Genomic DNA, 55967 nt, shown 5'->3' on the forward strand with positions numbered 1-55967 from the left:
GGTCGCAGCCATCAACGAATGGCTATGACCAGCACATTTGAAACGCACCCTAGGCAGGGCTGTCCGAGTGGCCCAGGGACCTTCCCGGGGCCACTCGGTCGCGTACCGCCTGCTTCACCGCCGTGGGCTCGGGGAAGCCCTGTTCGCGCCGGTCCCACACCACCTCGTCCCCGACGCGGACGACGAAGACGCCGCCCTTGCCGGGCCTGAGCACCAGTTCGGTCAGCTCGGTCTCGAAGGTGGTCAGCAGCTCCTGCGCCAGCCAGGCCGCCCGGGGCAGCCAGCGGCACTGGGTGCAGTACTCGATCTCGACGCGCGCGTTGTCACTCATCCGAGGTGCACCGACCAATCCTGTTCCGCCGCGGGCTTGCCGTGCAGGTCCGGTACCTGCTTCAGCCAGGCCGGGCGTCCCTGCCTGGTCCTGGCCGCGCGGGCCGCCTCCTCGGAGGCGAGCTGGTCGCGGCCCGGGAAGTCGGTGGGAAGCCACCGGGCCGAGCTCCGTGCCCGCGCCAGCAGGTAACCGGCATAGGCCTCGCGCATCTCGTCCGGGGTGCCGAAGTCGGTGAGCCAGGCGTCCGGAACCTCGGCGAGGACGTCCCCGAGCAGCTGCTCGGTCACCCTGGGCGCGAGCTCGGCGTCCGCGGCCCGGGTGTCGGGGCCGTACCGGCCGAGGGCGTGGTGGCGGAAGTCGTAGGCCTTGTCGGGCGTCGAGGTGTCCCAGCGGTGGTGGAAGACGAGGGCCGCACCGTGGTCGATGAGCCACAGGCGCGGCCGGGCGATGCCGAGGGCCGGCCAGACCATGAGGTTGGAGCTGTGCACCGTACGGTCGACGTTGACGGTGAGCGCGTCCAGCCAGACGATCCGGCCCGCCTCCAGCGGGTCCACCGGGAAGACCTCGGCGATCTCCGGGGTGAAGTCCCTGGCACCCGGCAGGAAGTCCATCCCGAGGTTCACCCCCGCGCTGGCCGCGTGCAGCTCGCGCACCTCCTGGTGCGGCTCGTGGGCGGCGATGGCGGGGTCGAAGCGCACCGTCACCAGCTCGGGGAAACGCAGCCCGAGCGCCCGTGCCAGCTCCCCCACGATCACCTCGGCGACCAGCGCCTTGTGCCCCTGCGCCGACCCGGTGAACTTCACCACGTACGTGCCCAGGTCGTCGGCCTCGACGACTCCCGGGACGGACCCCCCGGAGTGGAGCGGCGCGAGGTAGCGGGTGGCCGTGACCTCTCTGAGCATGTCCGCCCTCCTGTCCGGCCTGCGGCGTGAAGTGACCATGGTAGCCGCGCGTGGCGGTCAGCGAGGGCGGCCCGTGACGGCCGGGTCCGACCGCTCCGGGCGCCCGGCCCCGTGCGGTTCCCCGTCCGCCGCCCCGCGCCGACGCCGGCGGCCCGGCGTGGCGGCGTCCCGCGCGATCGCGGGCAGGATGCCGGCGACGACGCTCTCGGCTGACCGCCTGCCGCCCGGCGGCAGGGACCGCACGCAGACCCGACACCGGGGGACGGAAACGGAACGCCTGGCCCCTGAGACAGACCGAGGACAGCGACGCCGTGACAGAGCCGCACGACGATGACGACCGAACCCCGGACACCGAGAACATCTCCCGGCTGTGGGAGCGGGTCGTGCCCATGTTCTCCCTGTTGCAGGGGCGGATGGACCGTACGTTGAGCCACCGTCACGGTGTCGGGGTGGGACCGCTGATGGCCTTGGGCGTGCTGGTCCGCGAGCATCCGGAGTCGGTGACGGTGGGCGGGGTCGCCCGGCGGCTGGGCCTGAGCGTCTCGGCGGCCAGCCGGATGCTCGCCCACCTGGAGCGCGCGGGCTGGACGGGTCCGGGTGGCCTGGCCCTGCGACCGGCGCACCAGCCGGGTCGCGGCCACGGACTCCGGGTTACGGCTGTGGAGCCGGGCCAGTGAGACGCTCGACCGCGAACTGGACCACGCCTTCGGGACGTTGCTGTTCGACGAGAAGTACGCGCATGTCGTGGCCCGCTTGTGCCGAGCGCACGAGGACCCGCCCGCGCGCTGACCGGGGAGGCGGGCGACAGGCGGCGGGGCGGCCTCAGGAGGACGGTTCGGGCCAGACCGCCATGGCGTACGCGGCCACGCGGCGCAGCTCTTCGGTGGTCGCCCCGTCCCGGGCCTGCTGGGACATGCCCTGCACGACCGCGGCGAAGTAGACGGCCAGGGCCCGGGTGTCGGTCCCCGCGGGGAGCGAGCCCAGGGCCTTGGCCTCGTTCAGGCGCTTCTCGAAGGACCCGACGTTCGCCGCCCTGCGGGTGCGCAGGTCCCGCTCGACGTCGGCGGTCCCCGGGGAGTAGTTGGTCGCCGCGGAGATGACCAGGCAGCCCGCCGGGTGCGTGGGATCGGTGTAGGACACCGCCGCCTCGTCCAGCATCCGGGCGAAACCCGTGCGGGCGTCGCTCTCCTCGGCCAGCGCGTTCCCCATGAACGCGCCGAAGGTGCTGCCGTACCGGTCGACGACCTCGGTGAAGAGGGCGCGCTTGTCGCCGAAGGCCGCGTACAGGCTCGGCGGCGAGATGCCCATGGCGGCGGTCAGGTCGGCGACGGACGTGCCCTCGTAGCCGTGCTGCCAGAACAGCAGCGTGGCCTGGACGAGTGCGACCTCGCGGTCGAAACTCCGCGGCCTGCCGCGCTTGGTCGTAGTCATGCCGGGATTTTACAGCGATCGCTAAAGAATACGTGTAGGCTAAATACGTAGCCATCGCTACAGAAGTCCACCGCAGAAGTTCTCGACAGAAGTCCGGGACGAAGGGAAGACCATGGGCACGCTCACGGGGAAGACGGCACTGGTGACGGGCGGCAGCCGCGGGATCGGACGGGCGATCGCCGAGCGGCTGGGCGCCGAGGGAGCGCTGGTGGCCGTGCACTACGGGCGCAACGCCGCGGCCGCCGAGGAAGTCGTCGAGGCCGTCCGGGCCAAGGGCGGCAGCGCCTTCGCGGTCCAGGCCGAACTGGGCACCCCCGGCGACGTGGCGACCCTCTGGGAGGGCTACGACCGCCAGGCCCTTGAGCACTCGGGCAGCACCGACCTCGACGTGCTGGTCAACAACGCCGGCGTCACCCCGCGCGGCGAGATCGAGGACACCACGCCCGAGGCGTTCGACGAGGCCGTCGCCGTCAACATGCGCGCACCGTTCTTCCTCGCCCAGCAGGGGCTCAAGCGGCTCCGGGACGGCGGACGGGTCGTCAACATCTCGTCGGGCGCGACCCGCATCGCCCTCACCGACATCATCGCGTACGCCATGACCAAGGGCGCGATCGACGCCTTCACGCTCACCCTCGCCAAGGCGGTCGGCGGCCGTGGGATCACCGTCAACTCGGTGGCGCCCGGCATCGTCGACACCGACATCAACGCGTCCTGGCTGCGGGGCGACGAGGCGGCTCAGCGGTCCGCCGCGGAGCTCTCGGCGCTCGGGCGGGTGGGCCGCCCCGAGGACATCGCCGACGTGGTCGCCTTCCTCGCCTCCGACGACGCGCGCTGGGTGACCGGACAGGTCGTCGACGCCACCGGCGGCTCCCAGCTCTGACCGGCGGCCGCCATCGGGCGGGACCGGAGCCACGCACGGGTGTCAACGGGGACACCGCGATCACACGCACACCAGACACTCTGCAGCTGGAGGCCCCATGCACGTCGTCATCGCCTGGTGGGACAAGCGACGCACCACCGCGGCCGGCACCGCCCGGCCGTGCCCGTCCGGGCCGGCGGGCAGCCGGCGGGCAGGCCGGGCGGGAGCGGTCGGCCGACGCGGTCTCAGGCCAGCGGGTTGGGCAGCGGCAGGTACCGGGCGTCGGCGCCGTCCGCCCCGGTCCAGCGCAGCAGCAGGTTGGTCTTGCCCGGCAGGGTCGGCGACGCCAGCAGGTCCGTCACCTCCGGGAGCGGGTGCCGGGCCAGCTCCCGCCGCGCCGCGGGCCACGGGTCGAACCCGGCGTGCCGCTCGGCGAGCGCCGCGGCGACCTCGGTGAGGTGGTTGACGACCAGGCAGTACACCAGGCGCTCCCACCCGGCGGACCGGGCCACGTCGGTCAGCAGCTTGACCCCTTCGGCGTCCCGGAACAGCGCCTGCACCGGCGTGCCGTCCGCGTCGACCGCGACCAGGGTGTTCTGCAGATGCGCCTCCAGTACGACGCCGTGGTCGGCGAAGGCGGCGAGGACGGGGGGGACGACCACCCGCAGGTACGCCTCCCACCAGGCCCCCGGATCGGCGGCCGTGGCCAGCGGGTTGCCGTCGAAGCCCTCCACCAGGCCGGCGGCGAGCAGCGGGGTCGCTCCCGGCAGCAGCGGTCCGCGCAGCCCGTCCCGCACGATGACCGCGAGTTCCTCGAAGGCGAACCGGGCGGTCCGGTAGCCGCGGTCGCCGAGCCAGCCGGCCGGGCCCTCGACCGCCGTGAACGCGGCGCTCGCCGCGGTGTTGGTACGGGACATTTTCCTCAGGTCGTGCGCCCACAGCCGGCGGATGTCGTTGGTGATGCGGACGTCCAGGCTGAACTTGAGGAAGAGATCGCGCACCGGCTCGTACACGGTGCGGATCGCGGCCGTGGGCCAGGTGGCGAAGTCCGTCTCGCCGAGGCGCAGCAGCCTGCCGTCCGCGAAGGCGGGGGCGAGGTCACGGGCGGCCAGGTCGAGCTGCCAGGGGTGGGCCGGCAGCAGCCGGTAGCCGGGCGGTACGGCGGCCAGCCGGTCCAGCGCCGTCAGGTCGCCCTCCTCCGCCACCTCGTCCTCGCGCACCCCGAGCAGTACCAGCGGGAACCGGGCGTGTGCCTCGGGGGCGTACGGCAACCAGGCGGCGACCGGGCCGCCGCCGCGCGCCTTGGGGGCGGGGTGGTAGGGATGGCCGGTGATGAGGGACTGCTCCGAGCGCAGATACGGGTCGTCGGGCGCCGTCGCCCCGGCGCGTGCGGTGAGCAGCGCGGCGACCGCGTCCCGGCTGTCGATCATCTCGGCCGGCAGGTCGCCGTTGGACAGCCCGGTGTGCCTGCGCAGCTCCTCGCTGACGAGTTTCACCAGTTCGGCGTGGCCGACGCGGTGCCAGGCGCCGTCCGCGTACACCTCGGGGGCGGCGGGCCGGCGCGCGCCGCGCACCCGCAGCAGCCGGCCGCCGCCGGGCAGCCGGTAGCTCCGCCGTGCCCGCTCGCCCGCGTCCTTCCCGGCGTCCGGGAGCGGCTCGGCCAGCTCCCGCAGCAGGCAGTTCAGCAAGGGGGCGGCGGCGTACGCGTCGGCGCGCTCCGCGACGGCGTCGCTGGGGGGCATGAGGTCCACGCGTTCCATTCGTTCGCTACGTCCACACAGTCCGATCACGATCAGTATGTCTCCCGACGACGGTCATCATGACCGTCGTACCCACCTCCCGAGGAGTCCCCCCGTGCACCGTCCCTCCCCCATCGAGAACCGGCTCGGCGCCGAGCTGGCCGAGGCGCGGCCGGACCTCGTCGAGCGGTACTCGGCCGAGCTGCCGGGTGCGCGGGCGGCGGTGCTGACCCGGCTGTGGCGGGCGCTGGCGCACGAGCCGCTGCCGTGGGTGGTGCGCCGGGTGCGCGGGGCGCACGGTCTGGCCCTGCGGCTGGCCGACGGGCGGGCGCTGCACGGCCCGCACGCGGACCCGTTCGCCACCGGCGCGTACGTGACGACCGTCCATCTGGATTCGGTGGCGTACGACGATCCGGCGCGGTTGACGACCGACCTGGGGTGGCCGCACGCGTCGGGTCTCGCGGCCGAGCTCGGGCACAGTGCGGCCTCGCTCGCGCTCTCGCGGGCCGGTCAGGGGGCCGGTTCCCGGGAGTGGCCCGCACAGGACTGGCAGTGGGAGCAGCGGGTCGTCGACGGGCACCCCTTTCACCCCAACTGCCGTTCGCGGCCGGGTTTCTCGGTGGCGGAGCAGCTCGCGTACGGGCCGGAGCACCGGCCGGTGGTGCCGCTGGAGACGGTGCCGGTCCCGGCCGGGGACTGTCTGCTGACCGGTGACTGGCCGGAGGAACTGCGGGACGGCGGGCGGCTGCTGATTCCCGTGCATCCCTGGCAGGCCGCCCATGTCCTCAAGGGCGGCGGCGCGGAGCCCTGGCGGGCCGGGCACCCGCTGATGTCCCTGCGCACGCTGGCGCTGCCGGACGGACCGCACGTCAAGACGGCGCTCAGCGCCCGGCTGACCTCGTCCGTACGGGACATCTCCACGTACTCGATCGGCGCGGCCATGGCGCTGTCGTCGTTCGCGTCGGATCTGGCGGCCCGCACCGACGGCCTCCTGCACGTCACCCGCACGCTGGGCGCGGCCACCGCCGACTCGCCGGATCTGGCGGCGGTGCTGCGCGAGTCGCCGCAGGCCTACGCGGCGCCGGGCGAACGGGTGCTGCCGGTGGCGGCCCTGGCCACCACCTCCCTGCCCGAATCCCCCTTCTGGATGGCCGAGTTCACCCGCCTCGCCCTGACGGTGGGGCTGCGGCTGCTGGACCTGGGCGTGGCCCTGGAGGCACACGGCCAGAACCTGCTCGTGGTGCTCTCCGCGACCGGCGCGCCGCTGCGTCTGGTCTACCGCGACCTGGCCGACATCCGGCTCAGCCCCGCCCGGCTGACCCGGCACGGCATCACCCCACCGGATCTGACGGGCCGCCAGGTCACGGACGACGAGACCGTCCTGCGCCGCAAGCTGTTCGGCTCGCTGGTCGCGGGCGCGCTGGCCGGTACGGCGGGTTCCGGCCCGGCCCTGGCGAACGCCCTGGCCACGGCCGCGGATCGGGTGCCCGGCACCCCCGATCTGACCGCGCTCCTCGAAGACCCCCTGCCGGCCAAGGCGTTGACCCTGATGCGGCTGTCGCCACAGCTGCCCGGGGACCAGTGGGCGGCGCTGCCGAACCCGCTCACGGGTGCCCGCTGACCGATGTGGGCGCGCGCTGCCCGGAGTTGGCCTGCCGGCCACCTGCGCGTCGGCGCCAGGACCTCGTTTTGGAGCCCGGCGCCCTGGATCAATAAGATCCGCCGATGATCAGAACACAACGGCCGGTGGCAGGAGTCTGCGCGCTGCTCGCCGCCCTGGCCGCCGGGATCGCGTTCCCCGGCCCGGCGGCCGCCGACGAGACCGACCAGGCGGCTCCCAAGGTGGAGCTCGTGCTCGACGTCAGCGGGTCCATGCGGACGGCGGACATAGACGGCGGGACGCGGATGGCCGCGGCCAAGCAGGCGTTCGACGATGTGCTGGACGCGACGCCCGAGGCGGTGCAGCTCGGCATCCGCACCCTCGGTGCCAACTACCGTGGCAACGACCGCAAGGAGGGTTGCAAGGACACCGCGCAGCTCTACCCGGTCAGCACCCTCGACCGCACCGAGGCGAAGACCGCCGTCGCCACCCTCCAGCCGACCGGATGGACGCCGATCGGCCCGGCACTGCTCAAGGCCGCCGACGATCTGCAAGGCGGCTCCGGCACCCGACGTATCGTCCTGATCAGCGACGGCGAGGACACCTGCCAGCCGCTGGACCCCTGCGAGGTGGCCCGGGAGATCGCCGCCAAGGGCATCGGGCTGACCATCGACACCCTCGGCCTGGTGCCGGACGCCAAGACCCGCGACCAGCTCAGCTGCATCGCGGACGCGACCGGCGGCACCTACACGTCGGTCGAGCACAAGAAGGAACTGACCAACAGAGTGGGTCAGTTGGTGGACCGGGCCGCCGATCCGGTGGTGACGCCGGTGGCCACCGAGGGGACGGACCAGTGCTCGTCCGCGCCCTCACTGAAGTCCGGCCTGTACACCGACCGCGAGGAGTTCGGGCAGCAGCGCTGGTACAAGGTGGACGTCGGCCCCGGCCAGGAGCTGCGGACGTCGGTGAGCGTCGCGGCCGACCGGGCCGTGAACGCCGACTACGGGGTGCTGCTGCGCGCGGTGACCGCGAGCGGGCGCGAGATCGTGCGCGGCGAGGCCTCGGGGACGGGCCGTACGGACGTCATCTCGACCGGGTTGCGGTACCCGAAGGCGAAGAGCGACGACGACACCACCGCGGAGACCGTCTGCCTCCAGGTGACCAACTCCTTCTCGGCCGCGGCCGGGGTGAAGACCAGTCCCGGCCTGCCCGTCGAACTGACGGTCGACGTGGTGGACGGCCCCTCGAAGGCGGCCGACGTCGCCTCCTTCGGACTCGGCCGCGGCTGGTGGCTGCTCGGCGCCCTGGTGCTGACCGGTTTCCTCGCGGGTCTGGTGTGGGGCTGGGTGTCGCGCTGGCGGATCGCGGTCTGGAGGACCAACTGATGCGGATCACACGAGTGCTGAGTGCGGCCCTGCTGGCGGTGGGCCTGGCGGCGGGTCCGGCGGTCGCCGACTCCTCCCCCTCCCCCAGCGCCTCCGAGGACGGCGGCGCGCCGACCCGGGCGGGCACCTCCTTCCGTACGGCGACGGAGCTCGAACAGGGCCAGCGGGCCACGGCCGGCGGCTCCACGGGCGACTACCTGTACTGGTCGTTCCCGGCGGACGTGGGCCAGCGCCCCGACGTCACGGCGACGGTGAAACTGCCCGCCTCGCACGCGGCGCAGACCTGGGGGATCGACGTGTACGACGGTCTGCGGCGCCGCCAGGCCTGCCAGTACGGCGCCGCGACCCGCACGGTCGCGCAGGGCGCCTCCTCGGTGGAGCTGACCTGCGTGCTGCGTACGGTGCGCGCCTGGGCCGAGCCGTGGGCGAACGATCCGCTGCCCGGCACGTACTACATCCGGCTGACGGTGCTGAACCTGAGCGCGGCCGACCTCGGCCAGCCGGTGAGCGCCGAGGTGCGGGCGGACTCCGAGGACGTCGGCGGCTCGGCGGCGGTGGACGGTTCGCTGGCGAAGCCGCTGGTGCCGGGCATCGCCGTGCAGTCCGAGTCCGGTGACGGGGACAAGAAGGCCGCGGTGCTGTCCAGCTTCGGCTCCGACGACGGCTGGTCGTCCGGCTGGTGGACGGACCGCTGGGTGTGGACCGCGGTCGGCGGTGTGCTGGCCGCGCTCGCCGGCATCGGCGGGTACGCGCTGACCCGGGGGTCGGGCCGGCCGTCGCGGGTGCCGCCGGGCGCCTGATCCCGGCCGGACCGGGTGGACCGGGCCCTCCGTTCGCGGTGGGCCCGGTCGCCGTTTCAGGCCTCGCGCAGCGCCTTGGCCAGGGCGCCGTCGCCCGTCACCGTCACCCGCCCGCCGCGTACCGCGTCCGGCAGCGCCAACTCGCCCCGGGCCAGGGCCGTACAGGTCTCCGTGTCCAGCAGCAGCCGGGCGTCGGGGTCCGCCGGGGCCGGGCCGTCGCCGTACACCGGGCCGTCCTCCGCTCCGACGTGGAGGTGGAACTCGCCCTCCTCCAGCTGGACTTCGACGAGTCCCGCGCCGTCCAGGAACCGCAGCAGGGGCAGCGCGAACCAGTGGGCGCGGGCCGCGTCCGTGGGGCGCCGCTCGCCCAGCTCCGGCTCGCCCCACCTGCCCAGCGCCTGGAGCACCGGCAGCAACTCCCGTCCGCGCGGCGTGAGTTCGTAGACGTAGGCGGCACCGGGCGGAGGCAGCCGCCGCCTGGTCGTGAGCCCGTCCCGCTCCATGTCCTTCAGCCGGGAGGCGAGGACGTCCGTGCTGACCCCCGGCAGATCCGCGTGCAGGTCGGTGTAGCGGCGGGGACCGGCGAGCAGCTCCCGGACGATCAGCAGGGTCCAGCGGTCGCCGACGACGTCGAGGGCGCGGGCCGCGGAACAGTACTGGTCGTAGCTTCGGCGAGGTGACATGCGACGCAGTCTAGACAAGGTGTTGGACTTTCCAAGCTCCCACTTGGTAAAACCAAGCAACACGAGTTCCCGGAGGGGCGCATGGAGTTCCGGCAGTCCAACAAGCTCAGCGAGGTCTGTTACGAGATCCGCGGGCCGGTGATCGAGCACGCCAACGCGCTGGAGGAGGCGGGCCACAGCGTGCTGCGCCTGAACACCGGCAACCCCGCGCTGTTCGGCTTCGAGGCGCCGGAGGAGATCCTCCAGGACATGATCCGGATGCTCCCGCAGGCGCACGGCTACACGGACTCGCGGGGCATCCTCTCCGCGCGCCGGGCGGTGGCGCAGCGCTACCAGACGCTGGGCCTGGAGGTAGGCGTCGACGACGTGTTCCTCGGCAACGGCGTCTCGGAGCTGGTCTCCATGGCCGTACAGGCGCTGGTCGAGGACGGCGACGAGATCCTCATCCCGGCCCCCGACTTCCCGCTGTGGACGGCGGTGACCACGCTCGCCGGCGGCAAGGCGGTGCACTACCTCTGCGACGAACAGTCCGACTGGTACCCGGACCTGGCCGACATGGAGTCGAAGATCACGGACCGCACCAAGGCCGTGGTCGTCATCAACCCGAACAACCCGACCGGCGCGGTCTACCCGAAGGAGATTCTGGAGGGCATCCTCGACCTGGCCCGCCGACACGGCCTGATGGTCTTCGCGGACGAGATCTACGACCAGATCCTGTACGACGACGCCGTCCACCACTCGACCGCGGCCCTCGCCCCCGACCTGGTGGTCCTCACCTTCTGCGGACTGTCCAAGACGTACCGGGTGGCGGGCTTCCGCTCCGGCTGGCTGGTCGTCACCGGCCCCCGACAGCACGCCAAGGACTACCTGGAGGGCCTCACCATGCTGGCCTCCATGCGGCTGTGCGCCAACGCGCCCGCGCAGTACGCCATCCAGGCCGCGCTCGGCGGCCGGCAGTCCATCCGCGAACTCGTCACCCCCGGCGGACGGCTGCACGAGCAGCGGACGGTGGCGTGGGAGAAGCTCAACGAGATCCCCGGGGTCTCCTGCGTCAAGCCGAAGGGCGCCCTCTACGCCTTCCCGCGCATCGACCCCAAGGTCCACCCCATCCACGACGACGAGAAGTTCGTCCTCGACCTCCTGCTCCAGGAGAAGATCCAGGTCGTCCAGGGCACCGGCTTCAACTGGCCCGCCACCGACCACTTCCGCATCCTCACCCTCCCCCACGCGGAGGACCTGGAGACGGCGATCGGCCGGATCGGACGGTTCCTGAGCGGGTACCGGCAGTAGCCCGCGGGGCCATCCGGCCCGCACCGCGCCGACCGGTCCGCCCCTGCCGCTCCGTCACCGAGCCCCGCGCTGCTCCGTCCGGTGGACCCGCGGCACGGCCTGCGGGCGCGTGACGTCGCCGAACCGGAGCGCCGGGCTCTTAGCCTCTGACGCATGGCTGATGTCTTTCTCGTCCGGCACGGTGAGACCGAGTGGTCGCGGTCCGGACGGCATACCGGGTGGACCGACGTGCCGCTCACCGAGCACGGCAGGGACGAGGCACGGCGGCTGGAGCCGCTGATCCGCTCCCACCGCATCGGTGCCGCCTTCGTCAGCCCGCTCCGGCGGGCCCGCGAGACCGCCGAGCTGATCGGAGTGGCCGAGACCGCCCGGGTCGACGCCGACCTGCGGGAGTGGGACTACGGCGGCTACGAGGGCGTGACCACCGTGGAGATCCAGCGCACCCGGCCCGGCTGGTTCCTGTTCGCCGACGGGGTGGCGCCGGGCCCCCCGGACCGTCCCGGGGAGAGCCCGGAGCAGGTCGGAGAGCGGGCCGACCGGATGCTGGCCAAGGTCGACGCGGCCCTCGCCGACACGGAGGGGGCCGTGCTCCTGGTGGCCCACGGACACTTCCTGCGCGTCCTGACCGCCCGCCGTCTCGGCCTGCCCCCGTCCGCCGGGGCCCTCTTCCAACTGGCGACCGGGACGCTGTGCCGGCTGGGCACGGAGCACGACCGGCCGGTGATCGCGGGGTGGAACATCCGGCCCGGCGGGTAGCGGGACCGCGTTGTCGGCGCCCGGTCGTACGCTGCGCATGGGCCGCTCAGCAGGCGGCTGCGGACGTGAACCACCGGGAGGAGCACCGTGACCCGACCGCCCACCGCCGCGCAGCGGCGTGTCATCGACGCCGCCGACCCGGTCACCGGGCGGCTGCGGGGTACTCAGGCGCAGCTCACGGCGCTGGTGAAGCGCGGGCTCGCCTTCCGGCACCCGCGCCCGCCGCACGACCACTTCCTGACGCCGGCCGGGCACCGGACACGGGAGAGTCCGGAGCCGCCGGCCGCGGCGGAGCCCGAGCCGGCCCACGGCTTCGCCGCGCGGGTCGGCGGGGAGGAACGGGCCGACGGCGGGCCCGCGCGGGCGCGGGAGGTGCACAGCGCCTGGCAGGGACTCCTCGAACTGCGCCGGATGACCAACCCCGACGGCGCCACGGACCGGCCCTGCGGCTGGGAGCGCACGCACCTGGTGCGGGCCGCCGCGCTCGCCCTGGAGGCGGCCGGACACCGGCCGGAAGGACCGGAAGGGCCCGGCTACCGCGTCCGGGCCACCCCGCAGCCGGAGGCGGTCGCCGTGTACGTGCCCGACGGCGAGGACCTGCGGGCGTGCGCGGGCACGCTGGAGGGAGCGGGCTGGCAGACCGGTGAGTACACCGAACCGCGGACCAGGACGCGCTATCTGCTGGCATCGCCACGCCGGGTGTGACGCCCGTGCCAGGATGCCGGCAAAGGATCAGTGCGTCGTACACGAGAAGGAGAAGTCGTGAGCGAGCCGTATTCCGTCCGCGTCACGGTCCGTGGCTACGAGACCGACGTCCAGGGCCACCTGAACCAGGCGGTGTACCTCAACTACGCCGAGCACGCCCGCTGGTCGCTCCTCCAGGCCGCCGGGATCACCCAGGCCCAGCTGGGCGGCCGGGGGGTGGGTCCGGTGGCCCTGGAGACCACCATCCGGTACAAACGCGAGCTGGTCGCGGGTGACGAGGTCGATGTGACCTGCGTCTTCGAGTGGAGCGGCGGCAAGACCTTCCGGATACTCCAGAGGATCACCAAGGCGGACGGCACGCTCGCCGCCGAGGTCGACGCGGTCGGCGGGCTGCTGGATCTGAAGGCCCGCAAGCTGGTCGCCGACCCGCGCGAGGTCTTCAAGGAACTCACCTCGGCCCTGGAGCTGTTCGGGCTCTGACGCGATCCGCCCCCCACCGCACCGGTCAGACCCTAGGCGTCGAGCAGCTCCGGCCGGTGCTCGGCGTCGTAGGCCGCGCGCGCCTCGGCCACGTACTCGCGGTTGCGCTCGGCCCAGTCGGTCAGCCGCAGCAGGGTCTCGTGCAACTCAACGGCCACCGGAGTGAGTTCGTACTCGACCTTCGGCGGCACCGTCGGATGGACGGTGCGGGTGACCAGCCCGTCGCGCTCCAGGTTGCGCAGGGTGAGGGCCAGCATCCGGCGGCTGATGCCCTCGATACCGCGCTCCAGCTCGGTGAAGCGGATCGGGCCGTGCGCGGCCGCGACCAGGATCTGCACGCTCCATTTGCCGGCCACCCTGTCAAGAACCTCGCGGACCGGGCACGCGTGGGCGTTCACCACCTGGGTGGTAACACCGGTGTTCCTCCGGGACATCGAACTGCCTCCTTACGCCGTCCTCCCATGGTCACTCACCATGAAACCCCGTTACAAGTCGTGCACCTTGCGCACGATCGGTTCCTGTTGGTGTCCCTGACGAGTTCTAGGGCGATTGCGGAGGCCAGAAGGCCATGTCGACCACGACCGGCACACCGGCCGCACCGGTGACTCTTCCTCGAACATACCCGCGCCGGGCGTCCCTCGCCGTGCTGTGCGCGGGCGCGCTGATGACGATCCTGGACGGCACCGTCGTCACGGTGGCGATGCCGGCCGTCCAACGCGACCTGGACTTCAGCGGTCCGGGGCTGGCCTGGGTGGTGAACGCCTACCTGATCCCGTTCGGCGGTCTGCTGCTGCTGTTCGGCCGTCTGGGTGATCTGCTCGGCCGCAAGCGGATGTTCACGGCCGGGCTCGCGGTGTTCACCGCGGCCTCCGTGGCCTGCGGACTGGCCCCGAGCCAGGGCGCGCTGATCGCCGCGCGGGCCGTGCAGGGCGCCGGCGGGGCGATGTCCTCGGCGGTGGTCCTCGGCATGCTGGTCGCGCTCTACCCCGAGCCACGTGAACAGGCGCGGGCCATCGCCGTGTTCAGTGCGGTCGGGTCGGTGGGCGCCACCCTCGGCACGTTTCTCGGCGGGGCGCTGACGCAGACGCTGAGCTGGCACTGGATCTTCCTGATCAACCTGCCGATCGGGGTGGCCGCCTGGCTGGCGGCACTGCGCGTCCTGACCCGCGACTTCGGCGCCGGACCCGTCGGCGGCGCGGACTGGCCGGGCGCCGCCCTGGTCACCGGCGCGCTGATGCTCACCGTCTACGTCATCGTCGGCGCCGGCGACCGCGGACCGGCCGCCACCGCCGCGCTCGCCGCGCTCGCCCTCGCGCTCCTCGTGGCGTTCGCCGTCCGCCAGGCACGGGCCGACCGCCCCCTGCTGCGGCTGCGGATACTGCGCTCCCGGGCGTTGAGCGGCGCGAACGGCGTGCAGGTCCTGATGGTCGCGACCATGTACGGCTTCCAGTTCCTCGGCGCGCTCTACCTCCAGCGCGTCCTGGGTTTCGGCGCGTTGCACACCGGGCTGGCCTTCGTGCCGGCGCCGCTCGCGATCGGCGTGCTGATGCTCGGGCTGTCGGCGCGCCTCACCGGCCGGTTCGGCGGGTACCGGGTGCTGCTCGCCGGGCTGGTGCTCATCACCGTCGGGATGGTCCTGCTGAGCCGGGCGCCCGCCGACGGCTCGTACGCGTCCGACGTACTGCCGCCGATGCTGCTCATGGCGGCCGGGTTCGCCGCGGCGATGCCCCCGCTCACCGGTCTCGCCATGTCCGGCGCCCGCCCGGAGGACGCCGGACTGGCCTCCGGACTCTTCAACTCGACCCAGGTGGTGGGTGGTTCACTCGGACTGGCCGTGCTGTCCACGCTCGCGGCGAGCCGTACCGGCGGGCTGCTGCACCGGGGTGCCGAGCTGGTACCGGCCACGGCGGAGGGCTACCGGCTGGCGTTCCGGGTGGCGGCGGTGGTCGCGGCGACGGCCCTGGCACTGGCGGCGGTCACCCTCCGGCCGGACGAGGAGTGAGCCTCAGCCCGTCTCGAACAGGCCCCGGTTGTCCTGGGCCCAGGTACGGAAGGACCGGGCCGGGCGGCCCAGCACCTCGGGTACGTCCCCGGTGACCACCGCGTTGCCACCGGCCCGGACGAACCCCACCCCCGTCAGCACGCCCTCGGCGCGGGGTCCGTCCATGCCCCACGCGGTGCGCAGGAAGTCACGCGTCCCCTCCGGGGTCAGGTCCCGGGTCGGGACGGGGCGGCCCAGGACCTCGGCGAGGACGGCGGCCTGACCGGGGACGTCGATCGCCTCGGGACCGGTCAGGGTGTACGTCCGCCCCGCGTGCCCGGCGTCGAGCAGGGCCCGCACCGCCACCTCGGCGATGTCACGCGGGTCGATCACGCCCGACGCGCCGTCCCCGGTCATGTTGGGCACCGGCTCACCCGCCCGCATCGCCTGGATCCAGGTCAACGTGTTCGAGGCGAACGAGGAGGGCCGCAGCACGGTCCAGTCGGCTCCGCTCTCCCGCACCGCGCGCTCACCCGCCACGTGCCAGTGCCCGGAGGGGCCGACGGCGGGGTCCCCGGTGCCGATGGCGGAGAGCTTCACGAGCCGCCGCACCCCCGCGGCGCGGGCCGCCGCGACCAGCGCCGCGTCCTCCCCCGCGTCCGGGCCGGGCGGCCTGAGCAGGAAGGCTGCCGTCGCCCCGGTGAGCGCGGCGGCCACGGAAGCCGGGTCGGTGTAGTCCCCACGGACCACCTCCACCCCGGCGGGCACCCGTGCCCTCGCGGGGTAGCGGGTGAGCGCGCGCACCTTCGCACCGCCCTCGGCCAGCTGTCGTACGAGTTCGCTCCCGATGGTGCCCGTGGCACCCGTCACCAGAATCATGCCGTCCACGGTGGGCCCGCCCGGGCGCCCGGCTCTTGGAAATTCCGGCACGACAGGAGCGGCCGGAGGACCGTGCCGGGCGCTTACGGTGGAGGGGTGCCGACGACCACCACCGAGCCGCTTCCCACCGCACCCGACGGGCTGCGCCCCTGGATCGCCGGGGTGCGCACCATGTCCTTCGCCGAGCCGCCCGACGGCACGTTCGTCCAACTGCCGGACGCGGTGACCAAGGTGGTGCTGCGGGTGACGGGGGACGGACGGCGTGACGTGCTGGCGGTCGGTCCGCGGGTGCGCGCCACCTATCACGAGGGGAAGGGGCACATCACCTGTGTGGAGCTGCGCCTCGCACCGGGAACGGCCCTGCCCCTGCTGGGAGTCGCGGCCGCCGGGCTGGTCGGCCGGGTGGTGCCGCTCGACCGCCTGCCGGGCCGGGCGGCGCACCGGTTCGCGCGGGAGGTGCGGTGGCTGGACCCCTTGGTGGCGCTGCCGCGGATCGCCGAGGTGCTGCCCGGCCTGCTCGCCGGGCAGGCGGATCCGGCCCGGACGGAGCTGCTGCGGGCAGGGGTGGACGCGTTGTCGGTGCGGATGGACCGGGCGCCCGCGCGGGTGCGTGAGGTGGCCCACGAACTGGCGGTGAGCGAACGCCAGTTGCGGAACCTGTTCACCGAGGGGGTGGGCGTCTCGCCGAAGCACTACGCCCGTATCGACCGCGTCCGCACGGTCGCCATCCGGGCGGGCAGCGGCACCCGCTGGTCCGAACTGGCGGCCGCCACGGGCTACTTCGACCAGTCGCACATGACGACCGACTTCCGCACCCTGATGGGCGTGCCGCCCCGCTCCTACTTCACCGGCCGGCTGCCGGCCACCACCCCGTGCCAGGCGGTCCGCCACCCGGTCACGGGATCGACTGCGGGGACGTGAGGGGCACGGCCGCCGCTGCCCGCTCCCTCGCCTCCGCGCGGCGCCCGCCCAGGTGGTTGAAGACCAGGTTCAGCAGCACGGCCGTCACGCACCCCGTGGAGATGCCCGAGTCAAGGACGATCCGGGCGGTCTCCGGGAAGGCGTGGTAGAAGGCCGGCGCGGTGATCGGGACGATGCCGACGGCCAGCGCGACGGCGACGACCAGGATGTTGTCGCCCTTGTCCAGACCGGCCCCGACCAGGGTCTGGATGCCGCTGGCCGCCACCGAGCCGAACAGGACCACACCCGCGCCGCCCAGCACCGGACGGGGGACGACGGCGATCAGGGCGGCGGCGGCCGGGCACAGGCCCATCAGCACCAGGAAGCCGCCGCCGACCGCGACCACGAAGCGGCTGCGGATCCGGGTCATCGCGACCAGGCCGATGTTCTGGGCGAAGGCGCTGCACATGAACCCGTTGAAGAGCGGGCTGAGCGCCGAGCCGAGGGTGTCGGCGCGCAGCCCCGCCGTGATGGTCCGTTCGTCGGCGGGGCGTTCCACGATCTCGCCCAGCGCCAGCATGTCCGCGGTCGACTCGGTCATCGAGACCACCATCACCACGCACAGGGAGAGGATCGCGGCGAGGTGGAACTGCGGGGCGCCGAAGTGGAAGGGGGTGGGGAAGCCGACCAGGTCCGCGTCCGCGACCGGAGAGAAGTCGGTGACGCCGAACGGGACCGCGACCAGGGTGCCCGCGACCAGACCGATCAGCACGGCGATCTGCTGGACGAAACCGCGCGTGACCCGCCGCAGGAGCAGGACCAGGACCAGGGTCGCGGCGGCCAGGCCCAGGTACTTCGCCGAACCGTAGTCGGTCGCCGTGGGGTCGGGCCCCTGGGCCCAGCCGAAGGCGACCGGGAGCAGCGAGACGCCGATGAGGGTGATGACCGAGCCGGTGACGACCGGCGGGAAGAAGCGGACCGCCTTGCTGAAGAAGGGGGCGGCGAGGAAGCCGAGGAGGCCGGCGACGATCACCGCGCCGAAGATGACGGGCAGGGCGTCGGACCGGTCGTGGGTGGTGGCGGCGATCGCGGTCATGGGGGCGACCCCGGCGAAGGTGACGCCGTTGACGAAGGGCAGCCGGGCGCCGATCTTCCAGACGCCGAGGGTCTGCAGGAAGGTGGCGAGGCCCGCGGTGAAGAGGCAGGCGCCGGTGAGGAAGGTCAGTTCGCGGCCGGTGAGTCCGACGGCGGCGCCGACGATCAGGGGCGGGGCGACGACCCCGGCGTACATGGCGGCGACGTGCTGCAGACCGGTGGTCGCCATGTTCAGCGGCGGGAGTTTCTCGTCGACGGGATGCACTTCTTGCACAGCGGCTCTCCTCCGGTCGGTTGCGCGGCGGCTCTGGCGCGGGTTTCAGGGAGGTGGTGCGTGTCCCAGGCCGTGCGGGACCCGAGAGGAGGACGGTGACCGTTCCCGGGCGCGCGCGAGGAAGCACGCGCCCGGGCGGCGGCCGCCACCGGACCCGTACGGGTCCAGGGCTGCCGGCCGGGAGCCGTCCCTCCCGACCGGTGCTCAAGTGCCCTGCGAAGTGCAGGGGTTACCGTGCGGCGAGCCGGGCGAGGCGCTGGGCCTCGGCCCGGGTGGAGCGGGCGATCGCGTCCTCGTCCACATGCAGCAGGCGGTTGTCCGCGACGATCTGACGGCCGTTCACGAAGGAGGCGGTGACCGGGGCCGCCGCGCCGAACACCAGGGCGGTCACCGGATCGGCGATGGAGGCGTGGGCGAGGGTGTCCAGCTTCCAGAGCACCAGGTCGGCGAGCTTGCCGGGTTCGAGGGAGCCGATCTGGTCCCCGCGGCCCAGGACCCGGGCACCGCCGTGGGTGCCGAGGCGCAGGGCCTGGCGGGCGTTCAGCGCGGCCTCGCGGTGCGCACCCAGCCGGTTGATGAGCAGCGCGTTGCGCAGCTCGGTGTGGAGCTCACCCGACTCGTTGGACGCGGTGCCGTCGACCCCGAGCCCGACCGGGACTCCGGCCGCGAGCATGTCCGGGACCCGGGCGATGCCGGCGGCGAGCCGGGCGTTGGAGGAGGGACAGTGCGCGACGCCGGTCTTCGTGCGGGCGAAGGCGGCGATGTCGGAGTCGTTCATGTGGACGCAGTGCGCCATCCACACGTCCTCGCCGAGCCAGCCGGTGGACTCGAAGTAGTCGGTGGGACCCATGCCGAACAGCTCGTGGCAGAACTTCTCCTCCTCGACCGTCTCCGAACCGTGGGTGTGCAGCCGCACCCCGAGGCGACGGGCCAACTCGGCTCCCTCACGGAGGAGTTCGGTGGAGACGGAGAACGGGGAGCAGGGCGCGACGGCCACCTGGGTCATCGCGCCGAAGGAGTCGTCGTGGTACTGCTTGACGGTCGCCTCGGTGGCCGCGAGGGCCCCTTCGAGGGTCTCGACGGCGAAGTCCGGGGGCAGGCCGCCGTCCTTCTCGCTGCGGTCCATGGAGCCGCGGGCGAGGGTGAAGCGGACGCCCGTCTCGCGGGCGGCGCGGATGATCGCGCCGGACAGGTCGCCGGAGTCCTTCGGGTAGACGTAGTGGTGGTCCATCGCGGTGGTGACACCGCCGCGGGCCATCATGGCGAGGGAGCCCTGCGCGGCCGCGTACACCATCGGCTCGTCGATGCGCGCCCAGGTGGGGTAGAGCGCGACCAGCCAGTCGAAGAGGTTGTGGTCGGTGGCCAGACCCCGGGTGATCCACTGGTAGTAGTGGTGATGGGTGTTGACCAGGCCGGGGGTGACCAGGTGGCCGGTGGCGTCGATCCGGCGCTCGACGTTCGCCAGGCCCTCGGGGGCCGGTCCCGCGCCGAGGGACTCGATGCGGTCGCCGGCGATCACGACGTGCCCGTCGGCGTACTCGGTGTCGTGGGCGTCGACGGTCGCGATCGAGCAGTTCTCGATGACGGTGCGCTGCGCTTCTGCCGCCATGGCTCGTCCCCTTTTCACTGAGGGTTCGTCGGGTGGAGAGGGCACGGCAGGACCCTGGGACTTCTGAGTGCCGCGGCCGGGGAGCGGGAGACCCCGCCGGCCGCGGGTGCCGATGTATGCAGTCGATCAGAGGTTGGTGAGGTCCGCCGGGATCCGCGCCGTCCGGCCGTCGCGCAGCACGGTCGCCTCGATCAGCCCGTAGGGGCGGTCGGCCGCGTAGTACACCTCGTTGTCGTTCTTGAGGCCGAACGGCTCCAGGTCCACCAGGAAGTGGTGCTTGTTCGGGAGCGAGAAGCGGATCTCGTCGATCTCACCGCGGTGGTCGATGACGCGCGAGCCCATCTGGTACAGGGTCTGCTGCAGGGAGAGGGAGTAGGTCTCGGCGAAGGCCTGGAGCAGGTGCCGGCGGGTCTCCTCGTAGGACTGCTCCCAGTCGGGTGTCTCCTGCTCGTCGTCGGTCCAGTTGAACCGCCAGCGGGCGGAGACCTCGGTGGCCAGGATGCGGTCGTACGCCTCGGGCAGGGTCGTGTACTTGTCCTTGACGTAGCCCCAGAACTCCGAGTCGGTCGAGTTCATCACCACGAGGTCCTTGAGTCCGGAGACGACCTCCCACGACTCGCCGTCGTAGGTGACCTGGGTGAGCCGGGTCTCCTGGCCCTTGCGGACGAAGGAGTGCGCGCCCTTGCCGGCGTGCTCGATCCGCTCCCAGCCGTACTCCTCGACGCGGATGCGGGCCCGGTGGATCGGCTCCTGCGTGGTCACGAAGTGCCGGGCGAGGTGGATCCCGAACTGCTCGGGCGACTCCACGCCGTGCTCCTTGGCGAACGCGTACACCGTGTTCTTGGTGGTGTCGGTCGGCAGGACGCTGGCGTTGGAGCCGGAGTAGTGGACCTCGTCCATGTCGCCGGAGAGCGACACGGAGACGTTCAGGTCCCTGATGTGGTGGGTGGCGCCGTCCCGTGTGATCTTCACGACCCGGTTCTCGGCCTTGCCGTACTGGTTCTGTCCCAGGATGGGCATGTGTCTGCTAGCTCCCTCGGTAAACGGAGTAGCCGAACGGGTTGAGCAGCAGCGGTACGTGGTAGTGCTCGCCCGGTACGACGGCGAACGTGATCGCCACCTCCGGGAAGAACACGGCCGGTCCGCTGTCCCGATTCGCGGGGGCGTCCTGCTGCGCATCGGCTTGTTTCTTCGCGGACTTCTCGAAGTACGGCTCGACGGCGAAGTCGAGCCGTACGTGTGTCGTGCCCTCCGGCAGTTCCGGAAGGTCCTTGCACCGGCCGTCCGCGTCGGTCGCGGAGCCGCCGAGCGCCTGCCAGTCGGCGTCCGGGCCGCCGCGGGCGGCGAGCCGGACGGCGACCCCGGCCGCGGGACGGCCGGCGCTGGTGTCCAGGATGTGGGTGGACACGGAGGCGGTGGTGCTGGTCGTCATGGTGTCAGGCGTCCTCTTCGACGAGTCGGGCCAGCCGGATACGGTTGATCTTCCCCAGCTCGGTGCGGACGATCTCCCGTTCCCGCTTCGGTGAGTTGCCGATCCGCGCCCTGAGAGCGTCCCGCATCTCCTCGCCGCTGCGGCCGGTGGCGCAGATCAGGAAGACATGGCCGAACCGTTCCTGGTAGGCCAGGTTGAGTTCGAGCATCTCCGCCCGGAGCGCGTCGGCGGCGTCGGCCATGCCGGCCTGCTCCCGGGCCGAGGTCGGATCACCCGGCTTCGGGCGGCCGATGGGCGGGTGCCCGGCCATGGCCTCGGCCAGGTCCGCCGCGGTCAGTTCGGCCGTGGCGGCGTCACTGGCGGCGCCCAGGGCCTCGAGGGTGGCGTAGGGGCGGCCGGCGAGCAGGTGCCGTACCCATGCCGTGGAGGCACACGCCTCGCGGAGGGCGGCGGCGGCCGCGTGCTCCTCCAGAACGTTGAACCGGGCCAGACCCGGGGGCGTGGAAGTCGACGTCACGGGAGCCTCCGTGGCCGTGGGCGGCCTTCGTGCTGAACGGACTGCGGTCAGCTAACGCCCTCCGGAACACCGAGTCAACACTTTGTTGAAAATTCGGTGGCGCTCAGCTCTCCTTGTCGCGGTTCAGGTAGTTGTAGACGGTGAAGCGGCTCACGCCGAGCGCGCTCGCCACGGTCTCCACGCCGTGCCGTACCGAGAAGGCGCCCCGTGCCTCCAGTATGCGCACGACCTCCTGCTTCGCCTTGCGGTCCAGGTCGGCGAGCGGCTTGCCCCGCTTGCGCTCCATGGCGGCCAGGATGTGGTCGAGGGAGTCGGCGAGCTGCGGCAGCCGTACGGCGACCGCGTCGACGCCCTCCCAGGCGAGCACGACGTCGTCGGGACCGGCCTCGTCGGGCGGGAGCAGTTCCCCGCCCATGGCGTCGACCAGCGGCTTCACGGCCGTGATGAAGGGCTCGTCGCCGTTTCCGGTCACTGCCGGCCGCCCTCTCCCACCACGTTGACCTGGAGCGAGATCCGGGTGGCCCCGGCCTGAAGGGCCCTGCGCAGCAGCGTGTCCACGGCGGTGAGTACGGCGTCCGAGCCGCCCTCCGCCGTGTTCCCGAACGGACCGACGTCCACCGCGTCCAGCTGCGCGCCCTCGATGACCTCCCGGGCGACCAGCGCGTGCGCGGGGGCCTCGTCGAGGTCGAAGGGCTCGGTCGTGAACTCCACTCTCAATCGCACGGGCTCAACCTAACGCGCGGCAGGGCTCTTCGGGCAGTCCTCCCGGGTCACCCGCCCTTGCGCAGAAAGCTCCGCAGCCGCCGCTCGGGCCAGGTGTTGATGACGTCGTCCCCGGTGAGCCAGCCGCGCTGGGCGGTGCCGATGCCGTAGCGCATGGTGTCGAGGTGCGGGACGGCGTGCGCGTCGCTGTTCACGGCGAACCGCACGCCGTGCCTGCGGGCCCGCAGGATGTCCTCGTCGCGCAGGTCGAGGCGGTCCGGGTGGGCGTTGATCTCCAGGGCCGTGCCGGTGCGGGCGCAGGCGGCGAAGACCGCGTCGAGGTCGGCGTCGATCGGGGGCCGCCTGCCGATGAGGCGGGTGGTGGGGTGGCCGATGATGTTCACGTACGGGTTCTCGCAGGCCCGCACCAGGCGCCGGGTCAGGGCTTCGCGGCTCTGGGTGAAGTGGGAGTGGACCGAGGCCACGCACAGGTCGAACCCGGCGAGGAAGTCGTCGGGCCAGTCCACCTCGCCCGCGGGGCCGATGTTCAGCTCGGTGCCGTGCAGCAGCCGCAGCCCGCCGCGCCGCCCCCGGGTGGGACAGGTGCCGTCGAGGGCGCGGACCTGCTCGCGCTGGGCGAGCATCCGCTCGTCCGTCATGCGCTGCATGGCCATGTCGGGTGCGTGGTCGGTGATCGCGTAGTAGGCGTAGCCGCGCCGGGCGGCGGCCTCGACCATCTCGGTGAGCGGGGCGAGGCCGTCGGTGAGGTCGGTGTGGGTGTGCAGGTCGCCCCGCAGGTCCGCCTCGGTCACCAGGGCGGGCAGTTCCCCGCGCAGCCCGGCCTCGATCTCCCCGCGGTCCTCGCGCAGGGTGGGCGGGATCCAGGGCAGGCCGAGGCGGTCGTACACCTCCTCCTCGGTCCGGGAGACGGTCTTCGCGCCGCTCTCGACGTCGAACAGGCCGTACTCGGAGAGCTTGAGCCGGTGGTGCACGGCCCGTTCCCGGGTGCGGATGTTGTGGGCCTTGGAGCCGGTGAAGTACTGGAGCGCGGCGCCCCAGGAGTCCGCCGGTACGACCCGCAGGTCGACGGCGAGCCCCCGGCCGGTGCGCACGGACGTCTTCTTCTCACCCTGTCCGACGACCTCCGTGACGTACGGCAGCGCGGTGAAGGCCCGCATGACGGGGGCCGACCGCTCGGCCGCCACGAGGACGTCGACGTCGCCGATCGTCTCGCGCATCCGGCGCAGCGATCCGGCGTAGGTGCAGCGCTCGCAGCCGGGCACGGCGGACAGCGCGGCGACGACGTCCTCGGCCAGGTCCATGGCCACGTCGAGTCGGACCCGGCCGCCGGCCGACCTGAGCAGTTCGATGCCGTGCAGGATGTTCTGCTCGGTCTTGGGCCCGAAGCCCTTGAGGTCACGCAGGCGTTCCTGGTGATGGCGTCGGCGAGTTCGTCGACCGAGCGGACGCCCAGCTCCTCGTAGAGGGCCAGTGCCTTCCGGGGGCCGAGGGTGGGGACGGCGGTGAGCCGCCGGACGCCCGCCGGGATCTTCGCGCGCAGGTCCTCCACGGCCGTCACCCTGCCGTCGGCGAGGAACTCCAGGATCTTGTGGGCGATGGATCTCCCGACGTTCGGGATCTCCTGGAGTCCCTTGAGGTCGAGCGTGGAGACGTCGGCGTGGTGGCCGCCGACCGATCGGGCGGCCTTCTCGTAGACACGCGCCTTGAACGCGTCTCCGCCGGTGATCGAGATCAGGTCCGCGTACTCCTGGAACAGCGCGGCGACCTCGTCGTTGGGCCGGGCCATGTCTTCAGGGTAGGGCGCGGTCGCCCGCGGACGCTCTTGACATCCTTCCCCGAGCACAGGCAGTCTTCCGTTAAGCAGAAACATACTTCCACATTACGGAAACTCGCACCACCGAAGGGAGCGTCGGCCCCCATGCCGGGTTTCGCACGGAGCACAGCCGCCGCGCAGCGCTTCACCGTCAACCTGTCGATCCTCTTCACGGAACTCCCGCTGCTGGAACGCCCCGCGGCCGCCGCCGCGGCCGGCTTCACCGCGGTCGAGCTGTGGTGGCCCTGGGTCGACTCCCCCACGCCCGCACAGCCCTCACTCGACGCGCTGCGCGGCGCGATCACGGACGCGGGCGTCCGGCTCACCGGCCTGAACTTCTACGCCGGACAGCTGCCCGGACCCGACCGCGGCGCCCTGTCGGTCCCGGGCGAGGAGTCGGAGCGGTTCCGCGCCAACCTCGACGTGGCGGCCGGTTTCGCACACTCCCTCGGCTGCCGGTCGCTCAACGCCCTGTACGGCAACCGCGTGGCCGGCACGGACCCGGCCGAGCAGGACGCGCTGGCGCTGGAGAACCTGGTCCGCGCGGCCGCGGCGGCCGACCGCGTCGGCGCGGTCCTGCTGATCGAGGCGCTCAACGCGCCTGAGTCGCCGCGGTACCCGCTGGTGTCCGCGCCGGCCGCGGTCGCGGTCGTCGACCGGGTGAACGAGGCGTCGGGACTCGGCAACGCGCGCTTCCTGATGGACCTCTACCACCTGTCCGTGAACGGCGAGGACCTGCCGTCGGTGATCGAGCGGTACGCCTCGAAGACCGGCCATGTGCAGATCGCCGACGACCCGGGCCGCGGCGCCCCCGGCACCGGCTCCCTCCCCCTGGAGGAACTCCTCGGCCGGCTGCGGAAGGCCGGTTACGACGGCTGGGTCGGCCTGGAGTACAAGGCGGGCGACCGCCCGAGCTCCGAGGCCTTCGACTGGCTCCCCCGCGAAGCGCGCTGAACTCCCCCATCGGCAGAGCACGTCAGAGAGGCACCCCGATATGACCGACACCCTGCCCAAGATCGCCTGGATAGGCCTCGGCATCATGGGCTCACCGATGTCCGAGAACCTCCTCAAGGCGGGTTACGACGTCACCGGGTTCACCCTGGAGCAGGACAAGCTGGACCGCCTGGCCGCGGCGGGCGGCACCGCGGCGGCCTCGATCGCCGACGCGGTGCGCGACGCCGACGTGGTCGTCACGATGGTGCCCGCGTCACCGCAGGTCGAGGCCATCGCCTACGGCCCGGACGGCATCCTGGCGAACGCCCGCCCCGGCACCCTGCTCATCGACATGTCGTCCATCACCCCGGGGACCTCCGTCGACCTGGCGAAGGCCGCCGCGGACAAGGGCCTGCGCGTCCTGGACGCGCCCGTGTCGGGCGGCGAGGCGGGCGCCGTGGAGGCCGTGCTGTCCATCATGGTCGGCGGCGAGCAGGCCGACTTCGACCGCGCGAAGCCCGTCTTCGAGGCGCTCGGCAGGACCGTCGTGCTGTGCGGTCCGCACGGCTCGGGCCAGACCGTGAAGGCGGCCAACCAGCTCATCGTCGCCGTGAACATCCAGGCGTGCGCCGAGGCCGTGGTCTTCCTGGAGAAGTCCGGGGTGGACCTGACGGCCGCGCTCGACGTCCTGGGCGGCGGCCTGGCCGGCTCGACCGTGCTGGCGCGCAAGAGGGACAACTTCCTGAACCGCGACTTCGAGCCGGGCTTCCGCATCGACCTGCACCACAAGGACATGGGCATCGTGACCGACGCGGCCCGCCGTGTCGGCGCGGCCCTGCCGGTCGGCGCCGTGGTGGCCCAGCTGGTCGCCTCCCTGCGCGCGCAGGGTGACGGCGGCCTGGACCACTCCGCGCTGCTGCGCGCGGTCGAGCGCCTGTCCGGCGCGCGGGTCTGAGCCGTATCCCGAGACTTCCGGGCGGCGCCGCCGCCGACATCTGTCCTGTCGCGCCCAGGCGTCGGCGCCGCCCGGAACCCCTTCGACGAAGCGTCGACGCTCTGCCCGGCAGTGGCCGGGCGGAGCCCACGAACGGCCCGCGACCACCGAACGGCCCGCATGAGGGGTGGCCGTCCGGACCGGTGCGCGGGCGGGGCCAGGACCGCGGCGGCGTGCGAGCCAGTGCGGTGGTGAAGGAACCGGGGACCCTTCCCGACCAGAGGGAAGGCAGCTCCGGCTCCGTCGCACCCGCCGCGGTCCCAGCCCGTCCACCGAACCCGACCGAACCCGTAGGACACGCGCCGGAGGCGGACACCCGCGTCCGGCGCTTCGGCGTGCGGTCGTGCCCCCGTCGCAGGAGCCTTGAGGCATGACAGCACACCCACCGACAAGGTTCCCCCGCATCGTCGTGCACGCGCCCGCCCTGGACGGGTCCCGGCGGGTCACCGAGGGGGACGTGACCCTGGGCATCGCCTCGCATCTGGACGACGTCATCGAGATCCTGCGGATGGCCGACCTGGACCGCATCGAGGTCGAGGAGAGCGACCTCATCGAGTGGCAGGGCGGCGGACCCGACGACTGGCCGGGACTCTCCGAGCACCCCGAACCCTGACGTAGCGGCACGAATGCACCGGCCGATTCTCAAATTATGCTCTGAACGTCGTTCAGCATGCTTCAACAGCCCCAGGCGTCGGGCATATTCAGCGCACAAGGAGCCCGCCGACACGGGGGCGGCGGGCTCCTCTTCCCCATCGACGCGAGCGGTTCAGACCCGCAGGGCCCTGAGGGACGTCGGGGCATGTCCCGGCTCGGTCGCGAGCTCCTCGAACTCGACCACGTTCGAGATGTCGTTGGTGGCCGACATGGAGATGTCGGTGACCCGCTCCAGGATCGCCTCCACCACGACCGGCACCCGGTGCTCCGCGGCCAGCTTCTTGGCCTGCTCGAAGGCCGTGCCCAGGTCCGCCGGGTCGAGGACCCGGATCGCCTTGCAGCCGAGGCCCTCGGCGACCTTGACGTGGTCGACGCCGTAGACGCCCAGCTCGGGCGAGTTGATGTTCTCGAACTCCAGCTTGACCTGGAAGTCGATGTCGAAGGCCCGCTGCGCCTGCCGGATCAGGCCCAGGTAGGAGTTGTTGACCAGCACATGGATGTACGGGATCTTGTGCTGCGCGCCGACCGCGAGCTCCTCCAGCATGAACTGGAAGTCGTAGTCCCCGGAGAGGGCCACCACGGGCGCCTCCGGGTCGGCCTTCGCCACGCCGAGGGCGGCCGGGATCGTCCAGCCGAGCGGCCCCGCCTGACCGCAGTTGATCCAGTGCCGGGGCCGGAAGACGTGCAGCATCTGGGCGCCGGCGATCTGCGAGAGGCCGATCGTGGAGACGTACCGGGTCTCCGGGCCGAAGGCCCTGTTCATCTCCTCGTAGACCCGCTGCGGCTTGATCGGGATGTCGTCGAAGTGGGTGCGGCGCTGGAGGGTGGCCTTCTTCCGCTGCGCGCGGGCGGCCCAGGCGGTCCGGTCGGGCAGTTCGCCCGCCGCCTTCGACTCCCTGGCCACCGCGACGAACAGCTCCAGCGCCGCCTTCGCGTCGGAGGCGATGCCGAAGTCCGGGGCGAAGATCCGGCCGATCTGGGTCGGCTCGACGTCGACGTGGACGAACGTCCGGCCGGCCGTGTAGACGTCCAGCCTGCCGGTGTGCCGGTTGGCCCAGCGGTTGCCGATGCCGAGGACGAAGTCGGACTCCAGGAACGTCGCGTTGCCGTAGCGGTGCGAGGTCTGCAGGCCCACCATGCCGGCGTTCAGCTCGTGGTCGTCGGGGAGCACGCCCCAGCCCATCAGCGTCGGGACGACCGGGATCCCGGTCAACTCGGCGAATTCGACGAGGAGTTCCGCGGCGTCGGCGTTGATGACCCCGCCGCCCGCGACGATCAGCGGACGCTCGGCCGCGTTCAGCATCCCGATCGCCTTCTCGACCTGGGAGCGGGTGGCGGCGGGCTTGTAGACGGGCAGCGGCTCGTACGTGTCCGGGTCGAACTCGATCTCGGTGAGCTGGACGTCGATCGGCAGGTCGACGAGGACGGGACCGGGGCGGCCGGAGCGCATCAAGTGGAAGGCCTGCTGGAAGACGCCCGGCACCTGGGCCGCCTCCAGCACGGTGACCGCCATCTTCGTCACCGGCTTGGCGATGGCGGCGATGTCGACGGCCTGGAAGTCCTCCTTGTGGATCACGGCGGTGGGGGCCTGGCCGGTGATGCAGAGGATGGGGACGGAGTCCCCGGTGGCCGAGTACAGACCGGTGATCATGTCGGTGCCGGCGGGGCCCGACGTGCCGATGCAGACCCCGATGTTGCCGGGGCGGGTACGGGTGTAGCCCTCGGCCATGTGCGAGGCGCCCTCGACGTGGCGGGCGAGGGTGTGGGTGATGGCGCCGGAGGCCTTGAGCGCCGCGTAGAAGGGGTTGATCGCCGCGCCGGGCACCCCGAACGCATCGGTGACGCCCTCGCGCCTGAGGATCTCAACTGCCGCGCGGGCAGCGGTCATACGAGCCATCGAGAACTCCTGCTTTCGACTGCCGGATGCCTGCTCCCGTCGCGCCCCGCGGTGAGCGGAATTCCGTATTGTGGAATATAACTTCTACTATCTGGAATCAATGTAGGTGGGGGTGCGAACGTCGTCAAGAGACGGACAACCGGGCCCCGGCAGGAGCACCATGGGACGGCTGAACCGACGCGACGCCTGAGGTGGGGCCATGTCCGAGAGCGTGCCGGTGCGCTGTCCGGCCTGTCGGCGCGAGCACGTCTACACCGCGCCCTCCTACCCCTGCGCCTGTGGCGCGCCGGTCACCCCGAGCCTCGACGGCACGGCCGGCGTGACGGCGGTGGCGCACCGCGCGTGGGACGACGACTGGGTGACGGTGAGCTGCGGTTCCTGTGGCCGCCGGGACCAGTGGCCGCAGCCGGAGGTGGGCTGCCCGTGCGGGGCGGTGCTGCGCGTCCCGGTGGCCGGCACCGGGTCCGCGCCGGCGCCCGGACCCGAACCCCGGGGCGCCTTCCGTCCCGTGACGATCCGCACCGCCCGGGACGCGGTCACGGCCGCCGCGCTCTATCTGCGCTGGCTCGGCTACCGGGACATCCGCCGCGCCGACCGGCGGCCGCCGTCCGGGGTCGGGCTGGCCGCCCGGGGGCTGGTGGCGCAGGTGGATCCGACCGTGCGGGCGGCCTCGCGACGGGATGTGGAGTGCCTGTGGCTGACGGCGATGACGGAGGGGGCCGGCTGCGCGTACTTCTCCCTCGCGGGGTACGCCGAGGACGCGCGTGAGCAGGCCGACGTCCTGGGGGTGCCGTTGTTCGTGCTGGACCTCACGGGGACGCCGCAGGCGGTGAACGGGGTCGCCGATGAACTGCACGGGTCAGGTGCGTGAGGATCTGCGGGCGAGGGGGGCGCTCTACTGCCCGGCGTACTTCTCCCGCAGTTCGATCTTCCGCACCTTGCCCGAGACCGTCATCGGGAAGTCCTCCAGGATCCGGATCCTGGTCGGCACCTTGTAGTGGGCCAGCCGGCCCGCGCAGAACTCGCGCAGGTCCTCCAGGGTCGGCGGGGCCGCGGGGTCGTGCGGGATGACGCAGGCCAGGACCTCCTCGCCGTACGTCTCGTGCGGTACGCCGACCACTTGGACGTCGCGGATCGCGGGGTGGCCGTAGAGGAACTCCTCGATCTCGCGCGGGTAGATGTTCTCGCCGCCTCTGATGATCATGTCCTTGATCCGGCCGACGATCTCGACGTACCCGTCCTCGCGCATCGTCGCCAGGTCGCCGGTGTGCATCCAGCGCCCGGGGTCGACGGCCTCCGCCGTCCTCCCGGGCTCGTTCCAGTAGCCGAGCATCACGCTGTAGCCGCGGGTGCACAACTCACCGGCCGTGCCGCGTGGTCGGGTGGCCCCGGTGGCCGGGTCGACGACCTTGACCTCCAGGTGCGGCAGCACCCGGCCGACCGTGCCGGTGCGGTGTTCGAGGTCGTCGTCGATCCTGGTCTGCAACGAGACCGGACTGGTCTCCGTCATGCCGTAGCAGATGGAGACCTCCGCCATGTGCATCTCGGCGACCACCCGCTTCATGACCTCGACCGGACAGGGCGAGCCCGCCATGATGCCGGTGCGCAGCGTGGAGAGGTCGTAGGAGGCGAAGCCGGGGAGGTTCAGCTCCGCGATGAACATGGTCGGCACGCCGTACAGCGAGGTGCAGCGCTCCTGCTGGACCGCCTCCAGGGTGGCCTTCGGGTCGAAGGACGGGGCCGGGATCACCATGCAGGCGCCGTGCGAGGTGGCCGCGAGGTTGCCCATCACCATGCCGAAGCAGTGGTAGAAGGGGACGGGGATGCAGATCCGGTCCTGCTCCGTGTAGGAGACCAGTTCCCCGACGAAGTACCCGTTGTTGAGGATGTTGTGGTGGGAGAGCGTGGCGCCCTTCGGGAAGCCGGTGGTGCCCGAGGTGTACTGGATGTTGATGGGGTCGTCGCAGGACAACTCCGCCGCCCGGGAGCGCAGTTCCTCCCGGCTGCCGGACGTCCCGCGCGACACCAGCGCGTCCCAGCTCCGGTCCCCGACGTACACGGTCTCGCGCAACCGCGGGCACCGGCCGTGCACTTCCTGGACCATCGCCCGGTAGTCGCTGCTCTTGTGACGGAGCGAGGCGAACAGCAGGGCGATCCCTGCCTGGTTGAGGACGTACTCGACCTCGTGGGTGCGGTAGGCCGGGTTGATGTTGACCAGGATCGCGCCGATCCGGGCGGTGGCGTACTGCACCAGCACCCACTCGGCGCAGTTGACCGCCCAGATGCCCACCCGGTCGCCCTTGGCGATCCCGCTCGCCAGCAGCGCGTGCGCCAACCGGTCCACGTCGGCGGTGAATTCGGCGTACGTCCAGCGGCGCCCGGAGGCCACGTCCACCAGCGCCTCACGCTCCGGCCACCTGGCCGCCGTCCGGTCGAGGTTGGCGCCGATCGTGTCGCCGAGCAGGGCGGTGCCACTGGTGCCGTGGGTGTAGGACAGTTCGCCGGAGGTCACCGGAAGTCCTCCTCGCGGTACTCCTCGGCCGAGCCCGCCGCGGTGGCCTCGCGCAGCTCGATCCGGCGGATCTTGCCGGACACCGTCTTGGGCAGCGGGGCGAACTCCAGCCTGCGGATGCGCTTGTACGGCGCCAGGACCTGCCGGGAGTGCTCGAAGAGCACCTTCGCGGTGTCCGGGCCGGGCGCCCAGCCCGCGGCCAGCACGATGTACGCCTTGGGCACGGCGAGCCGCAGTTCGTCCGGCGCCGGCACGACGGCCGCCTCGGCCACCGCCTCGTGTTCGAGCAGCGCGCTCTCCAGCTCGAACGGGCTGATCTTGTAGTCCGACGCCTTGAACACGTCGTCCGCGCGGCCGACGTAGGTGATGTAGCCGTCCTCGTCCCGGGCGCCGATGTCGCCGGTGCGGTAGTAGCCGCCCGCCATCGCCTCCGCCGTACGGTCGGCGTCGCCGTGGTACCCGGTCATCAGGCCCACCGGCCGCGCCGACAGGTCGAGGGCGATCTCGCCCTCCGCCGCACCCGGCGCGCCCGACACCGGGTCGAGCAGTTCCACGCGGTACCCGGGGCTCGGGCGGCCCATCGAGCCGGTCTTCAGCGGCTGTCCCGGGCTGTTGGAGACCTGCACGGCCGTCTCCGTCTGGCCGAACCCGTCCCGGATGGTGACGTTCCAGGCCCGCCGGACCTGCTCGATCACCTCGGGGTTGAGCGGCTCACCGGCCGCCACGACCTCCCTGGGCGGGGTGCCCAGCTGGGTGAGGTCGGCCTGGATCAGCATCCGCCACACGGTCGGCGGGGCGCAGAAGGAGGTCACCCCGTGCCGGTCCATCTCGGCCATCAGCCGGCCCGCGTCGAAGCGCGCGTAGTTGTGGATGAAGACGGTGGCCTCGGCGTTCCAGGGCGCGAACAGGTTCGACCAGGCGTGCTTGGCCCAGCCCGGCGAGGAGATGTTCAGGTGGACGTCGCCGGGCTTGAGGCCGATCCAGTACATGGTGGCCAGGTGCCCGATGGGGTACGAGGTGTGGGTGTGCTCGACCAGCTTGGGGTGGGCGGTGGTGCCCGAGGTGAAGTAGAGCATCAGCGGGTCGTCGGCGAGGGTCGGGCCGTCCGGCACGAAGTCGGCGGCGGCGACGTACGCGTCCTCGTACGGCTCCCAGCCCGCCACCGGCACTCCGCCCACCGCGATCCGGGTGTACGCCCCCGGCACCTCGTCGAACTTGGCGGCGTCCTCGGCGCGCACCAGCACGTGCCGCACCCGGCCCCGGTCGACGCGGTCGCGCAGGTCGGCCGGGCCGAGCAGCGGGGTCGCCGGGATGACGACGGCACGCAGCTTCATCGCGGCGAGCGCGGTCTCCCACAGCTCGGCCTGGTTGCCGAGCATGACGAGGATGCGGTCCTCGGGCTCGACGCCCCGCGCGCGCAGGTGGTTGGCCACCCGGTCGGAGCGCTCGGCCAGCTCGGCGAAGGACAGCTTCGTCTCGGAGCCGTCCTCCTCCACGATGTGCAGGGCGGTGCGGTCGTTGCCCTCGGCGATGACGTCGAACCAGTCGAGCGCCCAGTTGAAGTGGTCCGGACGCGGCCACTCGAAACCCTCGTAGGCGGTGGCGTAGTCCGTCCGGTGTTCCAGCAGGAAGTCCCGTGCCCTGCGGAAGTCCTCCGTCGCACTCGTCATACGCGTCTCCTTCGGTACCGGACCATTGCCGGGCGGCTCTCTGGCATCGTGTAATCCGTGATGCAGGTCTCACTACCCCCGAACGGGGGTGTGGACAGCACGAGGCCAGGGTCGAAGGGGCAGGACAGGTGGCAGCAGAGGTCGCGGGGGCGGTCGAGATACGCGGTGCGCTGGCCAGACTCCGGCGTGTCACCGGGCTCCCCATCGCCTTCGGCGGACTGGTCGAGGCGGGCCGGCCGCAGATGCGGATCAGCGAGCTGAGCGGCACCCACACGATGTCCCTGCGCTCGCTCGCGGTGACCTCGGGCAACGGTCTGGGCGGCAAGGCGGTGGCGCTGGCCCGGCCGTGCGCGGTCACCGACTACTCCGTCTCCCGGCAGATCAGCCACGAGTACGACATCCCGGTGGCGGCCGAGGGCATCCGCTCGGTCCTCGCCGTACCGGTGGTGGTACGGCGCCGGGTGCGGGGCGTGCTGTACGGCGCGCTGCGCACGGCCCAGCCGCTCGGCGACCGGACGCTGGGCGCGGCGGTGGCGGCGGCCCGGGACGTGGAACAGGCGCTGGTCGTGCAGGACGAGGCCCGGGGGCTGCTGGCCGCGGCGCGGCCGGAACCCGCCGTCGTGGCGCAGCCCGGAGCCGCCTGGGAGCAGGTGCGGGAGGCGCATGCGGCGCTGCGGGCGCTGGCGCCGCGGATCACCGACCCCGAACTGCGCGCCGAACTCCTGGCCGCCTGCGGTCTGCTGACCACCTCGGCCCCGCGCACGGGAGCCACCCTGGCCCCCCGTGAGCTGGACGTTCTCGCCTGGGTGGCGGCGGGCGCGACCAACGCGGCGGTGGCCGAGCGGCTGGGGCTGCGGCCCGAGACGGTCAAGGGCTATCTGCGTTCGGCGATGCGGAAGCTGGGCGCGCGCACCCGGGGGGAGGCGGTGTCGACGGCTCGTCGCACGGGGTTGCTGCCATAGCCCGGTGGGGTTGTCGCCGTGGCGGAGGGGAGTACCGGAGGGGACGCACCAGTACCCGAGGGCTGTACCGGAGGGGACGCATTCCATTCATGCGGACGCGCTGTGAATTCCCCTCCGCCAGGGCGCTGTTATGTCCCTCACCACGCCGTCCGACCGGATTTCCGCGTTCCTTGCCTAGAATTTGGCTGGGACACGACACAGGAGGGGAGCGGTGACCGTGCGACGGGACTTCCAGGAGCCTGCCAGATGCCGCCCCGACCTGGTCATCGGCCGGGCGGAGCTGGTCGCGGCGGCCCGGGACCAGCTCGCCTCGGGCGGCAGCGTCCTCCTGCACGGACCCGCCGGAATCGGGAAATCGACCGTCCTGCGGGCGCTGGACGCGGAATACGCCCCGTCCGCGCGCACCGTGTTGCGCTGCTCGGCCACCGAGTCCGAATCCCACCTTCCCTTCCTCGCCCTCGCGGACCTCTTCGGTCTGGTCCTCGACGACGTCTCCGGCCGGCTGCCGGGCGCCCAGCGCACCGCCCTGGAGTCGGCGCTGACCGGGCGGGGCGAGTCCACCCTCCAGCGTGACGGCCTGGCCCTGCGTCTCGCGGTGCTGTCCACGCTGCGCGCGCTGGCCGCCGAGGGCCCGGTGCTGATCGTCGCGGACGACCTCCAGTGGCTGGATCCGGCCAGTGCCGAACTCCTCGGCTTCGCCGCCCGGCGGCTCGGCGGCACCCCGGTCCAACTGCTGTGCGCGGTCCGCACGGAGGGCCAGGAGTACGACCGCCACCTCCGCGCGTCGCCGCCGGACACCGTCGCCGTGCGCCTCGGGCCGCTCAACCGCACGCAGATCTCGGAGCTCCTCGACCACCGCGGGCACGCCGGGCTGACCCGGGCGACGGTCCGGGAGATCCACCGCACCAGCGGCGGCAACCCGCTGTTCGCCCTGGAGCTCGGCCGCGCCCTCGCCGAGAACCCGACCCCGCCCCGCCCCGGCGAGCCGCTGCCGGTGCCCACCTCGCTGCGCGCCCTGGTGCTCAGCCGTCTCGACATGCTCTCCGTGGAAGCCCGCCGCACCCTCCTGGTGGCCAGCGCCGGCGCCCGCCCCACCCAGGCGCTGCTGCACGCGGCCGGCCGGGAGAACGCCGAGGCCGAGTGCGCCCAGGCGGCCGAACTGGGGTTGCTGGCCACCGAGCCGGAGGGACCGGCCGTACGCTTCGCGCATCCGCTCATCTCCGCCGCGCTGTACGCGGAGGCGCCCGCGCAGGAGCGCCGGGCCGCGCACGCGGCCCTGTCCACGGCCGCATCCGACCCGATCGAGCGGGCCCGGCACCTGGCCCTGGCCACCACCGGCACCGATCCTGAGGTGGCCGCGCGGCTCGCCGAGGCCGCCGCCCAGGCCAGGGACCGGGGCGCGCCCTCGGTGGCCGCGCAGATCGGGCTGCTCGCCGCCCGGCACACCCCGGCCGACAACACGCCCGGTCCCGACGAGCGCCGGCTGCTGGCCGCCGAGGACGCCACCAGCGCGGGCGAGATCGACCTCGCCCAGGACATCGCCCGCGAGGTGCTCACCCGGGCCACCCGTCCGGCGGACCGGGTGCGGGCCTGGATCATCGTGATCGACTCCGCGGGCCACACCATGACCGAGGTGGACGCGGCCTTCCCGCACGCCCTCGCCGACGCCGGCGACGACCCGCGGCTGCTGGGCCTGGTCCACTACCAGCTGGCGTGGCGCTCCCTGATCGTGGAGGGAGACTTCACCGAGGCCCGGCAGGCGGCCGCGCACTCGGCCGGCCTGGCGGCCCAGGGCGGCGACCGGCGCACCGAACTCCTCGCGCTGTCCCTGCAGGCGCAGGTGGAGACCCTGATGGGCCATCCGGACGCGCCGGCCACCATCAAGCGCGCCCTGAAGGAGCCGCAGGACCCGAACGTGGCCTGCCACCACAACGGGGCGGGCAGCGCCCGGTTCCGCTGGCTCGTGATGAGCGACCAGCTGGCCGAGGCCCGGACCACGGTCACGGCGCTGCTGCGCGAGGTGCGCCGGCGCGGCCAGGTGGAGAGCGAGGTGCACTTCCTGCGCGGGCTCGCCGAGACCGAACTGCGCTCCGGGCACTGCGGCCGGGCCCTGGACCTGGCCCGCGAGGGACTGGGCCTGGCCCATGACTCCGGGATCGGCGAGACCGCCTCCGCGATGCTCACCTCACTGGCCGAGGCCTCCGGCGGCGACGTCGACCGGGGGCTGGCGCTGGCGCGGGAGGCGGTGGAGCACGCCGAACAGGACGGCGACACGATGTACCTGTCCCGGGCCCTGGGCGCGCTCGGATACGCCCAGTTGGTGGCGGGCGACCCGGCGGGCACCGTCCGCTCGCTGCGCCGGGTGCGGGAACTGGAGCAGAGCCTCGGCATCACCGACCCGGCCCGTGGCCGCTGGCAGGGGGACCTCGCCGAGGCACTCGTCCGGGTGGGTGAGCCTGCCGAGGCGCAGGACGTCATCGACGTCACCCGGGAGCACGCGCTCAGGCTCGGCCGGGAGAGCGTCCTCGCCGCCCTCGACCGGGCCGAGGCGCTGGTCCGCGCGGCGCGCGGCGACCACGAGACGGCCGCCACCCAGCTGACCTCGGCTCAGGACCGGTTCGCCAAACTGGGTCACGGCCTGGAGGAGGCTCGGGCCGCGTTCGCGCTGGCCTCGCTGCGCGGGCGGCACTCCCCGACGGCGTACGACGAGGCCACCCGGCTGTTCCGGCGGTGCCGGGCGCTGCCCTGGCTGCGGCAGGTGGACGAGGCCGTCTCGGCGCCGGAACCCGAGCCCGCGGTGGTCCCGCCGGCCGAGCCGGCCGCGCTGGAGGGGCTGGCCGCGATGGAGCGTCAGGTCGCCGCGCTGGTCATGGAGGGGGCCACCAACCGGGAGATCGCCGCCCGGCTGTTCATCAGCGTCAAGACGGTCGAGGCCACCCTGACCCGGGTCTACCGCAAGCTGGGCATCCGATCGCGGGTCGACATAGTCCGTTTGGCCGCAGGGCGGCGCGCGCACTGAGCGCCGCTCTTGTTAACTGAGGCGGACCGAGGGTTTTCCCTCCCCCATCCCCCCTAGGGGGTTCCCTCATTGGGAGGGTGGGGTTCCGGGTCCTAGCTTATGGATGTGCCGCTCGCCCGGGCATACGGGGGCCGGTCCCGCGACCCCCGTGCTGCACCCCCCACACCCGCGCGACCCCCACCGGCAACCCCCACTGAGGAGACTCATGTTCGGGCACCACCGCGCAAGAAGGACCGCCGCAGTGCTGGCAGCCACCGCTGCCGCCGCGGCGACCGCGCTGATCGCGTCCCCCACCGCGTCAGCCGCCCCCCAGCCGATCGTCGGCGGCACCACGACCACCACGACCGCGTACCCGTTCATGATGCAGATCACGGACGCGTCCGGCAGCCAGTTCTGCGGCGGCACCCTGGTGTCGGCCACCAAGGTGGTGACCGCGGCGCACTGCATGGAGGGCGAGTCCACCAGCAGCGTCCGGGTGGTCGGCGGCCGTACGAACCTGAACGGCACCGACGGCACGGTCAGCAAGGTCGGCAAGATCTGGATCAACCCGGACTACACGGACGCCACCAACGGCGACGACGTGGCCGTGCTGACCCTGTCGACGTCGATGCCGTACACCCCGGCGTCGTACGTCAGCTCCTCCCAGACCGGCGTGTACGCGGCCGGCACCACGGCCCGCATCCTGGGCTGGGGCACCACCTCGGAGAACGGCAGCTCCTCCAACCAGCTGCGGACCGCGACCGTGCCGATCGTGGCCGACTCCAGCTGCAAGAGCTCCTACGGTTCGGACTTCGTCCAGACCGACATGGTTTGCGCCGGATACACATCCGGCGGCACAGACACCTGCCAGGGCGACAGCGGCGGTCCCCTGCTCATCGGGGGCGTCCTGGCAGGGATCACTTCCTGGGGAGAGGGGTGCGCGGAGGCCGGTTACCCGGGTGTCTACACCCGGCTGACCACCTTCTCGAACCTGGTGACCACGCAGGTCAACTCGTAACCAGAAGGTCTCCTGAGTATCCCTCAGGTGAGTGACCGGGGGGCGTTGCGGGCTACCACGAGCAGCCCGCAGCGCCCCCTATCCATGCCCCTGTCGCCCCTGTCGCCCCTGTCGCCCCTGTCCATGCCCTTGTCCATGGACGACCGTCCCGAACCGGATGTCGTACGAGGTCCCGGGGTGCATGACGGCCAGCATGCGCTCGGCCTCCTCGGTGACGTCGGCGCGCTCGGCGCGGCTCAGGCCGCCGAAGGTCTCGATGACCAGGGCGGTGTCCTCCTCCCACTGCCACACTCCCGCCAGAAACCCGTCCACGAGCAGGGTGCGGAAGGCCTGGTTGCCCTGCCAGGCCCGGCCCCGGTACGCGGACGGGACGACCCGGGTGCGGTCGGCGTGGGAGAGCAGGAGGTTGTCGAACTCGGGGAGAAAGCGCGGCGGCCCAGCCAGTGCTCGGCGGTGGTGAGGGCGACCTGCCCGCTGTGCCCCCACACTCCGCGCGGGGTGACCTGGACGAGCGGCAGCCGGCACCGCGCGGCGACGGCGAGGGACCGCGGGTCGGCGTGCGGCCACTCGGCGCTCAGGGCCGTACGGAGCTCGGCCATGGTGCGCGGCTCGGCCTCCACCAGTTCCCGGGCGAGCAGGGCGAGGCGGTCCAGGTCCACCCCGGCCAGGCCCGCGCGGAACTGGGTCAGTTCCCGGTCGCGGGCCGCCTGGACGAGCGGCCTCAGGGTGAGGGCGTCGTCGGCGGTGTGGGTGTGGAGGGTCGACCGCAGGGTGACGATCCGGACCACCTCCCGGTCCGCCATGGGCCGGGCGAGCCGCGCGGGGACGAAGTCGTGGAGGCGGGCGGCGAGGGCGTAGTACGGCGGCTTGACGTTCTGCGCCTGGAGGCCGACGAGGTGCCCCACGGCCTCCTGCGCCGACCGCGCGGAGCGGCGCAGCAGGAGCTGGCGGTCGAGGGTGGCGCGGTTGAGGGCGCGGGGGCCGAGGACCGGGCCGGACGGCTTCTTCGTCATGCGGGCACGCTAGCGCCGAAGTAGGACAGGTTCTGTCCTCGACCGCCCCCGCTCCCCCGCGCACGCCCCGTATATCCTGCACCGAGACGTACTGGCCACGCCGATGCAGGCGCCACCGAGAGGCGGCCGTGATGTCCGAGCGACGCCCGGGTCCGGTCCCGAAGAACTCCGGGAACGGCAGGAACGGCCGGAGCGCCAGGAGGTCAGTCTGGCGGCGCGCGCTGCCGCCGGAGCCGGACACGGCCGAGCAGCCACGGCCGGAGTCCGCGGCGGCCGCGGTGGCGCCCGGGGAGCAACCGAGCGTCGTGGAGGCGGCGCTGTACCGGGACGGCGTGCGCGTGTCCACGCCGGCGACCCTCGCGGAGACCTACCGCGAACTGCGCGAGCACCCCGCGGGCATGGCGTGGATCGGCCTGGCCCGTCCGACCTCCGACGAACTCCTCTCCCTGGCCGCCGAGTTCGGCCTGCACCCGCTCGCGGTGGAGGACGCGATGGAGGCGCACCAGCGGCCGAAGCTGGAACGGTACGGCGACACCCTGTTCGTCGTCCTGCGGGCGGCCCGGTACCTCGACGCGCCGGAGGAGGTCGACTTCGCCGAGCTGCACGTCTTCGTCGGCCCGGACTTCGTGATCACGGTCCGCCATGGCGCGGCCCCCGATCTCTCCGCGGTCCGCCGCCGCATGGAGGACTCCCCCGACCTCCTCAAGCTCGGCCCGGAGGCGGTTCTCTACGCCATCCTCGACGCGGTGGTCGACGGCTACGCCCCGGTCGTCGCGGGCGTGCAGAACGACATCGACGAGATCGAGACGGAGGTCTTCCGTGGCGACCCGGAAGTCTCCCGCCGTATCTACGAACTCTCCCGCGAGACGGTCGAGTTCCAGCGCGCCACCCGCCCCCTCGTCGGCATGCTGCACGGCCTGATGGCGGGCTTCACCAAGTACGAGACCGACGAGGAACTCCAGCGCTACCTACGGGACGTGGCGGACCACGTCACCCACACCAGCGAGCGCGTCGACGGCTTCCGCCAGGCCCTCACGGAGATCCTCACGGTCAACGCGACCCTGGTCACCCAGCAGCAGAACGCGGAGATGCGGGCACTGGCGGAGGCGGGGTTCGAACAGAACGAGGAGATCAAGAAGATCTCATCCTGGGCGGCGATCCTGTTCGCTCCGACGCTGGTCGGCACGATCTACGGCATGAACTTCCGGGAGATGCCGGAGTTGCACTGGGCACTCGGATACCCCTTCGCCATCGCCCTGATGGCGATCGTATGCACCACTTTGTACTTCATCTTCAAGCGGAAGGACTGGCTCTGAGTAACCGGCCGCCGAGGACCTGTGCCAGGGCCTCACGGGAGCCGAGGCAGTCGCCAGAAGGACTGCCCAAGGCCGCTGGGGAGAATCTGGGGAGAATGAGATGTGCTCCGCGTCGGCCGGTTCTCCCCGCCGCGGGCCAATGGTCTCGCTGAACCCTGGGGCGTCAGCACCGACGGCGGACGCCGAACATCACGGAGGGTAACCGCACTTCCGGACCGGAACGCCGAAGAGGGGCGCAGCACTTGCTGCGCCCCTCTTCTCGTATGCGTCCACGTAGCGTGCCCGCTACCCGGCCTGGATGGGCCGGGCGCTTCGGTTGAGGAGTGCGTCGATGGCACCGCGCCCCTTCCCGCCGGCCTCGGGCATGAAGTGGGCGTAGAAGCCGAGGGTGATGGTGGGGGTCGAGTGGCCAAGCCACCGAGCGAGCGTGACCACGGACTCGCCCGCTTCCAGGATGACCGAAGCGTAGGTGTGCCGCAGCACGTGGAAGCCGTCCTTGCGAGACGCCGTCCAGCGTTCCCCCGCATTCCGCACCGGGATGACGCCGGCCGCGGCCAGAGCGGGCTTCCACACCTCGACATTGAAGATGTTCGCCCGGATGGCGTTGCCGTACTTCGCGGTGAGAATGAGCGGGAACTTCTTCCTCTCCCGGTCATCCTCCGGACCGCCCCAGGGCAGTTCCACCTCGACGGCAGGGTACGCAAGGAAATACTCGGCCAGCGCCGAGGCGACCGAGGGAGGCATGTCGACGACGCGCGTCTTGCCGCCCTTCGGCAGTGCGAAGTACAAGCGCCCGTGCAGGAGCTGCACCTGCCGGCGGATACGCAGCGCCCCTCGGGCGAAATCGACATCCTCAGGTGACAACCCGAATACCTCCCCCTGCCGCAGCCCACAGCCCAGCGCGACCACCGCAGCGATGCGGTAACGCGGGCCGATCGCGTCCCGAACCCGCAACGCTGTCTCCAACGGCCAGGCTTCCCGTTGGTCCTCCGGCGCCTTCGGCCAGCGCACCGACTTGGCCCGCATCGGATTACGCACGAGACGCTTGTCATCGATAGCCGTCTCGAAGATGTTCGAGAGCGACGTGAGGATATGCCGTGCGTAGCGCGGCGCGCATTCGCCCTCCAGCGCGGCGATATACCCTCGCAGGACCGCCGGCGTGATGTCGCGCAGGGGAACCGTGCCAAGATGCGGTCGGATGTGCAGGCGGAGCCGCTCGTCGATGCGCTTGACCCTACCGGGCGCGCCACGGACTCCCGTCTGCCAGAAGCGTGTCACGTAGTCGTCCAGCGTGATCGATCCGTCGCGCGGGTCGACGAACTCACCCCGTTCGCTGTCAGTACCGGCACTGCGTAGCCACGCCTTGGCGTCTTCGAGCACATCGAACGACTTGCCCCGCACCCCGGGGATACCAGCGACCCGGTATCGGGAGCCCTTGCCGTAGCGGGCCGTGCGTGCCCGCTTGCCGGTGGCAGGGTCTTTCTTCTTGGTGAGCCAGCGGTCTTCGAGGTAGCCGGCCAAGCGGCTCCTTCCAGTAGGTGATAGGGACGTGGGGCGGGCGCCCCTCAGGCGCTCGCGTCGCAGTCCGAGCGCATCCGTGGTGCTGTGTTGAGCGGGCTCAGGGACGTGTTGGAGCGCGAATCAGCCTGTTCCTGTTCGCGAACCCAGGCGTCGAGGGCTTCCACCCGGTACATGACGCGGCCGCGGGGACCCATGCGGAAGCTCGGCGGTCCTTGCCGGCGATGGCGCCAGACATAGAGGGTGTGGGGCGAGAGGCCGAGATACTCGGCGGCGTCTCGCACTGTGGCGACCCAGGGCAGCTCAGGTCCGGCAGTTACTTCCCGCACTGCTCCTGGAACGACGACGCAGGGCCGAACAGGCCCTGCTCTCGGTGGTCGCCACCGCCTGCCTGCTCGGTTTCTCGTCTGCCGTGAGCGAATGGAGCCAAGTCCTGTGGGACGTCATCGAGACGTCCTGGGACGTCCAGCTGATCAGCAGTCGGAACCTTGCCCCACGTCATAGTCTGCCGAGCCTGGACCTCACCGTGTGGGCAAATGACCTGGCCAAGTCGCTTCTGGCTGGGCCTCTGCCACGGCGCTGGGCGCATTCTCAGGTTGCCGCAAGGGCGCAGTCGCTGGCAGGGATTCCAGATGACGGGACGGTGCAGCGAATCCCGCGCCGCCACAGGTAGGCGCGGTTCATACGGGAGGCGTACGCCTTATCGGCGCGCACGCGATCCGGCCGGGTGCGGGGCCTGCCCGGCTCGAGACGCGGGACACGGCCCTGCAGCCGTCGACATCGGCCTGTGCCACGGTCGGCACGGCGGGCTTGTGCGAGGACAGGTAGTCGGTCGCGGCGGATGAGGCAATGGCAGTCAGCAGCTCCGTGCTGATCGAGCCACCGACCTACTGGCCGGGCTCAGTCCGGTCAGCCGCCCAGCGCAAGGACCTGCGGTCCTACTGCACGGAACGGCCGTCATGAAACTGCCGGCAGGGCGCCTGGTGGGCGCAGGGACTCACTCCCCCGGCTGCTCCCCCCCTCCGCACGCACGGCGGTCATGGCGACGATGGTTCGCGTCCTCCTGGGCCAGGCGCCGCAGAAGCCGGACGACGGGCTCGAACAGCACGGTGAGGACAACTGCCCGCTCGGCGAGGGCGATACGGTCCTCGATCCCTTCGAACTGCGCGAAGTCCAGGTCCGCGGTGGCGGTGGCGAGCCGCGCGTAGGGGATGAGCTCGGCGGCCGTGTAGTCGGTGCCGAGGCGGCTCAGCGCCGCGAGGCTCTCGGCGAGTGCAGGGCGGTGCGGTGACGCGTCGGAGATCTGCCAGCCCATGTTCTCGATCAGGGCCTCGACCCTCGCGCCGGCTCCACCGGACACCCCTTCGTCGGCAACGCCCTCCCGCTCCCCGCCCTTCTGGTCATTCGTCTCCGCGGAAGGCACGGGCAGGGCGTGATGAACGACGCCCAGGGTCTCGAACGCGTCCAGTGGACGGTCGACGGCTTCGAGCACCTCGCGGGTGCGTGCGACGGACAGCCCGCCGAGCTGGATGAGGGAACGGATCAGACGGAGCCGCTGGATGTGCTCCTCGTCGTACTCGACCGTGGTGGGGTTCAGCGCGCGCCCCTCGGGGAGCAACCCCTCCCGTCGGTAGTACTTGATGGTCGCCACCGGCACCCCGGACCGCCGGCTGAGCTCTGAAATCCTCATGCGCTCCCTCACGCTCAACTGTCCCTCCAGTATCGCGTTACCAGGGGTTGCCCCGCCGAGCTCGATAGTGCCACTATCAGGCACTCGATAGTGGAGCTATCGAGCTCGCTCCGGTGTGTCGTTTTTCCCACCCGGGCCTCTCACCCCGCACGCCTCGACAACGGAGGGCCACACATGTCCCAGCGCATCGGCAAGACCCACTGGAAGCGTTTCGCCATCGGTGCGGTGCCGACGGTGGCCGCCACGGCGGCGGTCGCCGTCTCCATGGCCCAGGGCGCGCTGGCCGCTTCGTTCAGCATCTCCGGTTCCGACTTCAAGGTCTCGGCCGGCTCCCTGAGCGGCAGCGGATTCGCCAACTACGCCACAGTGGACGTCGCCAAGAACGGCAAGCACATACCCGTCACCGTCTCGGCCCTCGAGAACGCGAAGATCACCAACATGTGCCAGTCCGTGCCGGTGGACATTCCCGTCCTCGGCACCTACACCATGACGCTCAAGGCGGGCGGATCGGGTACGGCGGTCAAGGCCAAGGACCTCTACATCGACATGACCGACCTCCAGGCCACCTCCGGCACCTTCCACAACGTCGACATCGGCGTCGCCACCGGCTCCATCACCAAGGGCCAGGTCAACCCCAAGGACCACGTCGACCCCGACGGCTACGCACAGCAGGCGGACTCGATCGAGATCGTCGACGCCCACCAGAAGGTCTGGGCCACCTCCGCCGGGACGTTCGAACTGGCAGGCCTGCACATGAACATCGCGGCCGGCCGCCACGACTGCTTCTGACCCGCTCCCGCCCCTCCCCCACCCGTCCACGATCCGGGAGCTTCCCCATGACCAGTGCCGGCGCACCCGCGCACCCCCACAGTGACAACGGCTTCGCCGGCGCCCGCCGGGCCTTCCGGGCCTGGCGGCGCACCCGCCCCTTCTGGGCGGGCCTCCTGGTGCTCCTCGCCGCCGCGCCGATCATCTACTTCCCCTACTTCAACCTCTCCCTGGGCGCCCTGTCCGTGGCGATGTCCACCACCGCGGGCGCGGGATCGCTGATCATCGGCCTGACGCTGATCGTCCTCGGCGGGCTCCTGTGGTTCCAGCCGATCATCAGGTTCTTCGCCGGATGCGTCGCCGTCTTCCTCGGTGTGCTGTCGCTCCCCATCTCCAACTTCGGCGGATTCTTCGTCGGCACGCTGTTCGCGGCCACGGGCGGACTCCTGGCTCTGGCGTGGGGCCCGGTGGATGCGGACACCCCCCGCGATGCCGTCCGCACGGAGGGAGAGCCCGGGAATGTCTGACAAGTCACCCGACATCCGCGAGGAGGCGCCAGAAGTCCGCTTCGTGCGGCCGCCGAAGAGCCGACACGCCGCTCCTCGGACGTCCACGCTGACCCGCCTGCGCCTGCCGCTCGGGAAGGCTCTCGCACTCACCGCGCTGCCTACCGCTCTCGTCCTGGGAAGTCAGCGTCCGGCCGCCGTCGACACGAGCGCCACCGCAGCGCATTCCGTTCCCGAGGAGGGGGCCGGCGGCGGCGTCGACTGCGCCCGTCGCGACGAGCCATCACCCCGTGCCGCGGCGCCGACTCCGACCACCACTCCGAGCTCCCCCACGAGCGACGCATCCGTCACACCGCCGGATCACATCGACGACCAGGAAACTAGCCCCACTACGGCTCCACCCCCCTCGCAGAGCGCGAGCGCCGCCCCCAGCGGCCTCGCGGGCCTCCTCGGCTCCCTCCTCGGCGGCGACACCGAGCAGAGGAATCCGACACCCGACGTCAGCCCGTCACCGAAGTCGGCCGCTCCGACGCCGGCGGCAGCCCCGGAGCGGTCGGCCCCACCGTCCGCGCCACACGCATCGCCCTCCCCCGACCACCGGACCACCGATGCGCCGTCCCGGCCAGGACCCACCACCGGAGCCACCGGCACCTGCGACATCAGAGGTCTCAAGGCCCCCGAGGACACGAGCGCCGGTCGATTCGCCTCCGAGGCATGGAACATGAAGGGCAGCCGCCTCCGGCTGCGGGACGTCGTCTTCGGCGGCGTGGTCACCGTGGACACGGCCGCCGGCCCCAAACGGGTGCTCAAGTTCTCCGCGGCCGGTGCGACGATCCGCGACCTGAGGATGTCCGTACCCGTCGGCCCGCAGATCCAGCACATCGACGGAGCACCCGGCTCGACCTCCACGCTGCGAGGCGACCGCATCACGATGTACGTCGAGAGCCTGACGGGCACCGTCTCCGGCGCCGAGGGAATTCCCCTGCCTGCCGTCCTCCGCCTTCATCTCACGCCCGACACCGTTCCGGAGTGGCTCTACGGCACGGTCGGGAAGCTCGGCCTCAAACTCCAGCTCGACCTGGACGAGGCCGACATCGACCAGGCCGGACAGACGGGGGGAGAGCTCACCATCCCTGGGATCCACGGGTACGGCACGCCACGGTGAAGCCGAGGCCGTGCTGAGCTTGCACCTCGAAGCCGATCGGTTTACCGCGATGGAAACCGATCGGTTTTCGATTCTCTGAAGGCAGTCATGACCACTCCGAAGGGCGCCAACGTCTTCGTCACCGGCGGCAGCCGCGGCATCGGCAAGGCGCTGGTGGAGGAGCTGTATGTGCGCGGTGCGGCCAAGGTCTACGCCAGGGCCCGCGACCCGCGCACCGTGACGCACCCCGACGCCGTCCCGGTGGCGCTGGAGGTCACCGACCCGGCCTCGGTCGCGGCAGCCGCCGCACAGGCACAGGAGGTCACCGTGCTGATCAACAACGCCGGTGCCTCGGTGGGCGCGTCCTTCCTCGACTCCCCTGTCGACGACGTACGCCGGGAGTATCGAGACCAACTTCTACGGCCCGCTGCTTCTCACCCGGGCCTTCGTGCCGGTCATCGAGCGCAACGGCGGTGGCCACCTCCTCAACGTGCACTCCGTGCTGTCGTGGATCGCGCTCGGCGGCTCCTACAGCGCCTCCAAGGCCGCACTGTGGTCGCAGACCAACTCCCTGCGCCTGGAACTGCAGCCGCGCGGCATCGCCGTCACCGGACTGCACGTCGGCTACGTCGACACCGTCCTGACGACAGGCGTCGACGCCCCCAAGTCCGACCCCCGACGAGTCATGCTGGAGGCCAAGCGCCGCGTGGCCTCCAGCGACGAGCCCGCCGTCCGTGTTGCCGCACACATCGGCTTCAGCAGTGCCACCAACTTCAGCAAGAACTTCCGGTCCCGAGCCGGACAGAGCCCGATCCAGTTCTGGAACGCGTCCCGACAGGTCCCACGTCTGCAAGGCGAGACCTGACGCTGCGGACGTGCGTCATGCGGATTCGGCTCCCGACCTGGCGGACTGCTTTCAGTCGTCGGCCCCTGCGGTGAGCTCCGTCCGCGTGTCCGGGCGAGGTCGCCGGGGCACACGGACGGACCGAGGGGCGGCCCGCTGAGGGCCGTCCCGACCCGTGTGCCGCAGCGGACGTGATCCGGCGTGGTGAAAGCGAGATCCCACTCGCCCGGCGAGGAACCTACTGGGACGCAAAGGGGCGTTCTGTTTTCGTGAACGCCCCTCAGATTCAGAACATCGTGTTGTCGTTGGCGGAAGTGGCCGGCACGTCCTGAAGCACGTCCCAGTGCTCTACGATCTTCCCGCCCTGTACCCGGAACAGGTCCACGACGGCCTGCCCGCGCTCGCCGGGCGCGTTCACGTAGTGACTGTGGACGGCGACCAGATCCCCCTCGGCGACAACGCGCTTGCGGGAGACGGTCAGCTCCGGGAACGCCCGGAAGTACGCCCCGAGCCCCTCCCGCGCGCCGGCCACACCATCCGCGATGCCGGGATTGTGCTGGTGGTACCCGGCGCTCCAGTACAGGTCGAGCGCGGACAGATCCTTGTCGACGATGAGCCGGTCGAATGCTTCGGTGACGAGCTTCTTGTTGGAGGCGGTGAGCCACCGCGGACCAGGTTGCCCGGTCCGCGGCCGGCTGACTGTGGAGAACATGTCGTTGCCGTTGACACTGCTGTCGGGGACGTTCTGCAGGGTGTCCCAATGCTCGGCGATCTTGCCCCCCTGGAACCGGAATATGTCGAACACGGCCGAGCCTCGGCTTCCCGGCGACAGTACGAGGTTGGAGTGCACCACGACGAGGTCGTTCTCGGAGATGACCCACTTGATGTCGTACTTGGCGTCGGGGAACTGCTGATGCAACCCGGCAGCGAAGTTCTTCAGCGCCTCGGGGCCGTCGGGCGCGAGGGGGTTGTGCTGGATGTAGTCGGCCCGCACGAACCTGTCCACGACCGCGGTGTCACCCCGCTCGAACGCCGCCTTGAGGACGCGTACGGCGACGGTCTTCTGGTGGTCGAGCCGGGTGCCGCCGTCGACGTGCCCGTAGGCGTGACCCGCGTTGACGGGGGGCGAGGCGAAGGCGGGTACGGTCGCGGCGCCCAGCAGGGCGGACGTGGCGACCGTGGCGACGAGGATGCGACGGGTGGCCATGCGCCTGCTGGACATGTGGGAAGTCACGATGTTCTCTCTCTCGGGACTTGGGCGGTTTTCTGGAAGGTCGCAGCGGACTCAGTTCTTGGGGCCGAACATGTAGGTGTTGGCGACGTCGATGAGGGCTGCGCCCTGGTAGGAGGGGTAGCGCTCGGTGATGGCCTTCTTGTAGGCGTCGCCGTCGTCACCGAGCAGCTCCCGGCCGGCGTTGACGTAGTCGGTGAGCTGGGCCCAGATGGCCGGGGTGGTCGGCTCGCCATGGCCGGGCAGGATGGTGTCGTACTCGGTCTCGGCTGCGAAGCGGTCGATGTTGGCCTGCCAGCCGTCGAAGTCCTTGTCCAGGAGCCACAGGTGGGTGCGGTTGTAGACCACGTCCTGAGCGATCAGGACACCCTCCTCGGGCAGCTTGATCACCAGGGTGGTGTGGATCTCGCCGCCGGTGACCTTCTCGAACACGAACGGGATGCCGTCGACGACCTCGGTGCCCGGGGTGATCTCCACGGTCGGAGTCATGTCGGCGAGCGGGATCGCGGCGCCGGTGGGCAGATCCGTCTTGGCACCCATGGCGACGATCTCCGCGGTGGTCTCCGGCAGCGCGTGCACGGGGACGCCGAAGCGGGCCGCGCCCTGGTAGTGGTCCGGATGCGCATGGCTGACGACGAGGCGGTCGAGCGGCTTGCCAAGGCTCTTGGCGTAGGCGACGACCTCGTCGGCGTAGGCCAGGAGGAACTGCGCGTCGACGGCGATGATCCGCGACGGCGTCTCGATCAGCTGGGTGGTGACGCCCAGGCCGTCCTCGGGCGAGACGTAGCTGTGGATGCGGACCTGGTCCTTGTCGATGACCGTGAGGGTGCCGTACATGACTGTGCTCCTGTCGGAATGGTGATGAGGGGATGCGGGGAGGGGCGGATCGCTGATGGCCGGCTCACGACCGACCATCGGCCGCAACGGACACAGCCGGCTTTTCGCTGGCTTTCCGCTCCACGGGCCCGCGCCCCTGGAACAGCTCCATACTGGGACGGAACCGGAGACCCTGCGAGGTACGCTGCGGTCTCGTGATGGTCCACAGGCGACAAGCGCAGCAGAAGCCCGGCCGGCGGGAGACGGGCCTGCCGAAGGTGGCTTTCCAGCCTCCGGCCGGAAGCCCGGCGGGCATGGAGGTCATGACCCTGGCCGACTTCCGCGACCGCATCCGGGACTGGCCTTGGCACATCGCCACCCCGCACCGGCAGGACTTCCACTCCCTGATGCTGGTCACCGCCGGCACCCTGCGCCACCGCGTCGACTTCACGGGGTACGTACTGCCGCCCGGTTCCTGGCTGTGGATCCGGCCCGGCCAGGTGCACCAGTGGCAGAACCCTGAGCAGGCCGAGGCGATCCTGGTCTTCTTCCAGGAGGACTTCGTCGCGCCCGAGACTGCGGAACTGGCCGGACTCGGCACCGGCACCGCCCCGATGCCCTTGTACAGACCCGATCCTTCGGATGCCCCCGTGCTGGCAGCTGCGGCCGAGCAACTGGCCGCGGAGTTCTCCCAGTGGGACCGCCACCCGCTGCCCGTGCACACCGCCCTGCTGCACCGCCTGCTCGACGTCGTACTCCTGCGCCTCGCCCACCTGCAGCAGCACGGCCAGGCTGCGGAGTCGGCCCCCGAGCCCTTCCTGCGCTTTCGCGACGCTGTCGAACGAGGTTTCTCCCGCACCCATCGCATCGACGACTACGCCCGCGAACTCGGCTACACCACCCGCACCCTCACCCGCGCCACCCAGACCGCCGCGGGTCTCAGCGCCAAGGACTACCTCGACCAGCGCCTCACCCTGGAGGCCAAGCGACTCCTCGCCCACGGCACCGAACCCGCCTCCACCATCGCAGCCCACCTCGGCTTCACCAGCGCCACCCACTTCGGCAAGTTCTTCCAACGCCACACCGGCCAGACCCCCCTGGCCTTCCGAGCCTCCCAACGTGCGTCACCGCCTGCCTAGCCGCCCACGCCACCTGACCGCCTGAACGAGTTCTGCGAGGGCTGCTTTGGGCGCCGGCCCGTTGGAGTCACGAGCTACACGCTCCATCCCTCGGGCCAAAAGCCTGACTGTGCCAATCGCGTCGGCTCGAAAGGGGGGCGCGTCGAACCCGGTCGCAGCAGTTCGCCCTTGCCGATGAGCGCGGTCGAGTAGTCCGCCGCCTTCAACAGGCAGGCGCCGTGGGGTGGTTGGGGTCAAGCACCTGGGACTTGTCGCCGACGGGCCCGAGTACGCGTCGGGGAAACGCACACCCTCACGGGCGAGGCGGTCCAGGTTGGGGGGTCTTGATGTGCGGTGCACCGTACGACTACAGGTCGGCCCAGCCGAGGTCGTCGCCGAGGACGACCGGTAGGTTCGCCGACGGCCGTGCCCTGCGCCCGCGCGGGGCCGGAAGGGCTTCTCCTCGTGGCGCCGGAGGTGATCGTGCCGGACGCGGCTGTGTCTGTCCCGGTCGCGCCCGAGGCAACCGCAGCCGGTCCGGCCTAGGTGGTCAGGGCGTCACCGCCGACGAACCCACCCAACAGCCGCCGGGCGATGCCGTCACGGGCGTCGGCGGGCGTGACGGCCTCGGAGGACACGGAGGAGGTATCAGGTATACGCGGTGTACGGGACAATGAGTGTTCCTCAAGAACGTAGGTGGAGCGCGCGAGGGCAGGTGCCGTCAGTGCGAGCGGACGCGCAAGTACGGAGGTGCGCGCGGCACGAAGCAGGAGGAGCCTGCGAAAGGCCAGAAAAACGAGAGAGACCTGCGGGATCAGCGACAGATGGCGCTGGGCTGCCGGCACAGATCGACATGGCGCCGCTCCACCAGCGCGGAGGACGCGCACGGGTGATCAGCGGAAGCATTCATGATCAAGACTTTGGCCATGGGGCACTCGGGGTGTCAAGGGGGCGTCCTCGCCGTGAGCGAGCAGATGTCTGTGTCCGCCGGTGACATGCGCAGAGACGCGCTGGAGGGCCTGATCTTATGGGCCGAGGCATGGGATCCGCTGCTCCCGCATTCCGACGGGGCGTACCTGGGCTTCGAGACGAGGACCGACGGGGAGATCTTCGAACGCGTCTACCCAGGTACCGCCGGCAACCGGGTGCCGGCGGTACCTGGGTGCGCGACCTCCGGCGCACCTACGCCAGCGACGGCGTCCTCCGTCCCCTGCAGATCGATATCCCCGCCGCCCAGCCGTAGCCGACCGTGCATTTGCTTTGAGCGCCGTGTTCGCGCCGGCTGGTGCTCGTGTGCACGGGGCCCTTCAACTAACGGTGGTCCGGAGCAGGTCAGTGGCCAGACCGGCTCGAGCGCATCTGCCACTGGGTCATCGCGCCGAAGGCCAGAACGTTGGCTCGGCGGGTGGTGAAGCGCGAAGTCAGGGTCATCACCCAGTTGAAGGTGCCGGAGACGACGCTGGGCGGAGGGTTGCGCCGGTCCAGCGTGCGCAGTGCGGTGGTGACCACCTGGCGCGGGGTCTGCAGCCGGACACCGCGGGCCATGTCGTCGGAGCCGGCCGTGTCGAAGAACTCGGTGCGGGTCGGGCCCGGGGAGAGGGCGAGCACGCGCAGGCCTGTTCCTCGGGATTCCTGCCACAGCGCCTCCGTGAAATTCAGCACGAAGGCCTTGGTCGCCCCGTAGACGGCGGCGTTCGGCCACGGCTGGTACCCGAGGGAGCTGGCGACGTTGACCAGGACACCGGTCAGCTGGCCGATGAAGGCCCTGGTGACGTCGACCAGACTGGCCACGTTCAGGCCGATCTCCTGCTGGACCCGTGCCGGGTCCTCCCGGCGGAACGGGCTGTGGGTGCCGAAGCCGGCGTTGTTGACGAGGCTGGTGACGGCGATCCCGCGCCGGGCCACCTCCTTGGCCAGTGCTTCGCCCGCGGCCGGCACGGTGAGGTCGAAAGGCACCACCGTGGCCGTGATCTGGTGCTTCGCCGACAACTCGTCGGCCAGGGCCTGAAGCCGGTCCGCGCGGCGGGCGACCAGCACGAGGTCCGAGCCGCGCTCGGCGAACTGGCGGGCGAACTCCGCGCCGAGTCCGGCACTCGCCCCGGTGATCAATGTGGTCTGAGTGCGGTAGTCGATCTTGTTCATGGGGTGGTCGGGGACAGGGTGCCCTCGCGGGTTACCTCCTCCCCTGCTCCTTTCAATCCTTGCGACGGTCGGCGACCGTCATCTAGTGCTCATCTGTTGCCGAGGCAGGCTCGGAGCCCGCCTCGGCGAGGGTCGTGACGTTGGGGATGCCCCCGGTGACGACGTCGGCGCCTCATGTCCGGACCTCGGCCGCGCGGTCGTCCTCGCGGCGGATCAGGACGCGGACCGGCACGTTCTGGGCGCGCAGCCGCTCGGTGGCGAGGCGGCCTATGCCGTCGGCGCCGGTGACGAGAACGAGGTCGTGATCAGCCGTCGCTGCCTTCTTGCGGAGGTGTGCGCCTCGGCCAGGCCCGCGCCGCCGCACGGGCGGTAGTGCGTCCTGGTGTTCGACGCCGCGCGGGGTGAACACCCTTTCCGCCGGTCCTCTGATCGGTCTCGCCGAACGGGCGCGGCCGCGCCTGTGGGAGGACGCTGAGGGGCGACGGGCGATGGTGCTGCTTCCTCTTACCGGAGCAGGAAGTCGAGGAGGGTTTCGGTGCGCTTGCCGAAGGGGGCGCGCAGCAGGCGGGTGGCGTTCCAGCGTCCTTGTACATAGACACCCTTGGGGTGGCTGAGGGTGCGGAAGCCTTCGATGCCGTGGTACTTGCCCATCCCGCTGGCGCCGACGCCGCCGAAGGGGAGGTCGTCCTGCGCGACGTGCATGATGGTGCCGTTGACGGTGACGTTGCCGGAGGTCGTGCGGTTGAGGACCTTGCGCCGGTCGGGGCCGTTGTCGCCGAAGTAGTAGAGCGCCAGCGGCCGCGGTCGTGCGTTGACGTAGGTGATGGCGTCGTCGATGTCGCGGTACCCGAAGATCGGCAGGATGGGGCCGAATATCTCCTCGTGGGCGATGCGCATGTCGTCGGTGACGCCGAGCACGACGGTCGGTGCGAGGGTGTGCGGACGGCGGGCCGCGTCGCCCGGCCGGTGTCCGACCTCGATGATCCGCGCCCCGTGAGCGCGGGCGTCCTCTATCAGGCCGGTGAGGATCTTGTACTGCTTGTCGTCGATGATCGAGGTGTAGTCGTCGCTGGTGGGGCCGTCGGGGTAGGCGGCTTTCACCAGTCGGTCGTAGGCGGCGATGAAGGCGGCGATCTCGGATTCGTGCACCAGGGCGTAGTCGGGGGCGATGCAGGTCTGCCCGCCGCTGAGAAGCTTGCCGAAGACGATGTCGGACACGGCCTGGTCCCGGACGTGTCCCTTGGCCACGATGGTCGGAGATTTGCCGCCGAGTTCCAGCGTGACGGGGACGAGGTTGTCGCTGGCCGCCTTCATCACCGCGCGCCCGACCTCGGTGCTGCCGGTGAAGACGAGATGGTCGAACGGCAGGGAGGAGAACGCGGCGCCGTCGCCGCTGACGATCGTGACCTGCTCCGGCGGGAAGAGTTCGCTGAGCATCGACGCGAGCACCGCGTTCGTCGCCGGGGTCAGCTTCGACGGCTTGAGCATGACGCGGTTGCCGGCGGCGATCGCGGTGACGACGGGCATGAGCGACAGGTTTACCGGATAGTTCCACGGCGAGATGACGCCGACCACGCCGAGCGGCTGGTATTCGATGCGGTTGCTGCCGAAACGCAGCAGCAGCTCGATGTGGCGGCGGGTCGGGCGCATGAACCGACGAAGGTTGCGGTGCAGGTAGTCGATGCCCTGCACGACGCCCACGACTTCCATCAGCGCGCTCTCGTGCTGCGAGCGATGTCCGAAGTCGGCGTTGATCGCCTCCTCGATGTCGCCACGCCGGGCGATCAGCGCCGCCTTGAACCGGGTCAGATCGCGGCGCCGCGCCTGAAGTGAGGGCGCTCCGTCGCGGAGGTAGGCGGCGCGCTGGGTTTGGAGTATGTGGTGGAAGCGCTCCGCGTCGGTGGGCTGTGTGGTGACGTCGGTGCTGGTCATGATCGTGTTCCTTGGCTGATGGTGAGGGAGCTGTTGGTGAGGGCGACGGGGTGCTGCGGGCGCTGGCGGCGGTCCATCCAGCCCATGAGCCGGACCATCGAGCGACGCGACAGGAGCCTTCCGAGGAGAGCGACTGACCGGCCGTTGGTGACCACCGACGGGGGCGCGGACCGGCGGTCGAGCGTGTCGAGGGCCATCGTGACGACCTGCTCGGGGGTTGCCCGCTTCGTGCCGTAGTCGGCGGAGCTGCCGGCGACGTCGTAGAACTCGGTCCGGGTGGCGCCGGGGCACACGGCCAGCACGCGCAGGCCGGTGCCGCGCGTCTCCTCCCACAGCGATTCGGTGAAGTTGAGGACGAATGCCTTGGTGGCGCCGTAGGCGCTCATGTAGGGGGTCGGCTGGAAGCCCAGCAGACTCGCGACATTGATCAGGACGCCGGTGCCGACGGAGGACAGCGGGCCTATGTAGGCGCGGCTGAGGTCGACCAGCGCGCTGACGTTCAGCGCGATCATGCTTTGCAGGCGGTCGGGGTCCTCGTCGGTGAACGCGTCGTGGGTGCCGAAGCCGGCGTTGTTGACCAGCCCGGTGGCGTGGATGCCGCGGGACTCGAGTTCGGCGCGCAGCGTGCGGCCGGCGTCGGGCCGGCCGAGGTCGCGGGCGACGGCGGTCACCGTGACTCCGTGGGCGCGGGTGAGTTCGGCGGCCAGGCTCTCGAGCCGGTCCGCCCGGCGGGCCACGAGCACGAGGTTCGCGCCGCGGCGGGCCAGCTGGCGGGCGAATTCGGCGCCGAGGCCGGAGCTGGCACCGGTGACGATGACGGTCTGGCGGTGGTAGTCGATGTCGCTCATGGCATTCACTCTACGCACGCTTTTGCACTGAGTGCAAGTAGATGCATCGAGTGACACGAAGTACCATCGGTGCATGAATCAGAAACCGGCCCCTATCCGGGAACAGACCCGATCCGTGGTCCGATCACTGCTGGCCCGTACCGCCATCGAGCTCTTCGGCGCCAAGGGCTTCGACAACACGACCCTCGATGAGGTCGCCGCCGCCGCGGGCGTCTCCCGGCGGACCCTGTTCAACTACTTCCGCAACAAGGAAGACCTCGCGCTCAGCGGCCTGGACGAACAGGGCGAACTGATCGCCGCGCGCCTCGCCGAGCGCCCTGCCGACGAGGACGCCTGGACGGCGCTGCGCGCGGCGTTCCAGGTGCTCGAGGAGATCGACATAACAGCCGAAGGGCGCCTGGAGTTCATCACGCTGCTGTTCGGCAACGACTCCCTGCGGGCCGGACACACCGAGAAGCAAGGCCGCTGGCAAGACCTGTTCGCTCCGCTGATCGAGCCGCGACTGCCCGAATCCGACCGCCGCACCCTGCAAGCCCGCGCGATCGCAGCCGCAGCGATCGTCTGCCTGCAGGCAGCCAACGAGGAATGGGTGCGCCTGGGCGGCCAGGTCGACATGTTCGACCTGTACGACAGTGCTGTGCAGGCCGTCCGCCGCCCGACCTGAAACCGGCCGCATCCAGCCTCCCCACGCTCCCCGGCGTGGGGACACGGGCCCGAACCGCGCAACCGCGCCCAGCAGGACCGGACAATCCGGCCACCGTGAGCCGCGCAGCCAGAGGCCAGCCCTGAGCGGGTAGCCGCAGCGGCCGGTAGCCGTCGGCACCGAGTTGGGCCGGCTCACCGCCAATGTCCGTCATGTGGGTGCCGTAAAAGTTGACGTCGGCGTGGTGGCTGGGCCAGATGTGTGCAGCCTCCACCCGGCCGGAATGGTGGATGCCCTGCACCTGCTTTCGGCAGCCGGCCGTTCGCATGAGCTTGCACAGCCGGGTCCGGCGCGGCTTCGCGGTGATCATGCCACTGGGTGACCGGGGCCCGGCAGTCCAGACGGCCGCCGCGAGTTGCCGCGCGAGGGAGTGTCCGGGCGAGGGAGATCGCGCGGCATCCGGGGTGGCCACCGTCTACGATGTCGCGGGAACCACAGCTGACCTCGCGGCACAGCACTCGCCTCGCACTCGGCGAAGGGCACGTAGCGGCCCGAGGACGGATTCAGGCTGATCAGTGACCATGCTGTCAGACTCGCGGAACCAGCGAGTGCCCAG

51 protein-coding genes and 6 pseudogenes are annotated in these 55967 nt (G+C 71.5%); 27 read left to right on the forward strand and 30 right to left on the reverse strand.

The genetic code is table 11. The features are described 5' to 3' along the window. Positions 1-49: 49 nt before the first annotated feature. Positions 50-331 (reverse strand): SelT/SelW/SelH family protein, encoded by a 282-nt coding sequence (locus AB0958_RS06560; protein ID WP_366889191.1) that lies wholly within the window; start codon positions 329-331, stop codon positions 50-52. Further along, positions 328-1233, reverse strand: a complete 906-nt coding sequence (locus tag AB0958_RS06565) for a HipA family kinase (RefSeq protein ID WP_366889192.1) — start codon at positions 1231-1233, stop codon at positions 328-330. The genes AB0958_RS06560 and AB0958_RS06565 overlap by 4 nt, the downstream gene beginning before the upstream one ends. 311 nt (positions 1234-1544) lie before the next feature. Between AB0958_RS06565 and AB0958_RS06570 the strand changes: the two genes are divergently transcribed. Further along, complete coding sequence (locus tag AB0958_RS06570; protein WP_366889193.1) at positions 1545-1910, forward strand: MarR family transcriptional regulator; 366 nt, start codon at positions 1545-1547, stop codon at positions 1908-1910. A gap of 145 nt (positions 1911-2055) precedes the next feature. Here AB0958_RS06570 and AB0958_RS06575 read toward each other — a convergent pair whose 3' ends face one another. Further along, entirely contained in the window at positions 2056-2664 is a 609-nt protein-coding gene (locus tag AB0958_RS06575) for a TetR/AcrR family transcriptional regulator (RefSeq protein ID WP_366889194.1), read from the reverse strand. A gap of 112 nt (positions 2665-2776) precedes the next feature. Here AB0958_RS06575 and AB0958_RS06580 point away from each other — a divergent pair, with 112 nt between their 5' ends. Beyond that, entirely contained in the window at positions 2777-3544 is a 768-nt protein-coding gene (locus AB0958_RS06580; RefSeq protein ID WP_366889195.1) for an SDR family oxidoreductase, read from the forward strand. A 224-nt stretch (positions 3545-3768) separates the two neighbouring features. Here the strand turns inward: AB0958_RS06580 and AB0958_RS06585 are convergent, their stop codons facing one another. After that, on the reverse strand, positions 3769-5283 hold the full coding sequence (locus AB0958_RS06585) for an IucA/IucC family protein (protein WP_366889196.1): 1515 nt from the start codon (positions 5281-5283) through the stop codon (positions 3769-3771). 94 nt (positions 5284-5377) lie between these two features. Here AB0958_RS06585 and AB0958_RS06590 point away from each other — a divergent pair, with 94 nt between their 5' ends. The 3 genes from AB0958_RS06590 (at position 5378) to AB0958_RS06600 (ending at position 9047) form a co-directional block, all read left to right on the forward strand. Next, positions 5378-6883: an IucA/IucC family siderophore biosynthesis protein gene (locus AB0958_RS06590; protein WP_366889197.1), complete on the forward strand. Its 1506-nt coding sequence runs from the start codon at positions 5378-5380 to the stop codon at positions 6881-6883. 104 nt (positions 6884-6987) lie between these two features. Next, on the forward strand, positions 6988-8247 hold the full coding sequence (locus tag AB0958_RS06595; RefSeq protein ID WP_366889198.1) for a VWA domain-containing protein: 1260 nt from the start codon (positions 6988-6990) through the stop codon (positions 8245-8247). Further along, the gene (locus AB0958_RS06600) at positions 8247-9047 is read left to right on the forward strand and encodes a hypothetical protein (RefSeq protein ID WP_366889199.1); all 801 of its coding nucleotides are present in this window, start codon (positions 8247-8249) and stop codon (positions 9045-9047) included. The genes AB0958_RS06595 and AB0958_RS06600 overlap by 1 nt, the downstream gene beginning before the upstream one ends. 56 nt (positions 9048-9103) lie before the next feature. Here AB0958_RS06600 and AB0958_RS06605 read toward each other — a convergent pair whose 3' ends face one another. Next, positions 9104-9730 carry a winged helix-turn-helix transcriptional regulator gene (locus AB0958_RS06605; protein WP_366889200.1) on the reverse strand — a complete coding sequence of 209 codons (627 nt, stop codon included), beginning with the start codon at positions 9728-9730 and terminating at the stop codon, positions 9104-9106. A gap of 81 nt (positions 9731-9811) precedes the next feature. On the opposite strand from AB0958_RS06605, the gene AB0958_RS06610 reads away from it, so the two are divergent. The 4 genes from AB0958_RS06610 to AB0958_RS06625 all read left to right on the forward strand — a co-directional run bounded on the left by AB0958_RS06610 (position 9812) and on the right by AB0958_RS06625 (position 12961). Further along, positions 9812-11020, forward strand: coding sequence for a pyridoxal phosphate-dependent aminotransferase (locus AB0958_RS06610; protein ID WP_366889201.1), 1209 nt, complete (start codon positions 9812-9814; stop codon positions 11018-11020). A gap of 153 nt (positions 11021-11173) precedes the next feature. Then, on the forward strand, positions 11174-11776 hold the full coding sequence (locus AB0958_RS06615) for a histidine phosphatase family protein (RefSeq protein ID WP_366889202.1): 603 nt from the start codon (positions 11174-11176) through the stop codon (positions 11774-11776). A gap of 87 nt (positions 11777-11863) precedes the next feature. Further along, a complete protein-coding gene (locus AB0958_RS06620; protein WP_366889203.1) occupies positions 11864-12481 on the forward strand; it encodes a hypothetical protein in 618 nt (205 codons plus the stop codon). A 57-nt stretch (positions 12482-12538) separates the two neighbouring features. Continuing rightward, positions 12539-12961 carry an acyl-CoA thioesterase gene (locus AB0958_RS06625; RefSeq protein ID WP_366889204.1) on the forward strand — a complete coding sequence of 141 codons (423 nt, stop codon included), beginning with the start codon at positions 12539-12541 and terminating at the stop codon, positions 12959-12961. Between the two features lie 32 nt (positions 12962-12993). On the opposite strand, the gene AB0958_RS06630 is transcribed toward AB0958_RS06625, so the two are convergent. Continuing rightward, positions 12994-13395, reverse strand: coding sequence for a helix-turn-helix domain-containing protein (locus AB0958_RS06630; RefSeq protein ID WP_366889205.1), 402 nt, complete (start codon positions 13393-13395; stop codon positions 12994-12996). Positions 13396-13529: 134 nt separating this feature from the next. On the opposite strand from AB0958_RS06630, the gene AB0958_RS06635 reads away from it, so the two are divergent. After that, positions 13530-14963 carry an MFS transporter gene (locus AB0958_RS06635; protein ID WP_366889207.1) on the forward strand — a complete coding sequence of 478 codons (1434 nt, stop codon included), beginning with the start codon at positions 13530-13532 and terminating at the stop codon, positions 14961-14963. Between the two features lie 3 nt (positions 14964-14966). Here the strand turns inward: AB0958_RS06635 and AB0958_RS06640 are convergent, their stop codons facing one another. Then, entirely contained in the window at positions 14967-15830 is an 864-nt protein-coding gene (locus AB0958_RS06640) for an NAD(P)H-binding protein (RefSeq protein ID WP_366889208.1), read from the reverse strand. Positions 15831-15992: 162 nt separating this feature from the next. Between AB0958_RS06640 and AB0958_RS06645 the strand changes: the two genes are divergently transcribed. Continuing rightward, positions 15993-16742, forward strand: a complete 750-nt coding sequence (locus AB0958_RS06645; protein WP_366889339.1) for a helix-turn-helix domain-containing protein — start codon at positions 15993-15995, stop codon at positions 16740-16742. Here AB0958_RS06645 and AB0958_RS06650 read toward each other — a convergent pair. The 8 genes and pseudogenes from AB0958_RS06650 to polX form a co-directional block, all read right to left on the reverse strand. Further along, positions 16717-18045, reverse strand: a complete 1329-nt coding sequence (locus AB0958_RS06650) for a nucleobase:cation symporter-2 family protein (protein WP_366889340.1) — start codon at positions 18043-18045, stop codon at positions 16717-16719. The genes AB0958_RS06645 and AB0958_RS06650 overlap by 26 nt on opposite strands. A gap of 274 nt (positions 18046-18319) precedes the next feature. Beyond that, complete coding sequence (locus tag AB0958_RS06655; RefSeq protein ID WP_366889209.1) at positions 18320-19699, reverse strand: 8-oxoguanine deaminase; 1380 nt, start codon at positions 19697-19699, stop codon at positions 18320-18322. 126 nt (positions 19700-19825) lie between these two features. Then, positions 19826-20719: a factor-independent urate hydroxylase gene (gene pucL / locus AB0958_RS06660; protein WP_366889210.1), complete on the reverse strand. Its 894-nt coding sequence runs from the start codon at positions 20717-20719 to the stop codon at positions 19826-19828. 7 nt (positions 20720-20726) lie between these two features. Further along, positions 20727-21131 (reverse strand): hydroxyisourate hydrolase, encoded by a 405-nt coding sequence (gene uraH / locus AB0958_RS06665; RefSeq protein WP_366889211.1) that lies wholly within the window; start codon positions 21129-21131, stop codon positions 20727-20729. Positions 21132-21135: 4 nt separating this feature from the next. Continuing rightward, complete coding sequence (gene uraD / locus AB0958_RS06670; RefSeq protein WP_366889213.1) at positions 21136-21648, reverse strand: 2-oxo-4-hydroxy-4-carboxy-5-ureidoimidazoline decarboxylase; 513 nt, start codon at positions 21646-21648, stop codon at positions 21136-21138. A gap of 103 nt (positions 21649-21751) precedes the next feature. Beyond that, positions 21752-22120 (reverse strand): helix-turn-helix domain-containing protein, encoded by a 369-nt coding sequence (locus AB0958_RS06675; protein WP_360525779.1) that lies wholly within the window; start codon positions 22118-22120, stop codon positions 21752-21754. Beyond that, positions 22117-22371 (reverse strand): hypothetical protein, encoded by a 255-nt coding sequence (locus tag AB0958_RS06680; RefSeq protein ID WP_132891472.1) that lies wholly within the window; start codon positions 22369-22371, stop codon positions 22117-22119. The genes AB0958_RS06675 and AB0958_RS06680 overlap by 4 nt, the downstream gene beginning before the upstream one ends. A 47-nt stretch (positions 22372-22418) precedes the next feature. Beyond that, positions 22419-24157: pseudogene (polX, locus tag AB0958_RS06685) on the reverse strand (DNA polymerase/3'-5' exonuclease PolX). A gap of 132 nt (positions 24158-24289) precedes the next feature. Between polX and AB0958_RS06690 the strand changes: the two are divergent. From AB0958_RS06690 to AB0958_RS06700, 3 genes are all read left to right on the forward strand, one after another. Continuing rightward, the gene (locus AB0958_RS06690) at positions 24290-25138 is read left to right on the forward strand and encodes a TIM barrel protein (RefSeq protein WP_366889214.1); all 849 of its coding nucleotides are present in this window, start codon (positions 24290-24292) and stop codon (positions 25136-25138) included. Positions 25139-25178: 40 nt separating this feature from the next. Further along, complete coding sequence (locus AB0958_RS06695) at positions 25179-26072, forward strand: 2-hydroxy-3-oxopropionate reductase (RefSeq protein ID WP_366889215.1); 894 nt, start codon at positions 25179-25181, stop codon at positions 26070-26072. 409 nt (positions 26073-26481) lie between these two features. Continuing rightward, entirely contained in the window at positions 26482-26724 is a 243-nt protein-coding gene (locus tag AB0958_RS06700; RefSeq protein ID WP_366889216.1) for a hypothetical protein, read from the forward strand. Between the two features lie 153 nt (positions 26725-26877). On the opposite strand, the gene gcl is transcribed toward AB0958_RS06700, so the two are convergent. Next, positions 26878-28662, reverse strand: coding sequence for a glyoxylate carboligase (gene gcl, locus AB0958_RS06705; protein ID WP_366889217.1), 1785 nt, complete (start codon positions 28660-28662; stop codon positions 26878-26880). Between the two features lie 199 nt (positions 28663-28861). Between gcl and AB0958_RS06710 the strand changes: the two genes are divergently transcribed. Further along, on the forward strand, positions 28862-29533 hold the full coding sequence (locus AB0958_RS06710; RefSeq protein ID WP_366889218.1) for a hypothetical protein: 672 nt from the start codon (positions 28862-28864) through the stop codon (positions 29531-29533). Positions 29534-29557: 24 nt separating this feature from the next. On the opposite strand, the gene AB0958_RS06715 is transcribed toward AB0958_RS06710, so the two are convergent. Further along, on the reverse strand, positions 29558-31174 hold the full coding sequence (locus tag AB0958_RS06715) for an AMP-binding protein (RefSeq protein WP_366889219.1): 1617 nt from the start codon (positions 31172-31174) through the stop codon (positions 29558-29560). Continuing rightward, positions 31171-32844, reverse strand: a complete 1674-nt coding sequence (locus AB0958_RS06720; RefSeq protein WP_366889220.1) for an AMP-binding protein — start codon at positions 32842-32844, stop codon at positions 31171-31173. The genes AB0958_RS06715 and AB0958_RS06720 overlap by 4 nt, the downstream gene beginning before the upstream one ends. Before the next feature lie 128 nt (positions 32845-32972). Between AB0958_RS06720 and AB0958_RS06725 the strand changes: the two genes are divergently transcribed. From AB0958_RS06725 to AB0958_RS06735, 3 genes are all read left to right on the forward strand, one after another. Beyond that, positions 32973-33806, forward strand: coding sequence for a helix-turn-helix transcriptional regulator (locus AB0958_RS06725; protein ID WP_366889221.1), 834 nt, complete (start codon positions 32973-32975; stop codon positions 33804-33806). A 211-nt stretch (positions 33807-34017) separates the two neighbouring features. Next, on the forward strand, positions 34018-36825 hold the full coding sequence (locus AB0958_RS06730; RefSeq protein WP_366889222.1) for an AAA family ATPase: 2808 nt from the start codon (positions 34018-34020) through the stop codon (positions 36823-36825). Positions 36826-37030: 205 nt separating this feature from the next. Next, positions 37031-37822 (forward strand): serine protease, encoded by a 792-nt coding sequence (locus tag AB0958_RS06735; protein ID WP_366889223.1) that lies wholly within the window; start codon positions 37031-37033, stop codon positions 37820-37822. Between the two features lie 78 nt (positions 37823-37900). On the opposite strand, the pseudogene AB0958_RS06740 reads toward AB0958_RS06735, so the two are convergent. After that, positions 37901-38835, reverse strand: a pseudogene (locus AB0958_RS06740) (crosslink repair DNA glycosylase YcaQ family protein). 131 nt (positions 38836-38966) lie between these two features. On the opposite strand from AB0958_RS06740, the gene AB0958_RS06745 reads away from it, so the two are divergent. Continuing rightward, entirely contained in the window at positions 38967-40151 is a 1185-nt protein-coding gene (locus AB0958_RS06745) for a magnesium and cobalt transport protein CorA (protein ID WP_366889224.1), read from the forward strand. A gap of 285 nt (positions 40152-40436) precedes the next feature. On the opposite strand, the gene AB0958_RS06750 is transcribed toward AB0958_RS06745, so the two are convergent. Then, on the reverse strand, positions 40437-41672 hold the full coding sequence (locus AB0958_RS06750; RefSeq protein WP_366889225.1) for a site-specific integrase: 1236 nt from the start codon (positions 41670-41672) through the stop codon (positions 40437-40439). A gap of 44 nt (positions 41673-41716) precedes the next feature. Next, entirely contained in the window at positions 41717-41998 is a 282-nt protein-coding gene (locus AB0958_RS06755) for a helix-turn-helix domain-containing protein (protein ID WP_366889226.1), read from the reverse strand. On the opposite strand from AB0958_RS06755, the pseudogene AB0958_RS06760 reads away from it, so the two are divergent. Both AB0958_RS06760 and AB0958_RS06765 read left to right on the forward strand, forming a co-directional pair. Further along, positions 41963-42078: pseudogene (locus AB0958_RS06760) on the forward strand (transposase); the annotation flags it as partial. The gene AB0958_RS06755 and the pseudogene AB0958_RS06760 overlap by 36 nt on opposite strands. A gap of 105 nt (positions 42079-42183) precedes the next feature. Next, positions 42184-42297 (forward strand): annotated as a pseudogene (locus tag AB0958_RS06765) (phosphohydrolase); the annotation flags it as partial. Positions 42298-42305: 8 nt separating this feature from the next. Here AB0958_RS06765 and AB0958_RS06770 read toward each other — a convergent pair. Further along, positions 42306-42422 (reverse strand): annotated as a pseudogene (locus tag AB0958_RS06770) (IS5/IS1182 family transposase); the annotation flags it as partial. Between the two features lie 244 nt (positions 42423-42666). After that, positions 42667-43359 carry a MerR family transcriptional regulator gene (locus tag AB0958_RS06775; protein WP_366889228.1) on the reverse strand — a complete coding sequence of 231 codons (693 nt, stop codon included), beginning with the start codon at positions 43357-43359 and terminating at the stop codon, positions 42667-42669. Between the two features lie 174 nt (positions 43360-43533). On the opposite strand from AB0958_RS06775, the gene AB0958_RS06780 reads away from it, so the two are divergent. From AB0958_RS06780 to AB0958_RS06795, 4 genes and pseudogenes are all read left to right on the forward strand, one after another. Further along, positions 43534-44148 (forward strand): DUF6230 family protein, encoded by a 615-nt coding sequence (locus tag AB0958_RS06780; protein WP_366889229.1) that lies wholly within the window; start codon positions 43534-43536, stop codon positions 44146-44148. 47 nt (positions 44149-44195) lie between these two features. Next, positions 44196-44654 carry a DUF6114 domain-containing protein gene (locus AB0958_RS06785; protein WP_366889230.1) on the forward strand — a complete coding sequence of 153 codons (459 nt, stop codon included), beginning with the start codon at positions 44196-44198 and terminating at the stop codon, positions 44652-44654. Positions 44655-45354: 700 nt separating this feature from the next. Beyond that, positions 45355-45798 (forward strand): hypothetical protein, encoded by a 444-nt coding sequence (locus AB0958_RS06790; RefSeq protein ID WP_366889231.1) that lies wholly within the window; start codon positions 45355-45357, stop codon positions 45796-45798. Positions 45799-45885: 87 nt separating this feature from the next. Continuing rightward, positions 45886-46456 (forward strand): annotated as a pseudogene (locus AB0958_RS06795) (SDR family oxidoreductase); the annotation flags it as partial. Between the two features lie 451 nt (positions 46457-46907). Here the strand turns inward: AB0958_RS06795 and AB0958_RS06800 are convergent. Both AB0958_RS06800 and AB0958_RS06805 read right to left on the reverse strand, forming a co-directional pair. Then, positions 46908-47843, reverse strand: coding sequence for a nuclear transport factor 2 family protein (locus tag AB0958_RS06800; RefSeq protein WP_366889233.1), 936 nt, complete (start codon positions 47841-47843; stop codon positions 46908-46910). Positions 47844-47906: 63 nt separating this feature from the next. Further along, positions 47907-48689 (reverse strand): MBL fold metallo-hydrolase, encoded by a 783-nt coding sequence (locus tag AB0958_RS06805; RefSeq protein ID WP_366889234.1) that lies wholly within the window; start codon positions 48687-48689, stop codon positions 47907-47909. A 302-nt stretch (positions 48690-48991) separates the two neighbouring features. On the opposite strand from AB0958_RS06805, the gene AB0958_RS06810 reads away from it, so the two are divergent. Next, a complete protein-coding gene (locus AB0958_RS06810) occupies positions 48992-49807 on the forward strand; it encodes an AraC family transcriptional regulator (protein WP_366889235.1) in 816 nt (271 codons plus the stop codon). 793 nt (positions 49808-50600) lie between these two features. On the opposite strand, the gene AB0958_RS06815 is transcribed toward AB0958_RS06810, so the two are convergent. The 5 genes from AB0958_RS06815 to AB0958_RS06835 form a co-directional block, all read right to left on the reverse strand. Next, positions 50601-50714: a putative leader peptide gene (locus tag AB0958_RS06815; RefSeq protein ID WP_366889236.1), complete on the reverse strand. Its 114-nt coding sequence runs from the start codon at positions 50712-50714 to the stop codon at positions 50601-50603. A 404-nt stretch (positions 50715-51118) separates the two neighbouring features. Next, positions 51119-51928, reverse strand: coding sequence for an SDR family NAD(P)-dependent oxidoreductase (locus AB0958_RS06820; protein WP_366889238.1), 810 nt, complete (start codon positions 51926-51928; stop codon positions 51119-51121). 172 nt (positions 51929-52100) lie between these two features. Further along, positions 52101-52337, reverse strand: a complete 237-nt coding sequence (locus tag AB0958_RS06825; protein WP_366889239.1) for a hypothetical protein — start codon at positions 52335-52337, stop codon at positions 52101-52103. Positions 52338-52432: 95 nt separating this feature from the next. Then, positions 52433-53860, reverse strand: coding sequence for a coniferyl aldehyde dehydrogenase (locus AB0958_RS06830; protein ID WP_366889240.1), 1428 nt, complete (start codon positions 53858-53860; stop codon positions 52433-52435). After that, positions 53857-54708, reverse strand: coding sequence for an SDR family oxidoreductase (locus tag AB0958_RS06835; RefSeq protein WP_366889241.1), 852 nt, complete (start codon positions 54706-54708; stop codon positions 53857-53859). Before AB0958_RS06835 ends, AB0958_RS06830 begins: the two co-directional genes overlap by 4 nt. A 73-nt stretch (positions 54709-54781) precedes the next feature. Here AB0958_RS06835 and AB0958_RS06840 point away from each other — a divergent pair, with 73 nt between their 5' ends. Next, on the forward strand, positions 54782-55372 hold the full coding sequence (locus AB0958_RS06840; RefSeq protein WP_366889242.1) for a TetR family transcriptional regulator: 591 nt from the start codon (positions 54782-54784) through the stop codon (positions 55370-55372). Positions 55373-55967 lie beyond the last annotated feature (595 nt).

The sequence above is a fragment of the Streptomyces sp. NPDC006655 genome (assembly GCF_040703965.1).
Classification (GTDB): domain Bacteria; phylum Actinomycetota; class Actinomycetes; order Streptomycetales; family Streptomycetaceae; genus Streptomyces.

Bases quoted from the DNA above. Each gene is read 5' to 3' on its own strand.
- AB0958_RS06645 (WP_366889339.1), top strand. From the start codon at position 15,993: ATGTCCTTCGCCGAGCCGCCCGACGGCACGTTCGTCCAACTGCCGGAC.
- AB0958_RS06830 (WP_366889240.1), bottom strand. From the start codon at position 53,860: ATGACCAGCACCGACGTCACCACACAGCCCACCGACGCGGAGCGCTTC.
- AB0958_RS06805 (WP_366889234.1), bottom strand. From the start codon at position 48,689: ATGTACGGCACCCTCACGGTCATCGACAAGGACCAGGTCCGCATCCAC.
- AB0958_RS06610 (WP_366889201.1), top strand. From the start codon at position 9,812: ATGGAGTTCCGGCAGTCCAACAAGCTCAGCGAGGTCTGTTACGAGATC.
- pucL (WP_366889210.1), bottom strand. From the start codon at position 20,719: ATGCCCATCCTGGGACAGAACCAGTACGGCAAGGCCGAGAACCGGGTC.
- AB0958_RS06635 (WP_366889207.1), top strand. From the start codon at position 13,530: ATGTCGACCACGACCGGCACACCGGCCGCACCGGTGACTCTTCCTCGA.
- AB0958_RS06630 (WP_366889205.1), bottom strand. From the start codon at position 13,395: ATGTCCCGGAGGAACACCGGTGTTACCACCCAGGTGGTGAACGCCCAC.
- AB0958_RS06575 (WP_366889194.1), bottom strand. From the start codon at position 2,664: ATGACTACGACCAAGCGCGGCAGGCCGCGGAGTTTCGACCGCGAGGTC.
- AB0958_RS06780 (WP_366889229.1), top strand. From the start codon at position 43,534: ATGTCCCAGCGCATCGGCAAGACCCACTGGAAGCGTTTCGCCATCGGT.
- AB0958_RS06835 (WP_366889241.1), bottom strand. From the start codon at position 54,708: ATGAGCGACATCGACTACCACCGCCAGACCGTCATCGTCACCGGTGCC.
- AB0958_RS06650 (WP_366889340.1), bottom strand. From the start codon at position 18,045: ATGGCGACCACCGGTCTGCAGCACGTCGCCGCCATGTACGCCGGGGTC.
- AB0958_RS06735 (WP_366889223.1), top strand. From the start codon at position 37,031: ATGTTCGGGCACCACCGCGCAAGAAGGACCGCCGCAGTGCTGGCAGCC.
- AB0958_RS06655 (WP_366889209.1), bottom strand. From the start codon at position 19,699: ATGGCGGCAGAAGCGCAGCGCACCGTCATCGAGAACTGCTCGATCGCG.
- AB0958_RS06580 (WP_366889195.1), top strand. From the start codon at position 2,777: ATGGGCACGCTCACGGGGAAGACGGCACTGGTGACGGGCGGCAGCCGC.
- AB0958_RS06605 (WP_366889200.1), bottom strand. From the start codon at position 9,730: ATGTCACCTCGCCGAAGCTACGACCAGTACTGTTCCGCGGCCCGCGCC.
- AB0958_RS06785 (WP_366889230.1), top strand. From the start codon at position 44,196: ATGACCAGTGCCGGCGCACCCGCGCACCCCCACAGTGACAACGGCTTC.
- AB0958_RS06695 (WP_366889215.1), top strand. From the start codon at position 25,179: ATGACCGACACCCTGCCCAAGATCGCCTGGATAGGCCTCGGCATCATG.
- AB0958_RS06775 (WP_366889228.1), bottom strand. From the start codon at position 43,359: ATGAGGATTTCAGAGCTCAGCCGGCGGTCCGGGGTGCCGGTGGCGACC.
- gcl (WP_366889217.1), bottom strand. From the start codon at position 28,662: ATGGCTCGTATGACCGCTGCCCGCGCGGCAGTTGAGATCCTCAGGCGC.
- AB0958_RS06815 (WP_366889236.1), bottom strand. From the start codon at position 50,714: ATGGCCAAAGTCTTGATCATGAATGCTTCCGCTGATCACCCGTGCGCG.
- AB0958_RS06615 (WP_366889202.1), top strand. From the start codon at position 11,174: ATGGCTGATGTCTTTCTCGTCCGGCACGGTGAGACCGAGTGGTCGCGG.
- AB0958_RS06820 (WP_366889238.1), bottom strand. From the start codon at position 51,928: ATGAACAAGATCGACTACCGCACTCAGACCACATTGATCACCGGGGCG.
- AB0958_RS06690 (WP_366889214.1), top strand. From the start codon at position 24,290: ATGCCGGGTTTCGCACGGAGCACAGCCGCCGCGCAGCGCTTCACCGTC.
- AB0958_RS06585 (WP_366889196.1), bottom strand. From the start codon at position 5,283: ATGGAACGCGTGGACCTCATGCCCCCCAGCGACGCCGTCGCGGAGCGC.
- AB0958_RS06840 (WP_366889242.1), top strand. From the start codon at position 54,782: ATGAATCAGAAACCGGCCCCTATCCGGGAACAGACCCGATCCGTGGTC.
- AB0958_RS06790 (WP_366889231.1), top strand. From the start codon at position 45,355: ATGAAGGGCAGCCGCCTCCGGCTGCGGGACGTCGTCTTCGGCGGCGTG.
- AB0958_RS06600 (WP_366889199.1), top strand. From the start codon at position 8,247: ATGCGGATCACACGAGTGCTGAGTGCGGCCCTGCTGGCGGTGGGCCTG.
- AB0958_RS06565 (WP_366889192.1), bottom strand. From the start codon at position 1,233: ATGCTCAGAGAGGTCACGGCCACCCGCTACCTCGCGCCGCTCCACTCC.
- AB0958_RS06720 (WP_366889220.1), bottom strand. From the start codon at position 32,844: ATGACGAGTGCGACGGAGGACTTCCGCAGGGCACGGGACTTCCTGCTG.
- AB0958_RS06595 (WP_366889198.1), top strand. From the start codon at position 6,988: ATGATCAGAACACAACGGCCGGTGGCAGGAGTCTGCGCGCTGCTCGCC.
- AB0958_RS06560 (WP_366889191.1), bottom strand. From the start codon at position 331: ATGAGTGACAACGCGCGCGTCGAGATCGAGTACTGCACCCAGTGCCGC.
- AB0958_RS06745 (WP_366889224.1), top strand. From the start codon at position 38,967: ATGTCCGAGCGACGCCCGGGTCCGGTCCCGAAGAACTCCGGGAACGGC.
- AB0958_RS06810 (WP_366889235.1), top strand. From the start codon at position 48,992: ATGACCCTGGCCGACTTCCGCGACCGCATCCGGGACTGGCCTTGGCAC.
- AB0958_RS06710 (WP_366889218.1), top strand. From the start codon at position 28,862: ATGTCCGAGAGCGTGCCGGTGCGCTGTCCGGCCTGTCGGCGCGAGCAC.
- AB0958_RS06800 (WP_366889233.1), bottom strand. From the start codon at position 47,843: ATGTCCAGCAGGCGCATGGCCACCCGTCGCATCCTCGTCGCCACGGTC.
- uraH (WP_366889211.1), bottom strand. From the start codon at position 21,131: ATGACGACCAGCACCACCGCCTCCGTGTCCACCCACATCCTGGACACC.
- AB0958_RS06700 (WP_366889216.1), top strand. From the start codon at position 26,482: ATGACAGCACACCCACCGACAAGGTTCCCCCGCATCGTCGTGCACGCG.